Source organism: Massilia sp. 9I (assembly GCF_902506415.1).
Taxonomy (GTDB): domain Bacteria; phylum Pseudomonadota; class Gammaproteobacteria; order Burkholderiales; family Burkholderiaceae_D; genus Telluria.
Genome location: NZ_LR733275.1, coordinates 3,427,174 through 3,481,158, shown reverse-complemented (window position 1 = coordinate 3,481,158; position 53,985 = coordinate 3,427,174). Strand labels below are relative to the sequence as shown.

Here is a 53,985-nt window from a genome sequence, read left to right as displayed (position 1 = left end):
CGCGAAGCTGGAGAGCGGCCATACCGTCGACGACATCGTCGACCGCGATCTGGGATATTAAAGAGATGAACGAGCAAGCCAGCCTGCCGAAGAAGGTCAAGATTGTCGAAGTGGGGCCGCGCGACGGCCTGCAGAACGAGAAGGAAGCGCTGTCCGCTGCGGTCAAGATCGAGCTGGTGAACCGCCTGGCGCGCGCCGGCTTCGCCAACGTCGAGGCGGCGTCCTTTGTGTCGCCCAAGTGGGTGCCGCAGATGGCCACGAGCGCGGAAGTCATGGCCGGCATCGAACGCCTGCCGGGCACCATCTACTCGGCGCTGACCCCAAACATGCAGGGCTTCGAAGCGGCCTTGGCTGCCAAGGCGGATGAAGTGGTGATCTTCGGCTCGGCTTCGGAAGCCTTCTCGCAGAAGAACATCAACTGCTCGATCGCGGAATCGATCGCGCGCTTCGAACCGGTGGCGAAAGCGGCCAAGGCCAATGGCCTGCGCCTGCGCGGCTCGATCAGCACCGCTTTCGGCTGCCCCTACCAGGGCGAGGTGCCGCTCGATGCGGTGGCGGACGTGGTGCGCCGCATGCGCGACCTCGGTTGCGACGAGATCGACATCGCCGACACCATCGGCGTCTCGACCGCCCGCAAGACCCAGGCCGTGATGCTGGCGGCAAGCCGCGAATTCCCGCTGCAGCAGCTGTCGGGCCACTTCCACGACACCTACGGCCAGGCGCTGGCCAACATCTATGCGGCGATGGAAGTCGGCGTGGCGATCTTCCACTCCTCGGTGTCCGGCCTGGGCGGCTGCCCGTACGCGAAGGGCGCGACCGGCAACGTCGCGACCGAGGACGTGGTCTACCTGATGAACGGCCTGGGCATCGCGACCGGCATCGACCTCGACCAGGTGGTGGATGCGGGACAGTTCATTTCGGAGGCGCTGGGCCGCAAAGGCGCGAGCCGGGCGGGGAATGCGCTGCTGGCCAAGCGCGCGGGTTGATCCACTCACGGCCGGCACAGCCGGCCGTGCCGACCCCATAACGAAAAAAGCCGACAGTTTGCACTGTCGGCTTTTTTCTTGATACTGGTCGGAGTACAAGGATTCGAACCTTGGACCCCCTGGTCCCAAACCAGGTGCGCTACCGGGCTGCGCTACACTCCGAAGACAACGATCATAGCGTGTCTGGGGTGGCTTGGTCAAGGCTTAAGGGGAAAATAAGCGAGCCTGTGGCATTCTTTCCCAATGATCAAGCGGGAAACATTGTGAATCTGGCAGCAGAATACGGCGGCGACCCTGGCGCGGTACGGGGCAACAAGCGCTTCCTCGTGGGTGTCGGCGTGTCTGTGGCCCTGCACGCGATGCTGATGCTCGCCTACCGCGGCGCCTTGCCTCTGTCGCCTCCGCCGGAGCCCGAGTCGCCCGCCCCGATTGCGGTACGCATCCTGCCGCCGCCTCCACCGCCGGCAGCGCCGCGGGCGGAGTCCGCGCCCCAGCCGCGTGCCGAGCCCGCCGCCCCGCGCAGTACCCGCAAGTCCACGCCGAAACCGGTCATCGCCGTTCCCGCCTCACCGGAACAGGAAGGATCGCCCGATGCCTTTACAGTGCAGCAAGCCGACGCGCCGGCGCCGAGCGAAGCGCCGCAGTTCGACATGGGCGCCGCCAGGCAAACGGCGCGGCAATTGGCCAGTCAGACCAAGCTCGGCCGCGAAGGAAACGCGAACGCGCAATTCCCCGAGCCACCGCTGGAAACCGAATCGAAGTTCGCGAAAGCCATCAGCAAGGCCAAGCGCCGCAACTGCAAGGATGGCGTGCCGGGAGGCTTGCTGGCGCCGCTCTTCCTCATGATGGACAAGAAGGACAGCGGCTGCAAATGGTAGCGCTTATTCGCCCTTGATCTGCAGAGCGCGCTCATACAGAGCGTTCTTCTTGCGTCCCGTGATCTGCGCGGCCAGGTTGGCCGCCTGTTTCACCGAGCACTCCGTCAGCAGGATCTGCAGGATACGCTCCGCTTCTGCATCCTGCGCATCCGTCTCCAGCACCGCGCCTTGCACCAGGACCACGAACTCGCCGCGTTCGCGGTGCTGGTCAGCCGTGACCCAGGCCCGTGCCTCGCTCAGCGGGCAGCGATGAATTTCTTCGAACATCTTGCTCAGCTCGCGCGCAAACACGACCTGGCGGGTCGGCTCGAACACCGCCATCAGGCCTTCGACACACTCGACGATGCGGTGCGGCGCCTCGTAGATGACGAGGGTCGAGGTCTCGCGCGCCAGCTCGGCCAGCGCGCTCTCGCGCTGCTTTGATTTGGCCGGCAGGAAACCGACGAAGTGGAAGCGGTCGTTCACCAGCCCGCTTGCCGACAGGGCCGTGATCGCGGCCGACGGTCCCGGCAGCGGCACCACGTTCAGGCCCGCTGCGCGCACCGCGTCGACAATGCGCGCGCCCGGGTCGGACACGGCCGGCGTGCCCGCATCCGACACCAGGGCCACGCGCTGGCCGCTGTTCAAACGCTCGACGATCTTGTCCGCGACCTCGCGCTCGTTGTGCATGTGGGCCGCGATGGTCTGCTTGCTCAAGCCAAAACGCTGCAGCAGCGCGCCGGTCTTGCGCGTGTCCTCGCAGGCCACGACATCGGCGAGCGCCAGCAGGTGCAATGCGCGCAGCGTGATGTCGGTGACGTTGCCGATCGGTGTAGCCACGACATACAGCGTTGCGGTAGGATAGGACTGCTGGGCCGCTTCGCCCATGACGGGAAGCCGGGCGATGTCGATGGTCTGCTGTTCTGTCATAAGGATTCCGATGCTGAAGAAAAAGAATATCAGGGCGCTGCTGGCGACGGCCGCAATCGGCTTGCTTGCGGCTTGTAGTAGCACACCCTTGCCGCCCGACACTGGCTGCGGCGTACCGGGCGGATTTTGCGCGCCCGCCGCGCCGATAGCAAGCCCGCCGCCTGGCGAACCCGCTTATACGCCCCCGCCACCGGCCGCTCCCGTCCAGACCAATCCGATCGACGTGCTGCCGCCCACCGAGGGCCGTCCGCTCGCCGGCGATCCTGGAAGGCCGGGCACGCGCATCGCCCTGCTGCTGCCGCTGCAATCCGAGGCTTTGGCGCAACCGGCCGAGGCGGTGCGCGCCGGCTTCCTGGCCGGCTACGAACGCGACCGTAAAGGCGTGACCGTCAACGTGATTCCCACCGGCGACTCCTCGCAGGCCACGCTCGACGCCTACACACGCGCGGCCGAAGAGAACGATATCGTGGTCGGTCCCCTCGCGCGTCCGGCCGTGGCCGCGCTGGCCGCCAGCGGCGCCGTGAGCAGGCCGACCATCGCCCTCAACCATCCGCAGACCAATGCACCGCTGCCGCGCCAGATGCTGGTGGTCGGCCTCTCGCTCGAGGACGAAGCGCGCCAGGTCGCCGACTGGGCCGCCGCGGAACAGCCGGGTGGCCGCGCCCTCGTACTGACCGGCAAGACCGCATGGCAGCAGCGCCTGTCGGGCGCCTTCACGGCGCGCTGGGCCCAGCTGGGCATGAACAATTCCGTGGTCGAACTGCCCAGCAGCGAAGGCTACGTCGACGCCAACGCGCTCGCCGACTTGCGCGCGCGCATGCAGGCCGATCCGCCGCAACTGGTGTTCGCGGCCCTCGACGCGGTCCAGCTGCGCCAGGTGCGCAGCGCCATCGGCACCTCGCTGCCGACCTACGGCACCGCTTCGATCAATCCGGGCCGCGATCCCGCCAGCTCGGCGCCGGAACTGGCTGGGGTGCGCATCCTCGACCTGCCCTGGTCGGTGCAGCCGGAACATCCGCTGGTGGCGAGCTATCCGCGCTGGGGCGACACCAGCAACGGCTTCGACATGCAGCGCCTGTACGCGCTCGGCATCGACGCCTTCCGCATCGCGCGCGAACTGGCCCTGCGTCCCGGCGCGGCGTTCGAGCTCGACGGCGTGACCGGTCGCCTGTCGGTGAACATGGATGCGGGCGCCGGCGCGTCGTTCCGCCGCGTCGAGACCGGCACTGTCTACCGCGACGGCGCTTTCGAAGCGGTGGCCTTCGGGCGCTGACATGTGGCCGCTGCGCCTGTCACTGAGGCAGGCCCAGGGCCGCGACTGGGAGCGGGTTGCGCTGCTCTACCTGAAACGCCAGGGCTTGAAGCCGGTCGAAGAGAATTTTCGCTGCAAGGGTGGGGAAATCGACCTGATCATGCGCGATGGCGATATCCTGGTGTTCGTCGAGGTGCGCCAGCGTGCCAATAGCGAACACGGCGGTGCGGCCGCCAGCATCACTCCCGCAAAAATCCGCCGCCTGGTGCGTGCGGCGCAGGTGTACCTGTTGCGCTTTCCCGTCACGCCGCCCTGCCGCTTCGACGTCATTGCCATTGATGGCGACCGGCTCGAATGGCTGCAGGATGTGATTAACTGATCATTTCGATAACCATTGAAGTGTAAGCAATTTTTACGGTGGTTGCCCGACCATGGTTGCTACTACACTATAATCCCCGGCTATGAATACTCAACGCATCCTCGCTCACTTCCAGGAGAGCGCCGATCTCAAGATGAAGTCGGCGCCAAGCCTGGCCCAACCCATTTCGCAGGCCGTGGAACTGATGTTCCATGCCCTGTCCAACGGCAACAAGATCCTGGCCTGCGGCAACGGCGGTTCCGCCGCCGACTGCCAGCACTTTGCTGCCGAGCTCGTCGGTCGCTTCGAGCGCGAGCGCTTCCCGCTGCCGGCCATCGCGCTGACCACCGACACGTCGATCATGACGGCGGTCGGCAACGACTACAGCTTCCGGGAGATCTTCTCGAAGCAGGTCCAGGCCTTCGGCCAGGCCGGCGACATCCTGCTGGCCATCTCGACTTCCGGTAATTCGGCCAACGTGCTGGCCGCGGTCGAGGCGGCGCTGGAGCGCGAGATGCGCATCGTCGCCTTCACCGGCAAGGACGGCGGCGCGCTGGCAAAGATGCTGACCGACGCCGACATCCATATCAACGTGCCCCACGCACGCACTGCGCGCATCCAGGAAGTCCACCTGTGCGCGATTCACTGCATCTGCGACGGCATCGACGTCGCACTGTTCGGAGGAGAAGAGGAATGATGAAAACGCGCCCGCTGGCCGGCCTGCTGTCGAAAATCGTACTGGGCACCGCATTGGCGGCTTCGCTGTCGGGCTGCGTGGCCATGGCAGTGGGTGGCGTCGCCACTGCAGCGCTGTCGGCCAACGACCGCCGCACCCTCGGCATGCAGACCGAGGACAAGTCGATCAACGTCAAGGCAGAGATCAAGATGCAGCAGCTCACCGGCGAGAATGGCCACATCAACGTCACCAGCTACAACCGCAAGGTGCTGCTGACCGGCGAAGTGCGCGACGAAGCCATGAAGCAGGCGGCCGAGCGCGAAGTGCGCGCGATCGACAACGTGGTCTCGGTGATCAACGAGCTGGAAATCGCCGGCCCGTCGAGCTACACCTCGCGTTCTAGCGACGCCCTGATCACCACCAAGGTCAAGGCCAGCCTGGTCGACAAGAAGACCATCTCGGCCACCTCGGTGAAAGTCACCACCGAGCGTGGCGTGGTCTACCTGCAGGGTCTCGTGACTCCGCGCGAAGGCAATGTCGCGGCCGACGTCGCGAAAGGCGTGTCGGGCGTGACCCGCGTGGTGAAGATCTTCGAGTACATCGCCGAAGAAGACCCGCGCGCCAACCAGGCTGCCCCGGCCCAGAGTTAAGCTTCAACGGCAGGACTGCGGTCCTGCCGTTTTCTTTTCAGCTTTCGCCATGACCGCTTCCACACCTTCCCGTCCCTGGATCAAGCCCTTCGCCGCCTGCGCGGTGGTGCTGGCGCTGGCCGGCATCGGCTACGCCTCGTTCAACAGCGGCGCCCCGAACGTCACCTTCATCAGTATCAGCGGCGACAAGATCTCTACCGAGTCCCTGCGCGGCAAGGTGGTGATGGTGAATTTCTGGGCGACCGACTGTCGCACTTGCGTCAAGGAGATGCCGCAGATGGTCGAGACCTACAACAAGTACAAGGGCCAGGGACTGGAGTTCATCGCGGTGGCGATGCAGTACGACCCGCCCAACTACGTGCTGAACTTCACCGAGGCCCACAAGCTGCCGTTCAAGGTGGCGCTCGACTCGGCCGGTGACATCGCCAAGCAGTTCGGCGACGTCAAAATGACGCCGACCACCTTTGTCATCGACAAGAACGGCAAGATCATCAAGCGCTACCTGGGCGAGCCACCCTTCCCCGAACTGCACAAGCTGCTCGAGAAAGAGCTGACTTCTTAAGCTTTCGGGTACAAAATCATTTGCGTGCAGCGGAACAGGGCGATGGTCTTGCCATTGTCCTTGTCCGTCACCGTCGCATCCCATACCTGCGTCGTGCGCCCGAGGTGCGCGGCGGTCGCCACGACGGTGATCGTGCCCTGGCGCGCGGTGCCGAGGTGGTTCGATTTCAGTTCGATCGTGGTGAAGTTCTGCGCGCCTTCCGGCAGGTGGGCGACGCAGGCGTAGCCGGCCGCGGTGTCGGCCAGCGTGACCACGCTGCCGGCATGCAGGTAGCCGTTCGGCGCCAGCAGCTGGGGCGTGATCGGGAGTTCGGCGCAGACGCGCCCTTCGGAAACCTCAGTGATCTCGATGCCGAGGTGGCCAGGCAAGAAGGATTTGCCGAATGCGTTGAAGGATTCTGGGGTGTATTTCGGGTTCACGGTGATGTCGCTTTACTGATAAAAGCGGGATCGTACACCGTGTACCCGGATCGTGCTGAGCGCCTCCTCAGCGCCGCCGCTTGCCGCCGCTACTGCGTCCGCCGCTGCCGCCGCGCTGCCGTGCCGCCGAATTCTGCTGCTGAAGCATTGCGTCCACCCTTTCCGAAGCTTCGCGCGCCAGCTGCTGCGCCAGCTCGATGCTGGGGAAGTGTTCCGGCTCGCGGTAGCCCAGCCAGGCGTAGGCCGAGTACATGCGGCAGGTGTCTTCGACCTCCTGCAGGTTCATGTAATACATCTCCTGGGTAGGCGGCGTCAGCTTGCAGATCTTTTTCTTGGCCAGGGACAGAGCCCAATGCTCCCAGGCGCTTTGCAGCACGGGCACCCTGGCCGAAATCGGCACCAGCGACAGCATGAACTTTTCCGCCACCGACAGCGGCAGCGTGTCCAGCCATTCGGCGCGCTCGTTCTGCTCTTCCGTGATGCGCGGGTAGAAGAAGCCGTCCGGGACGTCGATGTTGTGGACAAAACGGCGCAGGAGCTTGACCAGCGAGGTCTCGCCCGTTACCGAGGAGATGCGGTGCAGCTGCTCCAGCGAAGGCGCCACCGCGAAGCCGGTCGCTGGTACCGGCGGAATCTTCTCCTTCATCAGGGAACGCATCACCTGGTGCGTGTCCTCATCGTAGCCGGCGACAAAACCCTCTTCGTGCACGCCGTAGCGCCCGGCGCGGCCGGCGATCTGCTTGGCCAGCGCGGCCGAGATCTCTTCTTCCTCGACGCCGTTGTACTTGACCGTGGTCGTCATCACGATGCGCGCGATCGGCATGTTCAGGCCCATCGCCAGCGCGTCGGTGCCGACCACGATGTCGGCCTGCCCCTCGCGGAAGCGCTCGGCCTGGGCGCGCCGCACTTCCGGCGACAGGTTGCCGTACACGGTGGCCACCGACAGGCCCTTCTCGGTGATCATGTCGCGCCACATCAAGACCTCGCGGCGCGAGAAGGCGATGACGGCGTCGCCGCGCCGCAGGTTGCCGAGTTTGCGCACCGCCGAGGGCTCCATCGCCAGCGGCGCCATGCGTTTCAGGACATGGACTTCCAGCGGCACCTCGAGCCGTTCGGCCAGCGCCTCGATCGCGCGGCGCGCTTCGGGCGCCCCGACCAGGAACACGGTGGACGCGGGCGCGCCGCACACGGCCGCGGTCCAGGCGGCGCCACGGTCGCGGTCGGCCAGCATCTGGATCTCGTCGATCACCGCCACCTCGACCGGCGTCTTCGTATCCAGCATCTCGACCGTGCTGGCGACATGGGTCGCGCCTTCGGCCACGCGGCGCTCCTCGCCGGTGATCAGGCTGACCTTGATCTCTTTACCGTGCGGGCGCGCCTCCTGCAGGCGCTCGTAGTTTTCCAGCGCCAGCAGGCGCAGCGGCGCCAGATAGACCCCGCTCGCGGCCTTGGCCAGGGCTTCCATCGCGCGGTGGGTCTTGCCCGAGTTGGTGGGCCCGAGCAGGGCGATGAACTTGCGCTGCATACGGCTGGCCACCTCGAATGATTCCGGGTACTCGGCCAGGTTGATGCTTTCCTTGGTGCGCGCGGCGTGGCGCTCTTCCTGTTCGCGCTCGACCGCGTGGGTCAGGCGCTGCGAGATACGCTGGAACACGTAGTCGGCCGGCTCCGAGGTTTCCAGCTCGTCGAGCACGTGCAGGAACAGCATCGGATCCCAGCCGAAATCGTCGGCCTGTTCCGCGATGTCGCGCACGAAGTCCTCGGCCTCGGTCTGCAGCTGCTCGATGGCGTCCGGGGTCGCGCGCTCGGCCAGCAGGTCGCGCCGCGCCAGCATGTCCATCTTGCGCCACTTGCTCGGCTTGGCCAGCACGCCGCGCGAAGGCACCAGGCGGTAGGGCACGCGCAGGCCCTCGTAGCGCACCTCGCCCGAGAAACGCAGGAAGACGCGGCCTTCCATCTTGACCAGTTCGATGCCGCGTTCCGGGAAATCGAGCTCGCGCTCGAGGAAGGCATCGTCGCCGGTGTCATTGTCATCGTCGGGTGGATCGTGGCGGGCTTGGCTCATTGCTTGTCGGTTTGTCCAGTTTTTGTCACAGGTTGCCAATATAGCGCGCCGGCGCCCGGACGCGCGCCCGCCAACGACGCCCGCTCATGGATAAAAACCAACACTCGTTGGAGGCTTGCGAATGTTACTTGCTTCCAAGAAATCCTTAAACTATAGTCTGTAGCTCACAAGCGAGCCGCTGTCGTGGGCTAACCGGATTACAACGATGAAAAACAACCGGATCGGCATCATCCTTGTCGTCTCCTCGCTGGCAGTGATCGCCCTGATCGTGGCCATGCTGCTGCAGCGCCAGCAGGCAGATGCAGCCGCGCAGCTGCGCGTGCAGGGCCTGGCCACCATCCGCTCATTGTCGGCGCTGCCGGCCACGGTGCTGGTGCCGCGCGCGGGGCAGTACGGCGTACTCGATTCGGTCCTGGCCAACGGCGGCCGGCGCGACTTCGCCTATGCCGCCGTCACCGACGCCGGCGGGCGCAACCTGGCCGAAGTGGCCGGACCGGGCGTGCTGGTGCCGCCCGCCGTCCCGATGGCCCTGTCCGGCTTCTCCGAACGCGTGCTCGCGCCCACCCAAGACATGCCCGCTTCCGTGCGTGAATTCCATGGCCCCGTGGCCGATCCCGACGGCGCACGCCTGCAGATCCGCATCGGCTACTATGAGCCGCGCATCGCCGACGGCCTGAAAGACCTGCCCTTCTACGGCCTGGTGGCGCTGGCCGTGTTCCTGCTGGTGCCTCTGATCTACCTGGTCATCAAGCGCGAGATGGCGCCACTGGCGAAACTCGGCGAACAGCTGCACAGCCTTGGCGGCAGCCAGGGCGCCGCTGCGCTCCCGGCCACCCGCGAACAGGACGTGAAAGGGCTCGCGCTGGAACTGAACAGCTATCTGGACCAGGCCGGACGCCGCATCCGCGAACTGGAGGAATCCAGCGTGGCCAACCTGGCCAGCGGCCGCCTGCTCGAATACACGACCAACAAGATGCAGGCCATGCTGCACTGCCAGCCGGACGGCCTGCTGGCGCTCGATCCGGGCGGCGACATCACCTTCGCCACTGCCAAGCTCGAGCCGCTGCTGGGCGTGCCGGTGACCGCGGTGCTGACCCAGCCGGTCGACACCTGGTGCGAGGACGCCGAATTGCGCGCCGTGCTGCAGCGCCTGCGCAGCGGCGCCGCCGATACGCGGCGTCCCCTGAGTTTCGAATTCACGCCGGTGCGGGTGCCGGACAAGCGCCTGCACGCCAGCGTATCGCCGCTGCATGCTGCCGGCGGCGCCGTCTCCTTCGGCTCGCTGGTAGTGCTGCGCGACGTCACCGCCGAACACCTGGCGCGCGCCGCCGGCAACGACTTCGTCGCCCACGTCTCGCACGAACTGAAGTCGCCGCTCAACGTGCTGTCGATGTACGGCGAGCTGCTGGCCGACCCGGCGACCGGACCGGACCAGCGCATCGAGGCGGTCAATGTGGTGCAGGACCAGATCGAACGCATGACTTCGCTCGTGAACAACCTGCTCAACGTGAGCAAGCTCGAGATGGGCAATGTGCGCCCCGAGCGCCACCGCGTCAAGCTGCACGAGCTGCTGCACGACACCTGGCTGCAGGCGCAGCCGCGCGCCCAGCAGAAGAAGGTCAAGCTCGAGCTGCAGGTACCGCAGGATATCCCGGCGGTCTCGATCGACAAGGACCTGTTCCGCATCGCGCTCAACAACCTGGTCGGCAATGCGATCAAGTACAACGACGCCGGCGGCAGCGTGGTGCTGGCGGCCGAAGAGGGCGACAGCGACGTGGTGATCACGGTGCGCGACACCGGCATCGGCATGGCGCTGGAAGACCAGGCGCGCGTGACCGAGAAGTTCTACCGCGTGCGCGAGACCGGCCCTAGCCAGCGCGGCGGCCATGGCCTGGGCCTGTACCTGGCCAACCAGATCGTCGAACTGCACCACGGCCGCCTGACCCTGGAAAGCCAGCCGGGCCAGGGCAGCACCTTCTCCATCCACCTCAAAAAGATGCCTTCGCTCGCCGAAAGCGCCAACGTCCTATGAGCAAGCGCAGCATCCTGATCGTCGACGACGAAGCGCACGTGATCCGCGTGCTGCGCCTGATGCTGGAGCGCGAAGGCTACCGCGTCCTCTCCGCCGCCGACGGCCTTGAAGCGCTGGCGCTGATGGCGGACAGCCGCCCGGACGCCCTGATCAGCGACATCCAGATGGCGGGCATGAACGGGCGCGACCTGTGCCGCGCGGTGCGCGAGCGCTGGCCCGGCGAGCACTTCCCGATCCTGGTGATGACCTCGATGACCGCGGCCGACGAGCGCACCTGGGTGCGCTCCCTGGCGAACGTCGAATTCCTGGAAAAGCCCCTGAGCCCGCGCCAGCTGGTGGCGCGACTGGCCGACCATTTCAATGCCCGCGGGAGCGGGCCGGAGACCCAGCATGCAAGCTGATACCCTGAGCGAGCTCGATTACACCCGCTATGCGCGCTGGCTGCGCCGCGTCACCGGCGCCGACTACGACCTGGCCGTCGTCGGGATCGGCGGCGCCGTCGCCTGGAGCAGCGTGTCGGGGTCAAGTATCGCGTCCTGGCTGGCGGCGCTGGCGGAAAGCGGCTTTGCCTGGTCCTGCGTCGGCGACGGCATGCAGCGCCATGATGCGCCAGACGCCACCCTACTCTACCTGCCGGTGCGCTCGCATGGCTTCCTGGCGATACGGGTCGCAAGCACGGAACCGGACAGCGGTTGGGACCTGCTGGCCGAGACGCTCGAGGACATCGCTGCCGGCATCGCCGACGACATCGCGTCCAAGGTCGAACTCGACGCCATGGCGCTCGAGCTGTCCGAACGCTACGAAGAGCTGCACCTGGTGTACGCCATCGACAAGCAGGTGCAGCAGTTGGAACCGGGCGTCGACCTGTTCCAGCGCCTGCTGCAAAGCTGGGCCGTGCACATGGACTGCGACGTCGCCGCCTTCGTAAAGCCGGGCGAGAACCTGTGCGTGCACGCGACCAATCTGTCGGCGCCGATCCACAACCTGGATCTGGTGCTGGTCGAGATGCGCGGGGACCTGTACCGCTTCGCGCATTCCTCGCGCGCGCCGATCGTGATCAACGAAACGGGCGACCCGCGCCGCGCCTACATCTTCACCGACCTGCCCTATAAACTGCTGTGCTGTCCGGTGATCCACAACCGCAACGTGGTGGCGATCCTGGTGCTGGCCAACCACTTGGCCAAGCCCGATTTCTCGAACAGCGACCGCAAGCTCGGCGAACTGCTGGCGAATCAGCTCTCCAGCCTGTCGCGCATGTACGGCATGCTGACCGAGACCAGCCGCTTCAACGAGCAGATGGCGAATGCCCTGATCGAAGCGGTGGAAGCGAAAGACCCCTACACGCGCGGCCATTCCGAGCGCGTGCACTACATCTCGATGCAGATCGGCGCCGCCATGGGGCTGTCCAGCCGCGACACCGACGACCTGTTCTGGGGTTCGCTCCTGCACGACGTCGGCAAGATCGGCATCCCCGATGCGGTGCTGTGCAAACCGGGCCGCCTGACGGCCGACGAATACACTTTCATCATGGTGCACCCCGAGCGCAGCTACGAGATCCTGCGCCACATCGACCGCCTCAAGGGCGCGGTGCCGGGCGCCCGCCACCACCAGGAAAAATGGGACGGCACCGGCTACCCGCATGGGCTGCAGGGTACCGACATCCCGCTGCTGGCGCGCATCATCGCGGTGGCCGACACCTATGACTCGATCACCAGCTCGCGCGCCTATCGCGCCGGACGCAGCCACGAAGTGGCGATGACCGAGATCGCGCGCGTGTCCGGCGTCCAGCTCGACCCGTCGGTGGTGCGCGTGCTGGAACAGATCTGCGCGCTCGAACCGGAATGGATCGCACGCTTCAACATCCAGCGCGAGCGCGCCGCAGCGGTAGCCTGAGATGCGCGACGAAGCCGCCGACAACGCCGTTACCCGCAGCCGCATCGGCTCGATGACCTACCTGGCGCCGACCATGGCGCTGGTGTCGCTCGAGGCGGTGGCGGCGCTCGAGGCGGCGCTGGCGGCCTGCATCGCGCAGCACCAGGTCACGATCGTCATCGACCTGGGCAAGGTGGCGCTGCTGTCCGGCCGCGCATTGGAGCTCATTGCCAGCAGCGCCGAGCGCCTGGCCGCGCTGGGCGGTTGGCTCAAGCTGGCCTATCCCAGCCCGCTGCTGCAGGACGTGCTGGACGTCACCGGCCTGACCGACCAGGTGGCGCTGTACGACGCGCCGCCGGCGCCGGTCCGGCTGCGCCAGGGCCAGGCCAAGCTGGGCGACATCCTGGTCGAGCGGGGCCTCGTGAGCGCAGCCCAGGTGGACGAAGCCAAGCGCCTGCAGGAGCAGACCGGCAAGCGCATGGGTCTGATCATGGTCGAGAAGAAGTGGCTGCCCGAAGCCGCGCTGTTCCAGGCCCTGGCCGAGCAGCTCGGCGTGCCCTTCGTGGGCCTGCGCGCCGGCCTGTACGACCCGGCGGCAGTGTCGGTGCTGGACCGCGAGGTGGCGCGCCGCCTCGGCGTGCTGCCGCTGTTCCTGGTGTCGAATACGCTCACCATCGCCACCGCCGATCCGCAGGCGGTGCACAGCATCGACGAGATCCGCGCCCGCACCGGCTGCCGCGTGCGGGTGGCGATGGCAGCGCCGGCCGACATCGAACGGGTGCGCAACGACGCCTACGGCGGCACCCTGCCCGACTTCGTGCACAGCACCGCCGACGACCTGGAGCTGGTGGAAAACCAGATGCCGGACGACTACACGGCGATCGACGAGATGGCCGGCGCCAGCCCGGTGATCAACCTGGTCAACGCGGTGATCCAGCGCGCCATCCACGACCACGCCAGCGACATCCACATCGAAATCTCGCGCAACAAGGCGCGCGTGCGCCTGCGCATCGATGGCGTGCTGTACGAAGTGATGTCGCCGCGCCTCGAACTGCATCCGGCCATCGTGTCGCGCCTGAAGGTGATGGCCAACCTCGACATCGCCGAACGGCGCCTGCCGCAGGACGGCCGCATCCAGGTCGTGACCCAGGGCCGCACGGTCGACCTGCGCTTTTCCTCTCTGCCCGGCATCTACGGCGAAAAGGTGGTGCTGCGGGTGCTCGACAAGAACCAGTCGATCCTCGACGTTGACAAGCTGGGCATGAACGACAATGCCGCAGGCGCCTTCAAGCGCCTGCTCGGACGCAGCCACGGTCTGATCCTGGTCACCGGGCCCACCGGCAGCGGCAAGACCACCAGCCTGTACGCGGCGATCAGCTACCTCAAGAGCATCGAAAAGAACATCGTCACGATCGAGGACCCGGTCGAATACCAGCTCGACATCATCAACCAGAACCAGGTCAACGATGCGATCGGCCTCACCTTCCCGAAGATCCTGAAGCACGTGCTGCGCCAGGACCCGGACATCATCATGGTCGGCGAGATCCGCGACCGCCAGACGGCGGAAATCGCAGTGCAGGCGGCGCTGACCGGCCACCTGGTTCTCACCACCCTGCACACCAACGACACCCTGGGCGCGGTGGCGCGCCTGGTCGAGATGGGCGTCGAGCCCTACCTGCTGTCCTCGGCGCTGATCGGCGTGATGGCGCAGCGCCTGGTGCGCCGCGTCTGCCCTTCCTGCAAGACCGGCTCCCTGGTGCCGCCGGCCACCGCCACCGCCTATGGCTGGAAAGGCGAAGGCAACCTGAAACTGATGCGCGGACGCGGCTGCCCGTCCTGCTACGACTCCGGCTACAAGGGACGGCTCGGCATCTATGAGCTGCTGGAAGTGGGGGCCGACCTGCAGCGCATGATCGTCTCCAACACCAGCAAGGACGAGATGGCGCGCCACGTCGCCGCGCAGGGACACCACGACCTCTACGCCGACGGCATGCAGCGCGCTTTTGCTGGCCACACCACGCCCGAGGAAATCGCGCGGGTGGTGCACTCGCTGTAATGGGATAAAGCATGGCGCTTGACTGGGACGAGCTGGAACCGGTGGCCAAAACCGCGCCTGCGGCGGGAATCGCGCGGCGCGTGCGCAAGGCGCCGGCCTTCGGCCAGGCCAGGGTCGGCAGCGCCGACCGCATGCTGTTCACCGAGCGCCTGGCGCTGCTGCTGGAAACCGGGGTGCCGCTCCACGCGGCGCTGCGCTCCCTGCAGGAGCAGGCCGCCCGGCCGGCGGTGGCCGCCATCATCGGCGACATGGCCGAGGCCATCGTCGGCGGCCAGCGCTTTTCCGAGGCGCTGGCGCGGCATCCGCAGCTATTCCCCCTGACCTACGTGAACCTGGTCGGCGCCAGCGAGGCCGGCGGCTTCCTGCCCGAGGTGCTGGCGCAGCTGGTGGAGATGGACGAGAAACAGGAACGGCTGCGCACCACCATCGTCTCGGCCCTGTCCTACCCCGCCTTCCTGCTGGTGTTCTCGGTCGTGGTCGTGATTTTCATTCTGATGTACGTATTCCCGAAGTTCGCGCCGATGTTTTCGGGGATCTATCACAAGCTGCCTGCGACGACGAAGGTCCTAATGGTCGTCAGCGAAGTGCTGCTGGCGCATGGCGGCAAGCTGCTGGCAGGCGCGATCGTGCTGCTGGTGCTGGGTGTGGCGGCCGCGATGCAGCCGGCCGGGCAAGCCGCGCTGGACCGTCTGAAGCTGCGGATTCCCTTCGTGAAGGACATCTTCATCAAGATCTACCTCGAGCGCCTGATGCGGGTGATGGGCGCGTCGCTCGAGCGCGGCGTCACCATCATGGCCACGCTGGCAGCCTGCCGCAACGTGGTGCCGAATCTGGAGTTCCAGCGTTTTATCGGCGTCCTCGAAATCCAGGTCACCGAGGGCCGCGGCATCGCGGCCGGCTTCGCCGACAGCCCGCTGGTTCCCGTGAATGTGAAGCAGATGGTCGCCACGGGCGAACAGACCGGTTCATTGGGGCGCGTAATGGGGCGGGTAGCGGATTTTTACGAGCGCGATCTGACGCGTCAGCTGAACCGTTTGGCCAAACTTGCCGAACCAGTAATGTTGTTGGTTATGGGTGTATTAGTCGGCACTATCGTCAGTTCAATTATCTTGCCAATATTCAAGATGAGCACGCGGTAATTACGCCACACTCATAACAGGATGGCTTTCAGAAATATACATTGCTGAAGGTTCATGCTAACCTCAAGTGACTTTCTAAAGGGCAATTGCCTTTCTTTCTAATTTGTGATCATCATGAAAACGACGACTTTCCGCCAATTCGCTGCCAAAGGTTTTACCCTGATCGAGCTGTTGATTGTGGTGATCATCATTGCCATCATGGCGGCAATTGCGATCCCGCAGTTCGGTAACAGTACGGACGAAGCCGCCGATGCTGCACTGGACGCCAACCTGAATACCGTCCGTTCGGCGATCGAGCTGTATCGGGTGCAGCACGACAATACCTATCCCAGCGTGGTTGCCTCTTCGGGTGCCGGCGCCCTCTGCGTGGGTGGTACTGCCGGCACGGGTGCCATCAATTCCGAAGACGCCTTCCGCGAACAGTTGACGATGCACTCGAATCGCGCAGGGCAAACCTGCAGCGTACAGGCGCCCGGTTTCAATTTCGGCCCCTACCTGCGTGCGATTCCGCGCGACGCCATCACCCCACCGGCTGTGGGCGCCGCAGTAGACGCTGGCGATGACGTTCTTGTCGTTAATACGCCGCTCGGTACGCTGACTGCAGCCACGGACGCCCCTGGCTGGCGCTACAGCAACACGAACGGACGCTTCGAGATGAACAGCGTCGAACTGGATCGTAACCAGCGGGCGTTCAACACCCACTAAGCACCAGCCCATGGCCACGCCGCGGGCATGCCTGTACCGCCCTGCAGGTTTCACGCTGGCGGAAATGCTGGTAACGGTAGCCGTACTGGCGCTGGCTGCATCGATCGCGGTATCCAGCGCTTCACCGGCCAGTTCCTTCGCGGTCGACAGCGCCGCTGGGGAAGTGACCCGGGCGATCCGCTTCGCCCAGCGCGAAGCGGTCCGCACCGGCACCTGGCATGTGGTCCGCTTCAACGTGGCTGCACAATCGCTGCTGGTATACCGCCTGAACGCCGCCGGTGAGCAGGATACGGTCAACAAGGTGTTCCATCCGACGAGCAAAGCTGAGTACGAGATCAGCCTGCGGCCTGTCGGCCAGCTGGCAAGCGCCGACTTCAAATACAAGACGCGTCCCGTGACCAACACCATTTCCTTCCGCCCTGATGGCGCCCCTGCGAGTTTCAATGCCGGCGTTCCCGCAGGCGACCTGCTCGAAGTGGACGGCAAGGTAGTGCTGGCCCAAGGGAAGGTCCAGCGCAGCGTGGCGGTCGCGCGCGTCACCGGACGGGTGTTCTGATATGCGTGCGCCAGCAGCCGGCCTTTCCTATATTGAGGTGATGGTGGCGCTGGTGCTGCTCGCAATCTGCGCGGTGCCTGCCGCCGACGCGATCCGCAGCGGGCTGCGCGCCACCGAAGCTGGCGCCGTGCAGGCGCGCGAACTACGCTGCGTGAAGAACACGATGGAAACGGTGGCAGCTGAATCCTACGACAACCTGTGGAAGGCAATCCAGGGACCCACCACGCCGTCCAGCTATTCGCTGGCGGCCGATCCGGCGCCTGGCGGTGAATGCGGTCCACGTAACGTCTATATTTCCAAATACGTGCACTACTACGGCGGCGCCACCGGCCAGGTGCTGGCAGCCGGCGATCCGGCCGAGGATACGTTGCTGATCGTGACCGTGTCCGGCACCGACGGCGCGTATCCCCTGACGACCCTGGTGGACCGATGACGCTGCGACGACTCCCCCGCCAGGACGGTGTCACCCTGATCGAGCTCCTGATGGCACTCGTGATCGCCGCGCTAGTGATCGGACCGCTGGCCGGCATGCTCGATACCAGCTTGCGGGCCGGGGTACAGAACAACAGCCGCGCAACACTCCGCCAGGATCTGCGTTTTGCGCTGGAGCGCATCTCCAGCGCTGCCAGGGACACGCCTCGCAAGGTACTGGCGCCTCAGAATACGGTGCAGGCAGACTCGGGCCCCTGGTTCGACAAGTCGCGCTTCCGTGTCAATGCGAACAAGCAGCTGATCGAGGTGCGCGACGGCGTCGACAACGTGGTGGCCGAATCGGTCGCCAGCTTCGGCGTCAGCGCCCGCACGGTCGGCCTCGACGCGACCATCATCGAGGCCACGCTGCGGCTGGAACAGGATGCCGAAGCGGCACAGGGCAGCATCGCCATACGCATGGGCGGGCCAAGCAAATGAAGCGCCAGCACGGTCTGCTGCTGTTGCCAGTCGCACTGGCGCTGTCGGTCATGGGCGCGCTGGCCTATGCCATGACGCGCGGCGGCGCCGACGACGCCTCCGCCGTCGATGCCCAGTACGACATCGAGGCGACGCGCTACCTGGCGGAAGCTGGACTGCGCCTGGCCAAGTGGCAGAACGAGAAAATCAACTGCGACAGCGAGCGGCGTTTCAGCAATGTGCGACTGCCCGGGGTGGCAGGTACGGCTAGCGTCGACGACATCACGGTTAAGAAGGATGAATTCAAGGCCACGGTGACGGCTACCTCCGCACGCGGCACGGTCAGCAGCATCACACGCGACAAGATGGTGTTCTACGACCGCACGCGCCAGTACGACACGGTGCTGCCAGACAGCGAGTTCAGAGATACCTGGATCAACAGCGACGCTCCGGCCAGTTCCAATGGAGGCGGCGACCATTTTCTGGAAGCGACCGACGGCAAGGCTCATCCACTGCTGAGCGTATCCCTGTCGAGCTTGCCAAACGACTCGCGGGTGACCAAGGCCACGCTATGGCTCTACCTGAACAGCTCTAACTCTGTGCAAACGGTGCGTGAACTGGCGGTCCATGCGGTCACGCGCGGCTGGGCGGACGGCAGCGCTACCTGGAATTCGCCATGGACTACCAGCCCGGGCGGCAGCTACGAATCACGGCCGGAATTCACCACGGCGATCGCGGGCACCAACCGGTTTTACCGCTGGGACATCGGCCCGCTGGTGCGGCGCTGGCGCAGCGGCGAGCTGGCGAATTTCGGGGTGCTGTTCAAGCCCCGCGGCCTGAACGAATCACGCTTCAACAGCATCAACGCGATTAACAACGGCCCGCGCATGGATGTGTCCTACCACCTGCGCTGCAAATGAGCTTTTCAACAAATCGAAAGCGATGAGAAAGCATACCGAAACGATTGTTGGCGAACTATCCACCGTGTGGTCCTGCACCAGCTTCGGCGCGCCCGAGCTGTCCGCTTATGCCGCGCCCGTCATCGCCGGCGAAACGCGACGCGGCGTCGCCCTGCTGAGCCTCGTGGCGCTGCTGTTCCTGCTGCTGGCGGCGACCGTGTCTGCGGTGTTCAATCTCGGCACCGGCTACACCTACACCTACTCGGTGTTGAGCGCGCTCGCGCTGCACATCTATGTCTCCAGCGCGCGGGTGGAACAGCTGCGCGCCCTGTACCTGCTGGCGATGCTGCTCCTGATCGTATGCGGTTCGGCGCTGGTGCTGCTGGCCCAGCGCGTCGGCCAGTTGCACACCATCCTGCTGCTGAGCGTGGCAGTGCTGATCATGCTGGTGCCGGTGGTGCCCTGGGGCGTGCGCGAGGCCGCCATGACCCTGGGGGCGATCTACCTGATGTTCACGGCATCCACATGGCTCAGCAGCTACCGTTTCGCCGCACTCGACCTGTGGGTGCTGCAATGCCTGATGCTGATCGCGGCCATGATCTCGCTGGCGCTGGTCGGCCGCGCCCTCGGCCTGCGCAAGCACGACCTGGCGCTGCGCTTCGAGCTGGAACGGGCGCAGCGCGAGCTGACCGAACTGGCGAACCGCGATCACCTGACCGGCTCCTGGAACCGGCGCCACCTCGAAGCCGCCTTCGCCGGCGTGGTGGCGCGGCACCAGGCCGCCGGCCTGCCCAGCTGGTTCGGCCTGTTCGACATCGACCGCTTCAAGTCGATCAACGACAGCTTCGGCCACGCCACCGGCGACGAGGTGCTGCGCGCGGTACACGCGGCCTTTGGCCAACTGTCCGCCGACGAGCACCTGGCGCGCCTGGGCGGCGACGAATTCGCACTGCTGATGTGCGGCGACGGCGTGCCGGAACGGGCCGCACGCATGCTGGCCTCGGTGCAGGACCGCATGCGGGTGCCGCTGCCGATTGGGGCCAAGGTCACCGTCAGCCTCGGCCTGGTGCGCCTGCCCGAGCGCGCCTGCCCCGCTTTCGATGCCGCCTACCCCCTGGCCGACGAGCTGCTGTACGAGACCAAGCGCGCCGGCGGCAACGGCATGCGTATCGGCGCGGCGCCGGAGGTGGCAGCATGAACGCACGCATCGACATGAGCGCAGTCCGTGGCGTATTCGCACGCCTGGCGGCGCGCAGTGCACCGGCCCTGCCGATCGGCGTCGATTTCGCCGGCGAGAGCCTGAACATGATGCAGGTCGAATCCGTCCCCGGCGGCGCCAGGGTGCGCGCGGCCGTGTCGCTGCTCTACCCGGTCGAACGCGCGCGCCTGCTGGCCGATCCGCGCGCGCTGCGCGCCTTCGTGCGCGGCGCACTGGCGGCCGCCCCCTTCTCCGGACGGCGCATGGTTGGCGCGCTGGCGCCCACCGACGTGCGCATCCTGCCGCTCACCGTCAACGTACCGGCCGGCCAGAACGAACAGCAGGCGGTGGCGCGCGCGGTGCGCGAACAGCTCGGGGCCAGCGCATCGGAATCGGTGGTCGATTACTACCAGGTGCGCGGCGCGGACACGGGAACCGAGAAGCAGGTGCTGGCCGCGGTCGCACCCTCTGCCTCCGTCGTGTCCTACCTGGAGGCGCTGCGCGGCGCCGGCCTGGATCCGGTGGCGCTCGACATCGGCCCGGCCGCCATCGCCCGCCTGATGGCGGCCATGCACAAGGAGGATTTCGGCCAGTCCGTCCTGTTGATCAATTTCGGCAGCACGCGCAGCTACCTGACCGTGATCTGGGGCCGGCGCCTGATGCTTGACCGAGAAATCGAACTGGGCGAAGCGACGCTGGTGGACAAGGTCGCCAAGACCCTCGGCCTGGACGCCGGCACCGCGCTCGCGCTGCTGCGCCAGCACGGCACGGGCAGCACCGCCGCCGGCCACGAACTGCAGGCCGGCGCGCCGGACATGGGCCGCACCATCCGCGAGATCCTGCATCCGGAATTCGCGGCGCTGGCCGAAGAGCTGGTGCGGACCCAGGTGTACGTGGCCTCGCGCACGCGCGGCAGCACGGTAAGCCGGGTCTACCTGAACGGCAGCGTGGCGCGCTACGCCAACATCCCGCAGCGCATTGCCCAGCTGGTGCAGCTGCCGGTTGAGGTGCTCGATCCGTTCGCGGCCTTTGCCGGCGCCAAGGAGCGCCCGTCCGAACAGATGCACGGGATCGCGCTGGCTGCGGGACTCGCATTACGAGGAGTGGAGCATGGCTGACGTGGACATGATCCCGCGCAGTTACCGCGAAGGCTTGCGCACACGCCGCACGCTGTTCGCCTATGGATGCGCGCTGACGCTGGTGCTGGCGGTGGGTGGCGCGAGCGCCGCCTGGCTGCGCTGGCGCCTGGCGGTCGAGACGCCGCAGCTGGACCAGCTGCGCGCCGCCACCGCGCAGGCCGAAGCGATGCGCGGCCAGCTGGCGGCGGCAGGGACACGCAAGCAAGCCTTGCAGCAGGCCAGCGGCGCCCTGGAGGCGCTGCGCGGCAGCGGCGCGGTGGCGCGCCTGGCCGGATCGATCGACGGCGCCGTCAACGAGGGCGTCTGGTTCGAAGGGCTGCAGTTTTCGCGCACCCAGGAACTGCTGCGCGATCCCCTGCCCCAGCCGCTGCCCCCGGGCACCCTGCAGGTGCAGGGCGCCGCTGGCGGCGCCGTCGAACACTGGCACCTGGCGACCCAGCTCGAGATCGCCGGCCAGGCACAGGACAACGAAGCGATGTCGCTCTTCCTCAACGCCTTATCGCGCGACCCCGCGCTGGCCGACGTACGCTTCCTGAACAGCGCAGCCAGCAAGACCGATGCCGGCACGTCGCTAGCCTTCAGCGTTGCCGGCGCCTTGCGTCCTGCCGGGAGTGCGCCATGAGCCCGCGCTGGACGGCCAGGGCGGCAGCGCTGCCGCTGCGCCAGCTGCACCTGGCAGGCGGCGGACTCCTGATGATCCTGTGCGCGGCGCTGTGGTTCTACGCGCTGCGCGCCCCGCTGGCGCAGCTGCGCACCGTGCGCGCCGAGCATGCGCGCCTGGCGCAGGCCGGCAGCGATCCGCGCCTGCTGCAGGCGCAGCTTGCCCAGCTTGGCGTCGACAGCGAAGCGCTGGCGCGCAAGCTGGGCGGTGCGCAGCTGGGCGTCGCGGGACCGATCGCACCGCTGGTGGTGCAGCTGATCGGCGACGTCAACCGGCTGGCGCGCCAGCACCGCGTCGCGCTGCGCGGCAGCACACCCGCCGCCGAGCAGAAGACCCTGGTTTTCACGCAGTACGGCATCGACGCCGAAGCCAGCGGCAGCTATGCCGACCTGCTGGCCTGGATGGAGGCGATCGAACACTCGCGCCCCAACCTGGCGATCGACCGTTTCGAGATGCGCCCGGAAGAAGCCTCCGGCGCGATCCACATCCGCCTGCGCATCGCCGCCTACCGGCCGCTGGAGCCTACCCCATGAAACGACAGCATTGCCTTCTCGCGCTGGCGCTGCTTGGGGCCGCCATGGCCTGCCAGGCTGCGCCGCTGCGCGACCCCTTCGCACGCCCACCCATGCAGGCCGCCCCTTCGCCTTCGAGCGAGGCCCTGGATGCCGCCGCCGGCACGCTGCCGGTGCTGCGCGCAATCATGGTCGATTCCGTGCAGTCGATGGCCAACATCGGCGGGCATATCGTGGGCGTGGGCGACCAGGTCGGTCCATACCGGGTCGCCAGGATCGACGAGCGCAGCGTCACGCTCATGCGCGGCAAGACAAAGAATGTGCTGACAATCGACAGGACACCGGACCGGGCAAGCGACATGGAAAGCAGCGAATGATGAAGCAGACGACACACATAATCCTGGCCGCGATGCTGGCCGCCGCCGTCGGGCCGCTGTCAGCCGCGGACGGCGCAGGCGGAGCGGGCGCGGGCGCACCGGCCACCGCCGGAACCAACCTCACTTCGCTGGTGTTCCGCGATGCCCCGATCGCCGAACTGTTCGAGATGATCTCGCGCCGCGAGCGCATCAATATCACGCTCGGCAAGGGCGTGACCGGGAACGTGGCGATCAGCCTGTACGACGTCAGCGCACGCCAGGCGATCCAGGCGATCGCCGAGGCCGGCGGCTACCAGGTGCTGGAACGCGAGCGCGGCTACATGATCGTCAATCCCGCCCAGGCGGCGCAGGGAGCGCAGGGCACGATGGCAGCGCCGGGCGACCGCCGGCTCGAAGTCAAGGCGCTCAAGGTGCAGTACTCGGAACCGCAGGTGATCGCGGAGATCCTGGCCAAGCACGTCGGCATGGGCGGCAAGGTGACCGCGCTGCCGCTGCGGCGCCAGATCATCGTCGAGGACAGCGCCGCCGGCATCGCCCGCATCGAATCCCTGATGCGCGAGATCGACCGCCAGCCGCGCCAGATCATGATCGAAGCGAAGATCCTCGAGATCACGCTCGACGACAACCAGCACTTCGGGGTCGACTGGCAGAAGATCTTCAGCGCCAACGGCGTCAACCGCTTCGGCACCAGCGGCCTGGCCCAGCGTGGCGCCGGCTTCGTGTTCAACTTCGTCAACGACAACGTCGACCTCTACCTGAACGCCCTGAGCAACAAGGGCAAGGTGCGCACCCTGGCCACGCCCAAGCTGCTGACGCTGGAAAACCAGGAAGCCAGCACCAACATCGGCGACAAGCTAGGTTACCGCCTGACGACCACCATCAATAACGTCACCAGCGAGAGCATCGAATTTCTCGACACCGGCGTGATCTTGCGCGTGACCTCGGCGGTCGACGCCGACGGCAAGATCGTGATGCGGGTGAAGCCGGAAGTCAGCTCCGGCACGGTACTGGGCGGGATCCCGTCGAAGAAGACCACCGAAGTGAGCACCCAGCTGGTGGCCGAGGATGGCCAGTCGATCCTGATCGGAGGCCTGATCAAGGCCAGCGCCGGCCAGCGCCGCACCGGCGTGCCCCTGCTGGGCGACGTGCCGGTGCTGGGCCATCTGTTTTCGAACGACGAGCAGACCGGCAACCTGACCGAGACCATCGTCGTGATCACGCCGCGCATCGTACCGACCCATGCAGCCGGGCCGGACGTGCAGGAGATCGAACGGGTGGAGCAGAACCGGCAGGAGATCCAGCAGGCGCTGGCGAAACCGGCGGCCGCGCTCGAACGCCGCTAGGCCAGCGCAAACCCTTCGTCCAGCCAGCCGGTGACGCCGCCGATCATCAGCTTGACCGGGCGTCCCAGCCTGGCCAGGCGCTCGGCGCCGCGGTGCGCGCCGTTGCAGTGCGGGCCGGCGCAGTAGACCACGAACAGCGTCTCCATCGGATACTCGCGCAGCTTGGCCTCGACGATCTTCCCCTGCGGCAGGTTGAGCGCGCCGGGCACGTAGCCCTTCGCATACAGCTCGGGACTGCGCACGTCGAGCAGGACGAAATCCTGCTCGCCGCTCGCGAACGCATGGTGCACGTCGGCGCAATCGGTCTCGTAGCTGAACGCCGCACTGAAATGGGCCAGCGCCTGGTCGCTGGGCGCCGCCGGTACTGCCGATACTGCTGAAGTCATGTGATCCTCCCTGTTGAAGAGTCTCCAGTGTGGCAGCGGCAGGCAGGGCCGACGAGTAGGCGGCCCGACAGAAACTGGTAACATCGCGCCATGCCCCACCATGTCGCCATCCTCGCCTACGACGGCCTGTGCACCTTCGAATTCGGCTGCGCGGTCGAACTGTTCGCCCTCGAGCGCCCCGAGCTCGGCGTGCCCTGGTACAGCTATGCGGTGTGCGCGGAAGAACGTGGGCCGCTGCGCGCCGCGGGTGGGCTGAGCGTCCATGCGCCGCACGGACTGGAGGCGTTGGATGCGGCGGACACCATCGTCATTCCCGGCTGGCGCGATGCCGGCGATGCACCCTCTCCCGCCCTGCTGGCATCCTTGCAGCGCGCCTACGCACGCGGTGCGCGCCTGTGCACCATCTGTTCCGGCGCCTTCGTGCTGGCGCACGCTGGTCTGCTGGACGGTAAGAAAGCGACAACGCACTGGCGCTACCTCGCGCGCCTGGCGCAGGACTTCCCGGAGATCGACGTGCAACAGGGCGTGCTGTACGCGGAGGATGAGGGCATCGTCACCTCGGCCGGCTCGGCGGCCGGCCTGGACATGCTGCTGCACCTGGTGCGCCACGACTTCGGCCTGGAGGTGGCCAGCCGCGTGGCCCAGCGCCTGGTAATTCCCGCCCACCGCGACGGCGACCAGGCGCAGCTGGTGGCGCGGCCCCTGCCCGCGCCTGGTGCGAACGGCATCGCGCAGCTGATGGACTGGGTACGCGAGAACCTGCGCGCGCCGCACACGGTGGACTCGATGGCGGCGCAGGCGCGCATGGGCACGCGCAGCTTCCAGCGCCACTTCAAGGACCGCACCGGCCTGAGCCCCCTGGCCTGGCTGGTGAAGGAACGCGTCCAGCTGGCGGCGCAGATCCTGGAAACGCGGCCTGCTCTGGCCATCGACGCCATCGCCGACCTGTCAGGGCTCGGTTCGGCGGAATCGCTGCGGCGCCATTTCCGCCTGCAGGGTCTCCCCTCGCCGGCGCGCTATCGGCGCCAGGCCGCCACAAACGGACGCTGAAAGACAAACCGGCCGGCGCCGCATGTCGCGGGGCCGGCCGGTTTTGCTGTAGCGGGGCTGATTACGCTGCCACGCCCGCCTCGTGCGCCTGCTGGTCCGCGTGATACGAAGAACGCACCATCGCGCCAACGGCGGCGTGCACGAAGCCCATCTCGTAGGCCTTCTGTTCGAACATCTTGAACGTGTCCGGGTGCACGTAGCGGCGCACCGGCAGGTGCGAGTTCGACGGCGCCAGGTACTGGCCGATGGTCAGCATGTCGATGTCGTGCTCGCGCATGTCGCGCATCACTTCCAGGATCTCTTCGTCGGTCTCGCCCAGGCCCACCATCAGGCCGGACTTGGTGACCGCGTTCGGGTACATCTTCTTGAAGTCGCGCAGCAGCACCAGAGAGTGCTTGTAGTCGGCGCCCGGGCGCGCTTCCTTGTACAGGCGCGGCACGGTTTCCAGGTTGTGGTTCATCACGTCCGGCAGGCCGTCGGCGAAGATGTTCAGGGCCTTTTCCAGGCGGCCGCGGAAGTCCGGCACCAGCACTTCGATCTTGGTGTTCGGCGACAGCGCGCGGGTCTTGGTGATGCACTCGACGAAGTGGCCGGCGCCTCCGTCACGCAGGTCGTCGCGGTCCACCGAGGTGATCACGACGTAGGACAGGCGCAGGTCGGCGATGGTCTTGGCCAGGTTGCCCGGCTCGTTGACGTCGAGCGGATCCGGACGGCCGTGGCCGACGTCGCAGAACGGGCAGCGGCGGGTGCACTTGTCGCCCATGATCATGAAGGTCGCGGTTCCCTTGCCGAAGCATTCGCCGATGTTCGGGCAGCTCGCTTCTTCACACACGGTGACCAGGTTGTTCGCGCGCAGGATGTCCTTGATCTCGTAGAAGCGCGACGACGCCGTGGCGGCCTTTACGCGAATCCAGTCCGGCTTTTTCAGGCGCTCGGCGTCGGCGATCGGGACGATCTTGATCGGGATGCGCGAAGTCTTGCTGGCGCCCTTCTGCTTTTCGGTGGCGTCGTAAGTGGCAGGGGCAGTACCGGTGTTGGTATCTAGGGTCATTTGGCTGTAGCCCTGGCGGGCTTCCATTCAGAGAGTTTGTTCGGTTTCCGGCACGACCGCTTCGATCGTCGCCAGTTGGCGCACCAGACCTTGCGCCAGCGCCTGCTGGACATCCGCCAGCGGGGCTTCCACACCCATCGTGCGCATGTCGACCGTGGCCAGGCCCGAGTATCCGCACGGGTTGATCCACGTGAACGGGGCCAGGTCCATCGCCACGTTCAGCGAAACGCCATGGTAGGTGCAGCCGTTGCCGCGCACCTTGAGGCCGAGGGCGGCGATCTTCGCGCCCTTGCGCGGTCCGTCCGCCATGTAGATGCCGGGAGCCCCGGCAACTCGTTCACCCGCAAGATTATACGCCGCCAGCACCTCGATGACCGCCTGTTCGATTTTCGCCACAAACTGACGGGCGTACAGCTTGCCGCCCGGCTTGTTACGGCGCAGGTCCATTAACAGATAGATCACGACCTGGCCGGGACCGTGGTAGGTCACCTCGCCGCCGCGGTCGGTCTGGATCACGGGAATGTCATGCGGGGCAAGCACGTGGGCGCGGTCGGCGCCCAGGCCAAGGGTATAGACGGGAGGATGCTCGACGATCCACAGCTCGTCCTGCGTTTCGGGCGTACGCGCGTCGGTGAAGGCGCGCATCGCGGCGAACGTCGGTTCGTAATCGGCGCGGCCGAGCTCGCGGATCAGCGGCGGGGCGGGACGGGTCATGGATATAGGGCGGGAATATGGACAGCCCTGTGATTATAAGCCAGCGCGAGGCCTTGTGCCCGCCGGCTGCCCATTCCCCTGGCCTTACAGGACCATTTTCACCATGGGGTGCGAGGACAGGGCGCGGTAGACGTCGTCCAGCATCTCGCGGCTGGTGGCGCGGATGGTCACGGTCAGGCCGGTGTAATTGCCCTTGGCGGATGGTCGGCTTTGCATCTTGTCGGCATGGAAAGTCGGATCCAGCTGCGTGATGATCTCGACGATCGTCGGCGCGAAGTCGACGTGCGTGGCGCCCATCACCTTGATCGGGAAGTCGCTCGGGTATTCGATGAGGGATTCTTTGGGGTCCATGATTTTCGTCCTGTGCAAAGCGGCATTGTAGCCAATCTCATATGGTGCTGCACTGACGAAAAAAAAAGGCCGGCACTGTGGCCGGCCTGAACTATTTCTTTTCTTGGAAATAGCGGGACATTCGGGCCGCTCGGAGCAGCGCAGCTGCCTTCGAGCGAGTGATGTCACTTTATCGGGACGCCGTCCACGCCGCGAGCGGAATGTGACGAACGGCAGTTTGGGGCGACAGGCGACGCAAACGGCGGTTCAGACGGAATGGGCCACGATGAAAAAGAGCCGGACGTATCCGGCTCTTCGTGTCAGCGCACCATCTCGTGCGGACGGCTGCCGCCGTCGGCGTTGTCCGAGCGGTGTTCCCGGCCACGGCCCGGCGGCGGGCCTGAAGGCGCGGGCGCTGCCATCGGCGCAGGCGCAGCCATGGGGCGCGGCGGCGGGGTGAACGACTGCGGCGGCGGCGCTGCCGGGGCGGGCGCCTGGGCGACCGGCTGCGGCATCGCTTGCGGACGCTCGCGGCGGCCCTCGAAGCGCTCGCTGCGCTCGCCGCGGTTGCCGCGATCCCAGCGGTCGGCGCGGTCGACGGGCTCTTCATCGCGTCCGGCACGCGCCCAGGGCTGCGGACGCGCCGGCTGCTGCACCACGGCCGGCGCCGGCGGCGGCGAGGTCGTGATGGCGCCGGGCTGGAACGGTACCTGACCCGGGGTGGCGAGCGGTGCCGCCGGCTGCGGACGCGGCGCCGGATTGGTCGTCAGCATCGGCGAACGCTGGCCGCGGTCGAAGCGATCATTACGCTCGAAGCGACTGTCACGGTCGACGCGATTTGGAATGCCATCGCCATCGCGGTCCCTGTCGATGCGATCCGGGATCCCGTCGCGGTCGGTATCGCGACGCGCGCTGCGATCCCGCCAGCCCTGCGGCGGCGGCGGTGCGGCGCCCGGCGTGGTCGGCAGGCCCTGCGGCGGGGTGGCGCGTGGCGCGTTCGGCACCACAACCGGACCACGCTGGCCGAAGTTCGCGTGCGGGACCACGGTCAGGCCGTCGCGGCGGTAGTCTGGCCTGCCGTCCCGGTCGCGATCGCGGCGGTTGTCGTCCTTGCGGTCACGCCAGGTCCAGCTGTTCAGGCGGCGCAAACGATCGTCCGACAAGCGGTAATGCGGCACGTAGTGATCGCGCGGCCCGAGCGGATACCAGCCGGTGGCCGGACGCGAACCGTGCTGGCTGAAGTTCACGCTCCAGCCGCTGCCGCCGACCCAGCCCACCAGCGCCGGCGACCAGACCGGGCGGCGGTCGATGCGGCCCGGCGCCCAGGCCCAGCGATTGCGCACCTGGACCCAGCGGCCGTAGTGGAAGGGCGCGTAGCCCCAGGGCGCGTTGTCGACCCAGGTCCAGCCCCAGGGGGCGATCCAGGTCCAGCGGCCGTCGCGGTAGGGCACCCAGCTGGTGGACACGCTCGGGATCCACAGCGGGCCGTATTCGAGGTCTTCCTGCCAGGCGCCATAGCGGTCCAGCTCTTCATAGCCGGTCATGTCGGTGGTGACGTAGCGCGCCGAGCGCGAGCCGTCGATCAGGCGGTCGCGTTCCAGCGACCAGTCGTCGAAACCGTCGCGGCGCGCCTGCAGGGTGCGCACGTCGTCGTCGCGCAGCTCGGCGCTGCGGCCGGCGCGGATGGTCAGGCTGGCGCCGCCGCCGTCGACCTGGGCTTCGCCGTCGAACACGCTGACCACGCTGGTGTCGCGCACGCGCTCGGCGTCCACGCGCAGGCGCCCCGGGCGCAGCATGCGCACCCGGCCCTGCGGGGTAGTGAGTTCGAATTCCGGCACCACGTCTTCGCTCAGGATGCGGATGCTGGCGCTGCCGTAGTGCAGGCGCAGGCGCACGCTGTCGTCGTCCAGTTCGGTCACTTCCAGCGAGCTGTCGCCGTCGACGCGGATCGCGGTCGAGCCGATGCGCACTTCGGTGCGGCCGTTCGGCGCGGTGGTGATCAGGTTGCGCGTGGTGACCGGCCAGTTGACCAGGGCGTCGCTGGCGGTGTCGCCGACGTCGCCCACGATGCTGACCTTGCCCTGGATAAGCGAGACGCGCCCGACCCGGCCCGGCGGCTCGGTGTCGAGGCTGTCCTGCGCCAGGGCGGCAGTGGATAAGGCCGTGAATGCGAGCATCACGGCGGTCTGGGCGAAACGCTTGTTCATGGAGACTCCGCTAGTAGGGACGAAGGACGGCAACGTCATTACAACGCACGAGTGCCTGCAAGGAATACGCAAATTACAGAAAGTTGCAAAGCTGTGTTAACGGACACAGCAAGATACATGGGCTCAGGCGCGGTGGCCGGGTTGAACCAGGAACAACAGCGAGCCCATCAGCATCAGCACGGCGCCGAACAGGCGGTTCTGGATCTTCACGGCGCGCACGTCGCGGAAGAAGCGCTGCATCGAGGACGCCAGGGCGGCGTAGCCGTGCATGACGAGCGAGTCGATGGTCACCATGGTCACGCCCAGGATGGCCAGCTGCGGCAGCAGCGGCGCTTTCTGGTTGATGAACTGCGGCAGCACCGCGACCATGAAGATGATGCCCTTGGGGTTGGTGGCATTGGTCAGGAAGCCGGTCATCACGCGCTTGCCGAAGCTCGGATGCGCCGCCATGCCGGCGGTGCTCACGGATTCCGCTTGCGGCTTGGCGCGCCACTGGGCGATGCCAAGGTAGATCAGGTACAGCGCACCGATGATCTTCACGATGGTGAAGGCCAGCGAAGACGCCAGCAGCAGCGAACCGACGCCGGCGCCGGCGATCACCAGGACCAGGATCAGGCCGAACTGCAGGCCGAGCACGGTGGCGCTGGCTTTCTTCAGGCCGTAGGCGAGGCCGTGCGACATCGACAGGACCGCGCCGGAACCGGGCGAAATGGCGATCAGCGAACCGGCAATGACGAAGGCGATCCAGGTAGTGAAGAGCATGCTGGCGCGGGAATCAGGAAGAGGGGAAGGAGGGTAATGCAAAATGGGCCAGCGCGCGCGTCCGGATGAACCGGAGCGCGGCGCGGGGCCGGGTACTGCCTGATTACTTCTTTTTCGGGTTGACGGCTGCTTTCAGCGTCGCACCGGCAGCGAAGCGCGGGGTCTTCGATGCAGCGATCTTGATGACATCGCCAGTTGCCGGGTTGCGGCCCTTACGCGCAGCGCGCTTGGTGACCGAGAAGGTGCCGAAGCCGGTGATGCCGACCGTGTCGCCCTTTTTCAGGCGCTCGGTGATGATCTCGATGATCGTATTGACGGCGGTGTTGGCAGCCGCGCCCGACAGCTCGGTACGCTTCGCGAATTCCGCGATCAGTTCGCCTTTTTTCATAAGTCCCTCCGGGGTTAAAAGAGCGGGAAGATTAGCATAAATATTGCTGTATGTAATCTCGCCCCGGAGGCGAACCGAAGCGGACCCTCAGGCCAGGCTGTTTTCGACGCTCGGCGCAGCCAGTCGATGGCGCAGCGCGGCGTTGATCAGGGTCTGGTAACCGGTGCCGCAGCGCTCCGACAGATTGCGGAATTCGCTCAGGACTTCGTCGTCGAGGTAGATCGTGATACGGGTCTTGCGTTTCGGCGGACGCGCACGGCGGGCCGGTGCAAGGTGTGCTGCTGGCAGGGTCGATTCGGTATTCATGGGCATCTCCTTCGGTGGCGAGGCTGCAGTACCGCAGCCAACGTCATGCACTATACGTACGCGAGGGACGAGATGCCCGGCAAAAGCGACGAGATGCAGATTTACGCGACTGGAATGCAAAAAGCCGCGCTGAACCGTGTGACTGGGTTTCGGGGCTCGGGTAAGATGTGGCCAACTTGACATGATTGGAGTATGACCAATGGCTGCAGGCAGTTTGCTGGCATTACTGGACGATATCGCGACGATCCTCGACGACGTGGCGGCGATGAGCAAGGTGGCGGCGAAGAAAACCGCCGGCGTGCTGGGGGACGACCTGGCGCTCAACGCCCAGCAGGTGACCGGGGTGAATGCCGATCGCGAACTGCCGGTGGTGTGGGCAGTGTGCAAGGGCTCGCTCAAGAACAAGGCGATCCTGGTGCCGGCCGCGCTGGCCATCTCGGCCTTCGTGCCCTGGCTGATCACCCCGCTGCTGGTCATCGGCGGCGCCTTCCTGTGCTACGAGGGCTTCGAGAAGCTGGCGCACAAATTCCTGCACAGTAAGGAAGAAGACGCCCAGCACCATGCCGAACTCAGCGCCGCACTGGCCAACCCGGCCGTGGACATGTGCGCGATGGAGAAAGAGAAGATCAAGGGCGCCGTGCGCACCGACTTCATCCTTTCGGCAGAGATCATCGTGATCGCCCTCGGCACTGTGGAAAACGCACCGTTCAGCCAGCAGGTGCTGGTGCTGGTGGCAATCGCGCTGGTGATGACGGTCGGCGTCTACGGGCTGGTGGCCGGCATCGTCAAGATGGATGACGCCGGCCTGGCCCTCAGCCAGAAGGCCGGCAGCCTGGCGCGCGGCACCGGCAAGCTGCTGCTGGCCGCAGCGCCGAAGCTGATGAAATTCCTGTCGGTGGTCGGCACCGCCGCCATGTTCATGGTCGGCGGCGGCATCATCGCCCACGCCTGGGAGCCGCTGCACCACTTCGCGCAGGGAGCGGCGCAGATGACGGCCGGTGTGCCGGGCGTCGGCGGCGTGCTGGCGGCGATCACTCCGACCGTGGTGGATGCGCTGGCCGGCGTGGTCGTGGGCGCCCTCGTGCTGGCGGTCGTGACCGTAGTTCAACGTATCCGCGGCAAAAAGGCCGCGCACTGAGCCTCATTTCCTCGCCGCCCTGCGCTATTACTGCGTAGACATAGGGCGGCACGTTTTCCCCGCCTGTTCTAGACTACTTGCGACGCATTAGCGCGGCGCCGGCCGCCAATCCAAGCGCGAAGCCGGCGTACACGATCGCCAGCGACGGCTTGGACAGGTGTTTCTCGTAACCTGGCTGCAGGCGCTTGGGCGTGAGCTGGTAGTCGGCGAAGCAGGCGAAGGCCGCGGTAGCCGCCGAGGCGGTCAGCATGCCGACCGGCGTCTTGCGGTCGAGGTACTTGCCGGCGAAGCGCTCGAACAGGATCGACCAGAAGGTGGCGCTGGCATGGTGGATCAGGTAGCCCGGGATGGTGTAGCGCATGGACGGGCCGCTGTGACGCGCCGCCTTGTCGCCGTAGATCCAGTGGCTGACCGCATTGGTAGGCGCATAGGCGCTGCCCACTTCCTTCTTGCCGAGCGCCGCCAGCGCCACCGTCGACAGGATGCTGGATGTGGCGCCGCCGATGAGGCCGCGCTGTAGTGCCGCGTTCCAGTTTTGCATGAGGTCCTCTTGGTCTGGTTGAGCAGAATGTGAGAAAGGAAGCATGGATGCGGATCTTGCTGACGGGCGCCAGCGGTTTCATCGGACAACACCTGCTGCAGGCATTGCTGGCCGACGGCCACCACGTGGTGTGCGCCGTGCGCCGGCCCAGGACCAGCACAGACCCGCGCCTTACGTACCTCCATGCGGACTTCGCCAACGATACCGATAAATCGGTGTGGCTGGCGCGCATGACCGAGGTTGGCGGCATCGACGTGGTCATCAACACGGTCGGCATCTTCCGCGAATCCGGCAGCCAGACTTTCGCGCGCCTGCACGTCGAGGCGCCGCGCGCGCTGTTTGCCGCCTGCGCCGAATCGCACGAGGTGCAGCTGGTGATCCAGCTGTCGGCGCTCGGCGCGGACCGCGAAGCCGCCAGTGCCTACCACCTGTCCAAGAAGGCGGCCGACGATTACCTGGCCTCGCTGCCGCTGCGCGCCTACATCGTGCAGCCTTCGCTGGTGTACGGCAGCGAAGGCGAAAGCAGCCGCGTGTTCCGCACCCTGGCCAGCATGCCGCTGACGCTGCGCTTCGGCAGCGCACCTCAGCTGGTGCAGCCGATCCATATCGACGACCTGGTGGGGGCCATGCTCGGGCTGCTCAAGCACCGGCTGCCGCTCACGCCGGGCAGCACCGCCCTGCGCGTGCCGCTGGTCGGGCCCCAGGCGATGCCCTTCATCGACTACCTGCAGGCGCTGCGCTCCGCCATGGGCATGGGACACCAGCTAGTCCTGCCGCTGCCGGGCGCGCTGGCGCGCCTGATGGCCAAATTCGGGCGCGTGCTGCCGGGCGGCCTGCTCGACGAGGAGGCGCTGCGCATGCTCGACCGCGGCAATGCGGGCGACTCCAGCATGACCACCCAGCTGCTCGGCCATGCGCCGCGGCCGGTACAGGACTTCATCCGCGATCCCGGCGCCGAGCGTGCGCGGGCCAAGCTGGGCTGGCTGCTGCCGGTGCTGCGCCTGTCGATCGCGGCGGTGTGGATCATTACCGCGATCGTCTCCTACGGCCTGTACCCGGTCGAGGCCAGCTACGAGCTGCTCGCGCGAACCGGCATTCCGCCCGCGCTGCAGCCGTTGATGCTGTACGGCGCCGCCAGCTTCGACCTGGCGCTGGGTCTGGGCATCCTGTTCCTTCGGCGCCGCCGCTGGCTGTGGCTGATGCAGCTCGGGCTGATCGGCTTCTACACCGTCGTCATCGCCATCCAGCTGCCGGAATTCCTGCTCCACCCCTACGGGCCGCTGACCAAGAACCTGCCCATGCTGGCGGCCATCTGGCTGCTCTACGAACTGGAGGAAGAATAGATGGAATACGTCGTCATCAAGTGGCTCCACATCCTGTCCTCGACCTTCCTGTTCGGCACCGGCATCGGTTCGGCCTGGTACATGCTGTTCGCGAACGTCAGCCGCGACGTGCGCGCGATCGCCGTGGTGGCCAAGTACGTGGTGATCGCCGACTGGGTGTTCACCGCCACCACCGCCGTCCTGCAGCCAGCCACCGGCTTCTACATGATCCACCTGGCCGGCTATCCGCTGCACAGCAAGTGGATCATGTGGTCGCTCGCCCTGTACGTGCTGGCCGGCGCTTGCTGGCTGCCGGTGGTGTGGCTGCAAATGCGCATGCGCGACATCGCCCGGGAGGCTGCGCGCACCAGCACCGAACTCACGCCGCAGTACTGGCGCTACTTTCGCATCTGGGTCACGCTCGGCGTGCCGGCCTTCATCGCCTTCGTGGTGATCTTCTGGCTGATGGTCGCCAAGCCGATGTGACCCGGACCTCTTCATTCGAACAAGGAGCACCCATGAAGGCTTACCAGATTCTCCCCGGCGCGAACATCGACGGGCTGCAGTGCATCGACTACCCGGACCGCAATCTCGGCCATGGCGAAGTGCGCATCCGCGTGCACACGGTGTCGCTGAACTACCGCGACCTGATGGTCGCCAGCGGCAACTACCTCGTCACCGTGGACGATCCCATCATCCCCTGCTCGGACGGCGCCGGCGAAGTATTGGAAGTGGGGCCGGGCGTCACCCGCGTGCAGGTCGGCGACCGCGTCGCCGGTTCCTTCTTCCCGCACTGGGTGGACGGCATGACTTCGCCCGAGAAGATCCGTCACGCGCTGGGCGGCGACATTGACGGCATGCTGGCCGAGGAAGTGGTGCTGCACGAGGATGCGCTAGCGAAGATTCCGGCCTCGCTGAGCTTCGTCGAGGCCTCGACCATGCCTTGCGCCGGCGTCACCGCCTGGAATGCAATCTTCGTGTCCAGCAACCAGGTGAAACCGGGCGACACCGTGCTGCTGCTCGGGACCGGCGGCGTGTCGGTGCTGGGCATGCAGCTGGCCAAGGCGGCCGGCCTGCGCACCATCATCACCTCGTCGAGCGACGAGAAGCTGCAGCGTGCGCGCGAGCTGGGCGCCCACCACACCATCAACTACCAGGCCATCCCCGAATGGCACGAAGAGGTGCTGGCCATGACCCAGGGCCGCGGCGCGAACGTGGTGCTGGAAGTCGGCGGCAAGGGCACGGTCAACCGCTCGATATCGGCGGCGGCGATGGGCGGCACGGTGGCGATCATCGGTGGGGTGAGCGGCTTCGGCGGCGAAGTCAATCCGGCCACGCTGCTCGCTACCGCCAAGCGCCTGGTCGGCATTTTCGTGGGCAGCCGCGGCATGCTGGAAGACGTGATGCGCTTTGCCGACACTACCGGCCTCAAACCGGTGATCGACCGCGTGTTCCCGTTCGCGCAGGCCCAGGACGCCTACCGCTACATGGAGTCAGGCTCGCACTTCGGGAAGGTGGTCATTGACGTCACCAGCCAGGATCACTGAGCATCTCGGCTAGCGCTTCGGCACCAGTTCGATCTCGTACAGCTTGGGCCACAGCTTGCCGGTGACGAACAGGCGTTTACCCTTGCTGTCCCAGGCGATGCCGTTCAGGACGGCGTCGGGATCGGCGGTGCCGCGCTGTGCGGGCGGCAGCAGGCCTTCGAGGTTGATCACGCCCGTCACGTTGCCATCGGCAGGGTCGATGCGCACGATCAGGTCGGTGCCCCAGATGTTGGAGAACAGCTCGCCCTCCACCATTTCGAGTTCGTTCAGCTGCGCGATCGGCTTGCCATTGTGCGTCACCTGGATGCGCCGCACTTCCTTCATGGTCTTCGGTTCGAGGATGCGGATGAAGGAGCTGCCGTCGCTCATGTAGACCTGCTTGGCATCGCTGGCCAGGCCCCAGCCCTCGCCGACGTATTTGAAGGTGTTTTTCAACTTGAAGCTCTTGCGGTCGAACACGTAGCCGACCTGCGAGGTCCAGGTAAGGGCATAGACGTCGTTGCCGACCGGGGTCGAGCCTTCGCCAAACACGTCCGAGGGCATGTCGGCCTGCTGCAGCACTTTGCCGCTGGCCAGGTCTACCCGGCGCAGCCAGGACGTGCCGTTGCGGCCCGTCGTCTCGTACAGGTGGCCGTCGCGGAAGAACAGGCCCTGGGTGAAGGCTTTCGGGTCGTGCGGATAGGCGTTCTTGACAACGAAGCCGTAGATCGGGACGGCGGCCTGTGCGCCGCACGCGCTAAGGACGCAGGCGGCAAGGGCGAAGGTGGCGAGTGGTTTCAGCATGATGCTGGAACTCTAGCACGTTCAGAACAGGGACAGGTTCGGCGACGGCTCCGGGGCTTTCTTGACCGTTTGCGGCGCCGCCCAGGCCCTCATCCCCTGCGCCGGGTAGTGGCGCAGGAAGCTGCGCGCCGTCTCGACGTCGCGACAGGCCAGCCAGTCGTCGAGTTCTTCCGGCGCTATCACGACCAGCGAACGCTTTTCGTCGTCCGGCTTGTGCATGCGCGACATCAGCGGGTGTTCGTCGGCGTTGATGGTGATCTGGGTGAACGAGGACTCGACCCGGCCATCGGCCTCGGTCCATTCGCGCCACAGGCCGGCAACGAAAAAGGGCTGGTCGTCGTGCATGCCGATCGCGTGCCGCACGGCGCGGCCGCTTTCGTAGCAGGGCTCGTAGAACCAGGTCATCGGCACTGCGCACAGCTGCAGGCGGCGCCAGGCCGGAGCGAAGGAACGCCGCTCGCCCAGCGATTCGGCGCGCGCATTCATGGTGTCGAAAGGCTTCACGCCCGGCGGAATCTGCCGGCGCGGCACCATGCCGTAGCTGGCCAGGCAGACGGACGGGCTGCCGTCGCCGCCGCGGCGGACGATCGGTGCGCTGTAGTCCTTCCAGACTTCGTCGGGCCAGCGCCAGTCGGCCGGCAGCTCGCTGAAGGCGCCCAGGGTGCCGAACTGCTCGCGGGTGGGGGAATGGTAGTTGACGCACATGATCCGTCAAGGATAGTGCAAGCGCTAGAAGTATGCCAGCAGGCGTCCACAGGCGATTACGGCAATCCATAAACCGAGCGAGAGAAGGGCGTGCAGGCTGGCCCGGATCGGCGCGCGCTGCGCCCAGGCGTCGGCCTGGCGGTAGGGGCCCGCGTGGAAGGCGAGCGCGTTCAGGCCGGCCAGCAGGATCAGCGCGAGCTTGAGCAGGAATACGCGGTTGGCCAGCAGGGCGGCCGGATCGACCACGAACAGCAGCAGCCCGGTGGGCAGCACCAGCAGGATGCTGCCGGCCGACCAGGGCAGGAGGTGGCGCGCCAGCGCCTTGACCGGCAGCTGGCGGCCGAATCCGAGCACGCGCAGGTCGAACATCGCCACCGCGCCCACCAACACGGCAAAACCGACGATATGGAGCGTTTCGACGGCCGGGTACAGCCAGGCGTGCTCGCGCATGGCCTGCGCGAGCGGCAAGGACGCGGCCAGCTTCGCCGCGTCGGGTAGCATCAACGCAGCTCCGTGGTCTTGTCCTTGATGGTGATCCGTTCGGCGCGCAGTTCGGTGGCGTTGCCGCGGTGGGGATAACCGTAGACCGTGGCCTGGCCACCGACCACCAGGTTTTCCTTTGGCAGGCCGCGGTTTTCCATGCGTCCCGGCGGCGCCAGCACCACCATCCAGGTCTTGTCCGCGGTCTTGAGGCGGATGAAACCGTGCGGCTGCATGTAGCCGGACTCCTCGATGGTGCCGGACAGGGTGAGCGGCTTGTCGGCGTTGTATTCGCTCCAGCCGTGGTGGGCCGAAGCAGTCGTGGCCACCAGAGCGGCCATCAGAAACCAGCGTTTCATGGACACCTCCTGTTGAGGAAAAGGCACATCATTCTACGCCTGTTTTTTAGGCACGCAGCCGTCCGACGACGTCCAGCCGGTTCGGCCCGGGGCGCGTGACGACGATCTCGCCCGGCGCCACCAGCTCGCTTACCAGCGCACGGATGTTGACGTCATGCGTTACCAGCACCAGGTTGGTCTTGCTCCGCTGGGCGCCAAAAGCATTGACGCGCTCGAGCACCTCGCGCAGCTTGGCGCGCTTGGCGGCGTCGCCGTCGTTGAACATGGAATCGAGCATCGGCGCTTCTTCCACCCGGCCGAAGGCGAGGCGGGCGGTGTCGAGGCAGCGGCACCAGCGGCTCGACAGCACCGCGCCGAGCGGGATGCCGCGCTCGCGGAAAGCGGCGCCGAGCGCGCGGGCATCAACCCGGCCCTGCTCCGACAGGTTGCGCTGGGTGCTGCACACCGCCAGGCGAAAGCCGGGCGGATCGCCGATGCCGGGATCGGTAGCGGCATGCCGGATCAGCAACACATAGCCGCCCGACTGCAGGCGCTGCCACAAGTCGGCGTCAGCTGCGAACAGGGGAGCGCTCGCCCATGCGGCGGTCACTGCCAGAAAGCGTCGTCGAAGCATGCTCGCGTCTCCCAGGAGTCGGCTGCGGTGATTATCCCGCCAGAGGGGCATGGACGAGCGCACGGCTGGGCGCTAAGCTTGGGGCATGACTATCGAACGCAAGGCCCTTGTGGCCGACATCCCCGAACTGTGGGCACTGCGCACCCGCGCGGTTCGCGCCAGCTGCGCCTCCCACTATGCCCAGGACATCATCGACATGTGGTGCGCCGCCGCGCCGCCCGAGAAGATGGCAGCGCTGTTGGAGGCCGGTGGCGGGCTGCTAATGGAAGAAGCCGGGCAGGCGCTCGGCTTTGCGGTTCTGAACCTGGAAACGGGCGAACTCGATGCGGCCTTCGTCGATCCGGCCCAGCAGGGGCGCGGCATCGCGCGTCGCTTGCTGGCCTCGCTCGACGCGCTGGCGCTCGAACACGGCTTCCAGCGCCTGTTCCTGTCCGCCTCGCTCAATGCCGTGCCCTTCTACGAGAGCGCCGGCTACGTCGAAGTGCGGCGCGAGACTTACCCGCACCGCAGCGGCATCCAATTGGAATCGGTGTTCATGGAAAAGACGCTTCCATGCGCCTAGCATGGACCGGGACTGGCGGCCTCGCTACACTGGGCTGACGACGTCCAGGAGAGAAGATGGCCCGACCCTGTTTATCCGCCGCGCTGCTGGCGGCATGCTGTTCCCTGCCTTCGTTCGCATCGGCCCAGCAGGCCTGCAGTGACTACGGCGCAGAGCTGGCGACCATGGTCAGCGCCGACCAGGCGCTGCGCATGCGCGTCGACTTCCTCGACCAGGGAAACCCGGCTCAAGTGAAGCTGGCCGAGCAGATCATGCTGGTCGACCGCACCAACACGGAGCGCCTGAAGGCCTTGATCGCGCGCTGCGGCTGGCCGACCAAGGCCGCGCATGGCGAGCAGGCGCCGGAGGATGCGTGGCTGCTGGCACAGCATGCCGACCGCGACCTCGCCTTCCAGAAGCAGGTACTGGTGCTGATCGAAGAGGCGGCAGCGGCCAGCGGCGAGGGCATCAACAAGTCCTTCGCCTACCTGTACGACCGCGTGGCGGCGGCGGAACAGCGCCCGCAGCGCTACGGTACGCAGCTGTTTTCACCGTCGGGCAAGGCTTGCGATCTCGCATTCAAGCCGCTCGACGACCGCCAGAAGGTCGAGGAGCGGCGCGCCCAACTGGGACTGCCCTCACTGGAGGGCTACCTGCGGATAGTCAAGGAGCTGCAGCACTGCAACGGCGATCCGCACTATCCACAGCCGATAGCGGACGACGAGATCAAACGAAAGTAAAGGTCAGCTCTTCCGCCAGGCGCGATTTCGGCAGGCCGGCGTTGAAGTCCGCTTCCGAGTGATAGCCGAAGCTCGCCAGCACCACGCTGGCCAGGCCCTGTTCGTGCAAGCCGAATTCCTCGTCCAGGATCTTCTGATCAAAGCCTTCCATCGGCGTCGCGTCGATCCCGAGCGAGGCCGCACCCAGCAGGGCGGTGCCGAGCGCCAGGTAGACCTGCTTTTCCAGCCACTGCGGCATGTCGCGCGTGGTGTAGCGGTGCGTGCGCACATAGCCGCGGCGGCCCGCGTCCTGGCCGGCACGGGCGGCATCGTCACGGAAGCGGCCGTCGCGCGCTTCCTGCGCCAGCAGGCGCTCAAGGTGGGCGTCATCCATGTCGGTGCGCGAGCAGAACACGATCACGTGCGACGCATCGAGAATCTTCGAAGCGTTGTAGCCGTAGCCGCCCTGCGCCGCCTTGGCGACGCGCGCTTTGCCTTCCGGCGTACTGGCGACGATGAAGTGCCAGGGCTGCGAATTCACCGACGAAGGGCTGTGGCGCAGCAGGCTGCACACCTGTTGCATCAGTTCTTCGGGGACGCGGCGGGCGCTGTCGTAGGCCTTGGCGGTATGGCGTTTGCGGGCTGTTGCGAGAATATCCATCTGTGGTGCTTTCTTCGTTTGACTTAAAAATGTTCGAGCACGATCTTGCCGACCGCGCGGCCGCTCTCGATCAGGGTGTGGGCGCGGCGCAGGTTCTCGGCGTTGATGACGCCGAAGTGCTGGCCCAGGGTGGTGCGCAGGCTGCCCGCGTCGACCATGTCCGCCACGCGGCTCAAGAGTTCGTGCTGTTTGATCATGTCCGGCGTCTCGAACATCGAGCGTGTGAACATCAGTTCCCAGTGCAGCGAGATCGATTTGCGCTTGAGCGGCACCGCGTCGAGCTGGGCCGGATCGTCGATCAGGGCGAACTGGCCCTGCGGCGCCAGCACGTCGACGATGGCGTCGTAGTGCTGGTCGGTGTGGGTCAGGCTGATCACGATGTCGGCCGCCGGGATGCCGAGCGCCTCCAGCTGAGCGCGCAGCGGCTGGCCGTGGTCGATGACGTGGTGGGCGCCGAGTTCGCGCACCCAGTTGCGGGTCTCGTCGCGCGAGGCGGTGCCAATCACGGTGAGCGCGGTCAGCTGGCGCGCCAGCTGCACCAGGATCGAGCCGACGCCGCCGGCCGCGCCGATGATCAGGAGCGACTTGCCGGCGCCGCCGCCTTCAAGCACCTTGAGACGGTCGAACAGCAGTTCCCAAGCGGTGATCGCAGTCAGGGGCAGGGCGGCCGACTGGGCGAAGTCCAGCGTCGCGGGCTTGCGGCCAACGATGCGCTCATCGACCGTCTGGAACTGGCTGTTCGAGCCCGGGCGCAGCAGCGAGCCGGCGTAGAAGACTTCGTCGCCTTCCTTGAACAGGGTCACCTCGGCGCCGACGCCGCGCACGATGCCGCTCGCGTCCCAGCCCAGCACACGCGGCTCGGTGACGGCCACGCCGCGGCGGATCTTGGTGTCGACCGGGTTGACCGAGACGGCGCGCACTTCGACCAGCAGGTCGTGCGGACCGGCCAGCGGCATCGGCAGTTCCATATCCTTGAGCGACTGGGGGTCGCTGATGGGCAGGCCGTGCTGGGTATACACTACTGCTTTCATGTTGAATCTCCAGTAATTTTCACTTGCTGGGCATTCTAATTAGCACTCCAGGCAGGAAAAACCGGCCTGGAGCGATTTCACTTTCACAGCTAGAGAGAAAATGATCCGGCTTGACGACCTGGCGATGTTCGTCCGTTCCGCTGCCCTCGGCAGCTTTTCGAAGGCCGCGCGCGAGGTCAACCTGCTGCCCGGCCAGGCCAGCGCGGCAATTCAGCGCCTCGAGCGCGAGCTCGACATCCGCCTGTTCGCGCGCTCCACGCGCAGCCTGCGCCTGACCGAAGAGGGCAAGCGCTACCTGCCCTTCGCCCAGGACGCGCTGCAGGCCCTGCGCGATGGATCAGAGGGCATCCGGGGCGATGCCGCCTCCCTGAGCGGAACCCTGCAGATCGCCGCGCCGTCGGATTTCGGGCGCAACCTGCTGCTGCCCTGGATCTCCGAATTTCGCCGGGCGCACCCCAAGCTCGACATCCAGCTCTTGGTGTCGGACCAGGTGGCGGACGTGTTCCGCGACCCGGTCGACATCGCGGTGCGCTACGGCCAGATCGACGACGCCAGCTTCATCGCGCTGCCGATCGCGCCTGACAACCGGCGCGTGCTGGTGGCCTCGCCCGCCTACATCGCGCGCCACGGCCGTCCCGCCTCGCTCGACGAACTGGCTTCACATAACTGCCTGCAGTACCGCCTGCGCGGCCGCACCTACGACCGCTGGTCCTTCCCGACGCAGGAAGGGGCGCGCCTGGTGCAGGTGCGGGGAAACCTCGTCAGCGACGATGCCGACGTGGTGCGGCGCTGGGGACTGGCCGGCGAAGGCATCGTCTACAAATCCTGGCTCGATGTCAGCGCCGACGTGATGGAAGGGCGGCTGGAAGTGCTGCTGCCGGAGGTGGTGGGCGAGCTGACGCCGCTGAACCTGGTCTGCCCGCACCGCAAGCAGTTCTCGCCCGCGGTAAAGCTGCTGCACGCGCTGATCGAGGAGCGCTGCCGGCCCCTCGCGCGCAGCATTTAGGCAGCTTCGTTCATCTCGGCTGCCAGGGTGGCCACCAGTTCGCCCGCCGGCAGGGCGCGCGCCTGCGCGAAATTGGTGCCGCCCCAGTTGACGGAATAGTCCTGGTTGCCTTTGCTGGAGGCCGCCGCGTGCAGGGCCTTGGCGGCGTCGTAGGTGATCGGGTAGTCCGGCAGTGGCGGGTGGCCCTCGGCGCCGATCTCGCTAAATAGTTTATTCACGATGCCGCGCGCCGGACGTCCTGAGATGACGGCGCTCAGTTCCGTCCGCAGGCCTTCGCCCTGGGCGATCAGCGCACGGTGGTGAGGCGGCGCCGAGGATTCGGGGCAGGCGATGAAGGCGCTGCCCATCTGGACCGCGCTGGCGCCGTGGTAGAAGGCAGTGCGGATCTGCCTGCCGTCCATGATGCCGCCGGCTGCGACCAGCGGCAGCGATACCTTGTCAAGCAGCTGTTCCAGCAGCTCGAAGGTGGGCAGCGCCGGGTCGGGCTGGGCGGGGTCGAACATGCCGCGGTGCCCGCCCGCCTCGATGCCCTGGGCGACGATCACGTCGATGCCGGCCGCTTCGATACGCACCGCTTCGTCGAGCGAGGTCGCGGTGGTGAACAGGACGATGCCGGCGGCCTTGAGCGCGTCGATCCAGGCCTGTGGCGGCAGGCCGAAGTGAAAGCTGACCACGGCCGGGCGCTCTTCCAGCAGCAGCTGGAACATGGCTTCGTCGGCCAGGAAGCTGCGGTAGATCTCGCTCAGGGCGGCGGGCGGCTCGGCGCCGAAGCGGGCGAAGTGCGGGCGCAGCCAGTCGAGCCAGGCCGCTTCGCGCGCGGGGTCGCTGTGGGCCGGCGCATGGGTGAACACGTTGACGTTGAAGGGACGGTCGGTCTTCTCGCGCACCGTGGCGATCGCCGCGCGCGCCTGCTGGGCGTTGACGGTGCCGACGGCGATCGAGCCGAGCCCGCCCGCGTTGGAGACGGCGGCCGCCAGCGCCGGCGTCGAGACGCCCGCCATCGGGGCCTGGATGATGGGGTAGCGGATGTCCAGCTTCGACAGCAGGTCGTGGCGCATGATGCGGCTCCGGTTCAGGGTCCAGCCATGAGTATAGCCAGACCGGCGCGCTTACGCTCCGCGCACCAGCAGATACGCCAGCACCAGCATCAGCGAGCCGGTGCAGGCTTCGATCACGCGCCACACGGCCGGGCGGCCGAGCACGGAAGCGAAGCGCTGCGCGCCAAGGCCGAGCGCCGAGAACCACAGCACCGAGGCGGTCATCGCACCGAGGGCGAAGGACGGCCTGGCGTCGCCGGCCAGGCTGCTGCCGACCGCGCCGAGCAGCACCACGGTGTCGAGGTAGACGTGCGGGTTGAGCAGGGACAGCGCCAGTACGGTGGCCAGCGCGCGCCCGAGAGTGAGCGTCTTCGCTTCGTTAGATAGCTCGAGCGAAGCGCCGCCCTGCAGGCTGCTCTTCCAGCAGCGCCAGCCATACCAGACGAGGAAGATCGTGCCGCCGTAGCGCGCCACCGCCATCAGGGTGGGCGAGGCCTCCACCAGCGCGCCCAGGCCCGAGATCCCGAGTGCGATCAGCACCACGTCGACCACGATGCAGGTAAGGACCGTCGGCAGCATGTGCTGGCCGCGCACGCCGGTGCGGATCACGTGCGCGTTCTGTGCGCCGATGGCCATGATCAGGCTGGCGCCCAAGCCCAGCCCCTGCAGAAAAACCTGTTGCGAAAACATGATGCCCCTCACGAAAGTCACCATGCTCATCCAAACGGTGCCTAAATTCAAATATATTCATGATTTCTGAACTTAGTTAAGAAAAACTGATGCAGATCGATCCCCGCCGCAGCGCCGCCTTCCTCGCCGCCGTCGATACCGGAAGCCTGGAACTGGCCGCCGCCCAGCTTTCATTGAGCCCCTCGGCCGTCTCGCAGCGCATCTCGGCGCTGGAGCAGGACTTCGGCACGCCGCTGCTGGTGCGCAGCCGGCCCTGCCGCCCGACCGGCCCGGGCACGCGCCTGCTGCAGTACCTGCGCCGTTCGAGCCTGCTGGAAGCCGAATTCCTGGCCGAGATGGGCATGGACGAAGGGCCGGTGCGGGTGGCCATCGCGGTCAACAATGACACCCTCGCGACCTGGCTGCTGCCGCTGCTGGCACCGATCCTCGCAAGCGAGGAACTGCTGGTGGAGTTCGTGCTCGACAACCAGGGCCACACCTTCGCGCTCATGGCGCAGGGCCGGGTGGTGGCTTGCGTGGCGGGAGAGGCGACGCCGATGCACGGCTGCAGCGTCAGCCCGCTCGGCCTGATGCGCTACCGGATGGTGGCCTCGAAGGATTTCGCGGCGCAGTGGTTCGCCGACGGCTTCAACCGCGAGACCGCGCGGCGCGCGCCGGTGGTCGTGTTCGACCGCAAGGACTCGCTGCAATCTGCCTTCCTGCTGCGCCATTTCGGCCTGCCGGAAGGGGCCTATCCCTTCCATTACGTACCGGCCAGCGACCCCTTCGTGGATGCGATCCGCATCGGCATGGGCTACGGGATGCTGCCGATGGAGCAGTGCGGCGCCATGCTGGAGGCCGGCAGCCTGGTCGACTTGGCACCGGATCTGTACGTGGACGTGCCGCTGTACTGGCACGCCTGGCGCGTGCAGCCGCCGCGGCTGGAACGCATGGGCGCGGCGCTGGTGAAGGCGGCGCGCGCGGTGCTGCAGCAGCCTGGCTAGGCGCGCACCAGCTTCAGGCCCGGCTTGTTGCTGCGCTGCGGCCTGCGCGCGGGCGCCACCGGCCACCACTGGGCCACGCCCCACAGCAGTTCCGGCGCCAGGAACAGCCAGACCACGGGCAGCCGGCCGAGGACTAGCGCCCAGACCATCCAGGTCGCGAACAGGAAGCGCCCGGCGCCGTCGTAGCGTCCCAGCTCAAGGCTCGGCTCCAGCCAGCGCCGCACGGACCATAGCAGAACCAGGCTGCCCATCAGGCAGGTGATCAGGATGTGGATAGGGGCGAAGGGCGCCAGCGGCCCGCCGCCCAACCAGACGTTGAGATTCGAGAGCTGCGGATACAGCAGCCCGAAGCTCCAGGGCGTGGCGAAGGGCGCGATGATCAGCATGTCGAACAGGGCGCTGGCGCGCGTGATGCGCAGATAGGTGGGGAGGGTGACGGTCAGCATGGCGGGCTCCTGCGGCGGGAATGGCGCATTTCCGATGCTGGCACGCCTTGCGCATGAACTTCTTGCGATGGACGAAAAAAAGGGCTGGACGCCTGCACGTCCAGCCCCAAAGATGGAGAAGTTAAGACCGGTGTCGTTCAGCTGCCGATCCGGCCACCGTCATTCTTGGTGATGACGATGGTCGCCGAGCGCGGACGCTTGCCGGCGCCATAGCCCGCGTTCGACGGCCACTGGCTGGTGTACTTGGCCGGGTCCGCGATGTTGCTTGACGCCGTGGTTTCACCCGGGTGCTGGATGTTCACGAACAGGGCCTTGCCGTCCGGGGTCTCGGCGATGCCGGTAATCTCGCAGCCGACCGGGCCGACCAGGAAGCGCTTGAGCGTGTCCGCGCTGGCCGCCTTGCCGACGTAGGTGTCCACCGCCAGGGTCGTGCCGTTGGCGCGCGCATGGTTCAGCGTCACCTTCTTGCCGTCGCCCACGGTGCCCGGCAGGCCGGCCAGCATCATGCAGTTGGTAACGTCGGTGTAGGCGCCGTCGTCGGTCTGGATCCAGCAGATGCCGGTGGATGGGGTGAAGGCCAGGCCGTCCGGGCTCGAGAAGTCCTGGTCGGCGGTCAGGCTGGAGAGGTTCACGGTACCTGCCGGGGCGCCGGATTCGGCGCCGAACAGGTAGACGTCCCAGGTAAAGCCGGTGGCGGTCGAACCCGTAGCGCCTTCCTTGACTCGGATGATGTGGCCGTTCGGGTTGCCCACCTGCGCGGTCGTGCCCTTCATGTCGGTGTAGACGCGCGGGTTGGGGCCGTCCGGGGCGGACTGGCTGGAGCCGCTCGGCTCGACGCGGCGGTTGCTGTTGTTGGTCAGCGAGAAGTAGATCTCGCCGGTGCCCGGGTGCACCGAGCACCATTCCGGGCGGTCCATCTTGGTGGCCCCGACGGCGTCGGCGGCCAGCCGTGCATTGACCAGCACGTCGGCCTGGTCGGCGAACTTGTAGCCGGCGTAGGCGGCGATCGCGCTGTTGGCGATCGACAGTTCGATCCACTGGCCGCTGCCGTCGGCGGCGAACTTCGCCACATACAGCTTGCCGCTGTCGAGGTATTTGTCGCCGGTGGCGATGCGGTCGCTTGGGTTTGCGTCGGCGGCCGCCCACACGGCGTTCGAGACGAACTTGTAGATGTACTCGTTGCGCGAGTCGTCGCCCATGTACACGGCCAGCGGCTGGCCCACAACCGGTTTGCCGAACACGGCGCTCTCGTGCGCGTAGCGGCCCAGCGCGGTGCGCTTCTTGATTGGGCGGGTCTTGTCGTAGGCATCCATCTCGACGATGTAGCCCATGCCGTTCATCTCGTTGCGGTAGTCGTCGCTGCCGTCGATCGAAGCGCCCTTGCGGCTGATGTTCCAGCGCTGGTACTTGTCATCAAGCCCGCCGGTTTCCCAGCCGTGGCGCGAGGCGGCGCCGGCATCGCGGCCGTAGCGCTTGAGCGAGACGACGCTCTTGTCGTTGCCGCGCGCCGCATCGTCCGTCGCGGCGCGGGTGAAGTAGCCCGACCAGTTCTCTTCACCCGACAGGTAGGTGTTCCACGGGGTCTTGCCGGTGCCGCAGTTGTTCAGGGTGCCGCGGATCTTCGTGCCGTTGGTGGAGTACTTGGTGATCACCAGCGCATTGCCGCGCACCGGGCCCGAGATCTCGACCTCGGTCTGCTGGTGCACGCGGCGGTTGAAGCTCGAATCCTTCTGGTAGGCCCATTTGCCGCCGGCCAGGCGTACTTCGACCACGGACAGACCGTGCAGCGCCATTTCCTTGTCCACTTCCAGCGCTGGGCGCGGCAGGCTCTGGGTGCCGCCGTTCGCGTGCACGAAGTGCGAGGACAGCTTTTCGTCGGTGGTGGCTTCGTGGTTCATCGCCAGCAGGCCGCGGTCGTTGACCGTGGTGGAGGCGCCCCCAGTGGCGGAGAGCGGGAAGAATTCCATGCCGTCGTGGTGGTCGCCGGCGCGGTTCTCGAAGTCGGTGTCGGTGCCGTCGTTCTTGTACGCGGCGGCGCTGGCGGTGAGCGGGTCGCCCAGCGCGTACAGGACGCTGGCGGTGTAGCCGGCCGGGACCACCACGGTGTCGGCCAGGCTTTTGGAGACGGCGGCGAAGCCGAGCAGCTTTTCCTGCGGCGTGTTGTTGACCGGCGGGATCGGGGCGGTGACGGTGTCATTGTCCGAGCCGCCGCAGCCGCTCAGGCCGATGGCGCCCAGCAGGGCGGAAGCGGCCGTGGCGGCGCCGCCGCGCAGCAGGCTGCGGCGGCTCAGGCGGGCTTCCAGGACGGTGCTGAAGTGTTCGTTCGACGAAGCATGCGTATCGATGTCGTGGTCGACAGGGATGCGGGCGAAGTCGGTCGGCTTGTTCACGAGAGATCCTGTGGGTTGTTTGAAAAAGTCCGTGCATGGTAGGTAGCGCACATGACTGCTTCGTGACCATTCCATAACAGTTGTGTGACATCCGCTATCCGGCGACGGGCAGAAACTGGTCCGGATATACTGTTGGTACCCAACAAGGAATCCAGCATGCAGGACCACCGCGACGCCGTGCAGGCGCTCGACCCGGCCACCCTCGGCCACCAGTTGTTCGAAGCCAGTCCCGATTGCGTCAAGCTGCTCGACGCGGACGGCCGTATCGTCACGATGAACGGCAACGGCCTGCGCGCCATGGAGCTCGGAAGTATTGAGGCCGTGCTGGGCCAGCCCTGGCTCGCCCTGTGGCCGGAAGCAAGCCGGCCCGGCGTCGAGGCCGCGATGGCGGCGGCCCGCGCGACCGGCATCGGCCGCCTGCGCGCCGCCTGCCCGACGGCCGGCGGCACCCCGAAATGGTGGGACGTCACGGTCAGCCGCGTGGGCGAACACGGCCTGCTGGCCGCCTCGCGCGACATCACCGACCAGGTGGCGGCCGAGCAGGAGCGCACCGGCCTGGTGCGCGAACTGCGCGCCGCCAACCAGATGATGAAGGACGTGTTCCGCCAGGCGCCAGCCTTCATGTGCGTCGTCACCGGTCCGGACCACGTGTTTGAACTGGTCAACGAGCGCTACCTGCAGCTGGTGGGCGGACGCACCTCGGTCGGCCTGCCGCTGCGCGTGGCGCTGCCGGAAATCGCTGGCCAGGGCTTCATCGAACTGCTGGACGGGGTTTACCGCAGCGGCGAGCCGGTGCACGGCACGGATGTGGCGGTGATGCTGCAGCGCCAGCCGGGCGGCCCGCTGGAGCGGCGTTTCGTCGACCAGGTTTACATGCCGCTGCGCGATCCCGATGGCCGCGTCACCGGCATCCTGGTGCACGGCTTCGACGTCACCGACCGCAAGCTGGCGGAAATCGAACTGTACGAGAGCCGCGAACGCTTCCAGAAGATCGTCAGCCAGGCCGCGACCGGTGTGGTGCAGATGGATCCGGAAGGCCGCATCTGCCTGGTCAACCAGAAGTACTGCGAGATGGTGCAGCGTTCCGAAGCCGAGCTGCTGGGCGCGAGCGTGCTCGACGTCACAGCGCCGGACTCGGTGCCGGTGACGCTGGATGCGGTGCGCCTGCTGCGCGGCGGCGAAACCGGCGTGGTGGTCGACAAGGAATACCTGCGTCCCGACGGCAGCACGATGCCGGCCACCAGCAGCGTCAACGCGCTGCGTGGCCCGGACGGCGAATTCCAGGGCCTGGTGGCGATCGTGGTCGACACCACCGAAAGCCGGCGCGCCGCCGAGAAGCTGCGCGCCAGCGAGGAACGCTACCGCACCCTGTTCGAGTCGGTCGACCAGGGCTTCTGCATCTTCGACATGATCTTCGACGAAGAGGGGCGCCCGGTGGACTACCGCTTCCTCGAGATGAATCCAATGTTCGAAGCCCACACCGGCCTGCACGATGCGATCGGCAGGACGGCGAAGGAACTGGTTCCGGGCCTGGACGGGTTCTGGTTCGAAACTTATGGAAGGGTCGCCACCACGGGCGAGCCGGTGCGCTTCGAAAGCGAAGCGCCTTCGATGGACCGCTGGTTCGACGTGTACGCCAACCGCCTTGGGGGCCCGGAAAGCCGGCGGGTGGCGCTGCTGTTCACCGATATCACGGCGCGCAAGCAATCCGAGGAGACCCTGGTCAAGCTGGCCAGGGACCTGGCCGAGGCCGACCAGCGCAAGACCGAGTTCCTGGCCACGCTGGCGCACGAGCTGCGCAACCCGCTGGCGCCGATCCGCAGCGGCCTGTCGGTAATGCGCCTGAAGGGCGACAACGCCGCCTCGGTGGCGCGGGTGCGCGAGATGATGGAGCGCCAGGTCAGCCACATGGTGCACCTGATCGACGACCTGCTCGACGTCGCCCGCATCAGCGGCGGCAAGCTGGAACTCAAGAAGGAACACGCCGACCTGCGCGGCGTGCTGTCGAGCGCCGTGGAGACCAGCCTGCCGCTGATCGAGACCGGGCAGCACGAACTGTCGGTCGACATGCCGGACGCCGAGGTGCCGGCCGAGGTCGACGTCACCCGCATCGCCCAGGTGGTGGCCAACCTGCTCAACAACGCGGCCAAGTACACCCCGGCGGGCGGGCGCATCCGCCTGTCGCTGCAGGTCGAAAGCCAGCAAGCCGTCATCGAGGTCGCCGATAACGGGATCGGCATCCCGCAGGAAGCCCTTAGCATGGTGTTCGAGATGTTCAGCCAGGTCGGGCACCACCTCGAGCGCGCCCAGGGCGGCCTGGGCATCGGCCTGTCGCTGGTGCGGCGCCTGGTGGAGATGCACGGCGGGACGGTATCGGCCGCCAGCGGCGGCGCCCAGGCCGGCAGCGTGTTCACGGTGCGCCTGCCGCTGGCGAATGGCGCCCAGGACGCGCCGGCACTGGCCGCGGACGCCGCCGCCAGCGTCGCTGCTGAAGGCGCGCGCATCCTGGTGGTGGACGACAATATCGACGCCGCGACCACGCTGTCGATGCTGCTGGAAGCCTGCGGCTACACCACCCTGGTCGCGCACGACGGCATCGAAGCCCTGGCGGTGGCGCGCGCGTTCCGGCCGCAGGTGGCTTTCCTCGACATCGGCATGCCCGGCATGGACGGCTACGACACCGCACGCGCCATGCGCCAGCTGGACGGCCTGCGGGACCTGGTGCTGGTGGCGCTGACCGGCTGGGGTGCGGAAAGCGACCGCCGCAAGTCGAACGAGGCCGGCTTCAACCACCACCTGACCAAGCCGGTGCAGCTGGACGTGGTGCAGGAACTGCTGGCCGGCCTGCGCACCTGAGTTCAGGCCTGGCGCTGTCCCAGCGCGATGCAGGCGGCGCCGGCCAGCGCCAGCGCCACGCCGGCATAGTCGGTCCATACCGGCTTGATCCCGTCCACCACCCACAGCCAGGCCAGCGCGGTCGCGATGTAGACCGCGCCATAACTGGCGTAAACCCGGCCGCTGGCGGCGGGATGCAGGGTCAAGAGCCACACGAAGGCGACCAGGCTCAAGGCCGCCGGCAGCAGCAACCAGGCGGAACCCTTCCCGGTCAGCCACAGCAGCGGCAGGTAGCAGCCGAGCAGCTCGGCGATGGCGGTCACGAAGAACAGGCCGGCCATGCGGCCGAGGGGCAAGAGGTCGAAAGGCATCGCGCGGACGGCTGTGGAAAACGCCTATCTTATCCTCAGCCGCCTTTCACGGCCGCCTGCGCTTCGAACCACTGTCGGCTGGCGGCATCCGCGGGAAAGAAGGATTCCAGGCGCAATTCGTGCACGGTGACGTCGTGCGGCGTGCCCAAGGTGGTGATCGTCGTGAACAAATTCAGCGTGACCTCGTCCTTTTTTAACTGAACCGGCAGGAAGGGCAGGGCGCGGCGGTCGAGGTTGGGCGCGCTCGCGGCCGCGGCGATGCCGGGCAGCGCCATCAGCTCGTCCAGCAGTCGCGTGGCCTCACTGCCGGGACCATCGCCCATGGCTTCGCGCTGCACCCACTGCAGCAGGTCGGTGCAGACGTCTTCCCAGTTCACCAGGTGGCGGCGCAGGCCGTTCGGGTCGAGGGTCAGCTTCAGGACGTTGACCGAGCCGTCGCGCGGGATCGGCGCGTGGGCCGGCATGCCAAGGAACCAGCGCATCATGCGCGCCGCCGGTTCATTGGCCATCACCAGGTTCCACAGGCGGTCGACCACCAGGGCCGGATAGGGCGCCTGCTGGGCCAGCATGAAGTCGAGCGCCTGCATCACCGACGCCAGTTCTGGATCGGACAGGCTGCGCTCGCGGTAGGCGGGCGCGAAGCCGGCCGCCAGCAGCATGGCGTTGCGCTGGCGCAGCGGGATGTCGAGCACCAGGCCGAGTTTCAGGATCAGATCGCGCCCCGGCTGCGCCCTGCCCGTCTCCAGGAAGCTCAGGTGGCGCTGCGAGATGCCGGCGTCCACCGACAGCCGCAGCTGGCTCAGCCCGCGCTTGCCGCGCCAGTAGCGCAGCGCGGCGGCGAAATCGCTGAAGTACTGGTTTTCCACTGCGGCGGTATCCACGCGTCCTCCCTATCATGATTGCGGCCGATTGTGGCCCGGATCTCAAGCCTTGTCGAGAAAGCCGGTGACACTGGCCAGGCGACCGTCGCCGGCCACCACGGCGATATCGGTGCCGTGGGCGACGCTGTCGCCGTCCGGCGCGCGCAGGGTCCAGGAGAAGCGCACCACGTTGTTGTGGCCGTCCGGGACGCCCGCCAGCTCGAAGCGGTGGCCGGGGAAGTGCTGCTGGGCGCCGGAGATCAGGGATTCGATCCCTTCGTGGCCGCTGCCCTGCATCATCGGGTCGACGTAGCGGGCATTGGCGGTGAACAGCTGGCGCACGTGGGCGCGGCGGGCGGCGCCATCGGCTTCATTCCAGGCGTCCAGGTACTGGCGGGCGATGCTGCTTGCGTTGTTCATGATCTTCTCCTGTGGTGGTTGGCGTTTCGACAGGTGCCATTCTCGGCAACGCGGCAGGAGCTGGCGATTACCTCGCAGGTAATGGAAGCCCTGCGCCACCGATTTTCAATCCGGCGTATCCTCGCCGGGTAGCCAATCAAATCGGGTGTGACAAGGTGAGCGAGCAGACACTATCGGCAATCAAGCTCGGCGCGCAGCAGCTGGCGGACGTGGTCACGCTGCCGGCCCAGCAGCGCTACCTGCGCTTCGTCGAGCAGGTGGCGCAGACGAACGAGGTATGGGGGCTGTACCGCGACGGTTGGGCGCTGGCCAAGACCGACGACGGCACCCTGGTGTTCGCCATGTGGCCGGCCAGCGAGTTCGCCGACCTGTGCGCGGAATACGAATGGGACGGCTACGAGCCGCACGCCTTCCCGCTGGACGACCTGATGAGCGACCTGCTGCCCCAGCTGGAAGAAGACGGCGTCTTGCCCGGCATTTTCTACACGCCGGGCGACCGCGGCTTGACGCCGACACCCACCATGCTGCGGGTCGACCTCGAACGCGAGATGGACAAGCACTGAGCTTTACAACATCGGATCGAGCTCGTAGCGCACGTCGCGCCGGTCCTCGGTCTGCAGTCCCTCGACCAGGTAGGCATCCCAGCCCAGCCGCCCTTCCTCGCCCGCCAGCCGCACGTTGCGCACGTCGGCCGCCAGCAAGACCAGTTCCACTTCGTATTCGAGCGACAGGCCGGTAAACATCGCCAGCATGCTGCGCAGGGCGCGCGCAGCCAGGCCACCGGGCAGGAAGCCGTTGAAGCCGGCCCGGTCGAGTGGTCCCACGACCAGCCGCAGGCGCAGGTCGCGCTGCCAGACGCGGGCGCCGGCGATGGCCCCGGCGCCCAGCACCGCATTGTCGCTGCCGAGGATGGTCTGCTGGGCGGCGGGCACGTCGTACCAGCAGCCGACGAACTGCTCGGCCACGATGTGCTGCCCGAAGTACTCGGACAGCACGCGCGCCAGCTGCACGCTCGAGGCCGGACGCTGGCGCACCGAAGAAGCAAAATACGCAATCGACTCGTCCAGCACCGCGCCTTCTTCATTACCCGACAGGCGCCGGCGCAGCGCACCGTCACCCAGGCCGGCAAGGCTGAGGAGCAAAGGCAGGAAGGCGTCCTGGCCGTCGAGCTGGTATTGCAG

Annotated in this window: 62 protein-coding genes and 1 tRNA gene (2 of these 63 cut by a window edge); 35 read left to right on the top strand and 28 right to left on the bottom strand. The window is 66.9% G+C overall.

Going from position 1 to position 53,985, the window contains the following annotated elements:
* Together GV068_RS15630 and GV068_RS15625 are read left to right on the top strand one after the other, a co-directional pair.
* Nucleotides 1–61 carry the 3' portion of a glyoxylate/hydroxypyruvate reductase A gene (locus GV068_RS15630; protein WP_159699613.1) on the top strand. 869 nt of this gene lie to the left of the window's left edge, so 61 of the gene's 930 nt are visible here — the last part of the coding sequence; the start codon falls outside the window, past its left edge; its stop codon occupies nt 59–61.
* Nucleotides 62–65: 4 nt separating this feature from the next.
* Entirely contained in the window at nt 66–986 is a 921-nt protein-coding gene (locus tag GV068_RS15625; RefSeq protein WP_159699610.1) for a hydroxymethylglutaryl-CoA lyase, read from the top strand.
* Nucleotides 987–1,071: 85 nt separating this feature from the next.
* Here GV068_RS15625 and GV068_RS15620 read toward each other — a convergent pair.
* Nucleotides 1,072–1,148: transfer RNA gene (locus tag GV068_RS15620), tRNA-Pro, on the bottom strand.
* Nucleotides 1,149–1,249: 101 nt separating this feature from the next.
* On the opposite strand from GV068_RS15620, the gene GV068_RS15615 reads away from it, so the two are divergent.
* Complete coding sequence (locus tag GV068_RS15615; protein ID WP_159699607.1) at nt 1,250–1,864, top strand: hypothetical protein; 615 nt, start codon at nt 1,250–1,252, stop codon at nt 1,862–1,864.
* A gap of 3 nt (nt 1,865–1,867) precedes the next feature.
* Here the strand turns inward: GV068_RS15615 and rsmI are convergent, their stop codons facing one another.
* Nucleotides 1,868–2,773: a 16S rRNA (cytidine(1402)-2'-O)-methyltransferase gene (rsmI, locus tag GV068_RS15610; protein WP_159699604.1), complete on the bottom strand. Its 906-nt coding sequence runs from the start codon at nt 2,771–2,773 to the stop codon at nt 1,868–1,870.
* Between the two features lie 10 nt (nt 2,774–2,783).
* Here rsmI and GV068_RS15605 point away from each other — a divergent pair, with 10 nt between their 5' ends.
* The 5 genes from GV068_RS15605 (at nt 2,784) to GV068_RS15585 (ending at nt 6,271) form a co-directional block, all read left to right on the top strand.
* A complete protein-coding gene (locus GV068_RS15605; RefSeq protein ID WP_159699601.1) occupies nt 2,784–4,046 on the top strand; it encodes a penicillin-binding protein activator in 1,263 nt (420 codons plus the stop codon).
* A 1-nt stretch (nt 4,047) separates the two neighbouring features.
* On the top strand, nt 4,048–4,404 hold the full coding sequence (locus GV068_RS15600) for a YraN family protein (protein WP_159699598.1): 357 nt from the start codon (nt 4,048–4,050) through the stop codon (nt 4,402–4,404).
* Between the two features lie 82 nt (nt 4,405–4,486).
* Nucleotides 4,487–5,080, top strand: a complete 594-nt coding sequence (locus GV068_RS15595; RefSeq protein WP_159699595.1) for a phosphoheptose isomerase — start codon at nt 4,487–4,489, stop codon at nt 5,078–5,080.
* A complete protein-coding gene (locus tag GV068_RS15590) occupies nt 5,077–5,709 on the top strand; it encodes a BON domain-containing protein (RefSeq protein ID WP_159699592.1) in 633 nt (210 codons plus the stop codon). The genes GV068_RS15595 and GV068_RS15590 overlap by 4 nt, the downstream gene beginning before the upstream one ends.
* Nucleotides 5,710–5,758: 49 nt before the next feature.
* On the top strand, nt 5,759–6,271 hold the full coding sequence (locus GV068_RS15585) for a peroxiredoxin (protein ID WP_159699589.1): 513 nt from the start codon (nt 5,759–5,761) through the stop codon (nt 6,269–6,271).
* On the opposite strand, the gene GV068_RS15580 is transcribed toward GV068_RS15585, so the two are convergent.
* The gene (locus tag GV068_RS15580) at nt 6,268–6,690 is read right to left on the bottom strand and encodes a PaaI family thioesterase (protein ID WP_201303298.1); all 423 of its coding nucleotides are present in this window, start codon (nt 6,688–6,690) and stop codon (nt 6,268–6,270) included. The genes GV068_RS15585 and GV068_RS15580 overlap by 4 nt on opposite strands.
* Before the next feature lie 67 nt (nt 6,691–6,757).
* Nucleotides 6,758–8,755: a helicase-related protein gene (locus tag GV068_RS15575; protein WP_159699586.1), complete on the bottom strand. Its 1,998-nt coding sequence runs from the start codon at nt 8,753–8,755 to the stop codon at nt 6,758–6,760.
* A 205-nt stretch (nt 8,756–8,960) separates the two neighbouring features.
* On the opposite strand from GV068_RS15575, the gene GV068_RS15570 reads away from it, so the two are divergent.
* The 16 genes from GV068_RS15570 (at nt 8,961) to GV068_RS15495 (ending at nt 24,132) form a co-directional block, all read left to right on the top strand.
* Nucleotides 8,961–10,787, top strand: coding sequence for an ATP-binding protein (locus GV068_RS15570; protein WP_159699583.1), 1,827 nt, complete (start codon nt 8,961–8,963; stop codon nt 10,785–10,787).
* On the top strand, nt 10,784–11,188 hold the full coding sequence (locus tag GV068_RS15565) for a response regulator (protein ID WP_159699580.1): 405 nt from the start codon (nt 10,784–10,786) through the stop codon (nt 11,186–11,188). The genes GV068_RS15570 and GV068_RS15565 overlap by 4 nt, the downstream gene beginning before the upstream one ends.
* Nucleotides 11,178–12,680, top strand: coding sequence for an HD-GYP domain-containing protein (locus GV068_RS15560; RefSeq protein WP_159699577.1), 1,503 nt, complete (start codon nt 11,178–11,180; stop codon nt 12,678–12,680). Before GV068_RS15565 ends, GV068_RS15560 begins: the two co-directional genes overlap by 11 nt.
* Before the next feature lies 1 nt (nt 12,681).
* On the top strand, nt 12,682–14,715 hold the full coding sequence (locus GV068_RS15555) for an ATPase, T2SS/T4P/T4SS family (protein WP_159699574.1): 2,034 nt from the start codon (nt 12,682–12,684) through the stop codon (nt 14,713–14,715).
* Between the two features lie 11 nt (nt 14,716–14,726).
* On the top strand, nt 14,727–15,854 hold the full coding sequence (locus GV068_RS15550; RefSeq protein ID WP_159699571.1) for a type II secretion system F family protein: 1,128 nt from the start codon (nt 14,727–14,729) through the stop codon (nt 15,852–15,854).
* 114 nt (nt 15,855–15,968) lie between these two features.
* Nucleotides 15,969–16,559 carry a prepilin-type N-terminal cleavage/methylation domain-containing protein gene (locus GV068_RS15545; RefSeq protein ID WP_159699568.1) on the top strand — a complete coding sequence of 197 codons (591 nt, stop codon included), beginning with the start codon at nt 15,969–15,971 and terminating at the stop codon, nt 16,557–16,559.
* A gap of 10 nt (nt 16,560–16,569) precedes the next feature.
* Nucleotides 16,570–17,115: a Tfp pilus assembly protein FimT/FimU gene (locus GV068_RS15540; RefSeq protein WP_159699565.1), complete on the top strand. Its 546-nt coding sequence runs from the start codon at nt 16,570–16,572 to the stop codon at nt 17,113–17,115.
* A gap of 1 nt (nt 17,116) precedes the next feature.
* Nucleotides 17,117–17,548 carry a type II secretion system protein J gene (locus GV068_RS15535; RefSeq protein ID WP_159699562.1) on the top strand — a complete coding sequence of 144 codons (432 nt, stop codon included), beginning with the start codon at nt 17,117–17,119 and terminating at the stop codon, nt 17,546–17,548.
* Nucleotides 17,545–18,024, top strand: a complete 480-nt coding sequence (locus tag GV068_RS15530) for a PilW family protein (protein WP_159699559.1) — start codon at nt 17,545–17,547, stop codon at nt 18,022–18,024. The genes GV068_RS15535 and GV068_RS15530 overlap by 4 nt, the downstream gene beginning before the upstream one ends.
* Nucleotides 18,021–18,923 (top strand): DNRLRE domain-containing protein, encoded by a 903-nt coding sequence (locus GV068_RS15525; RefSeq protein ID WP_159699556.1) that lies wholly within the window; start codon nt 18,021–18,023, stop codon nt 18,921–18,923. Before GV068_RS15530 ends, GV068_RS15525 begins: the two co-directional genes overlap by 4 nt.
* A gap of 22 nt (nt 18,924–18,945) precedes the next feature.
* Nucleotides 18,946–20,100: a GGDEF domain-containing protein gene (locus GV068_RS15520; RefSeq protein ID WP_159699553.1), complete on the top strand. Its 1,155-nt coding sequence runs from the start codon at nt 18,946–18,948 to the stop codon at nt 20,098–20,100.
* Nucleotides 20,097–21,218 carry a pilus assembly protein PilM gene (gene pilM / locus GV068_RS15515; RefSeq protein WP_159699550.1) on the top strand — a complete coding sequence of 374 codons (1,122 nt, stop codon included), beginning with the start codon at nt 20,097–20,099 and terminating at the stop codon, nt 21,216–21,218. Before GV068_RS15520 ends, pilM begins: the two co-directional genes overlap by 4 nt.
* A complete protein-coding gene (locus GV068_RS15510; RefSeq protein WP_159699547.1) occupies nt 21,211–21,861 on the top strand; it encodes a PilN domain-containing protein in 651 nt (216 codons plus the stop codon). The genes pilM and GV068_RS15510 overlap by 8 nt, the downstream gene beginning before the upstream one ends.
* The gene (locus GV068_RS15505; protein WP_159699544.1) at nt 21,858–22,433 is read left to right on the top strand and encodes a GspMb/PilO family protein; all 576 of its coding nucleotides are present in this window, start codon (nt 21,858–21,860) and stop codon (nt 22,431–22,433) included. Before GV068_RS15510 ends, GV068_RS15505 begins: the two co-directional genes overlap by 4 nt.
* Nucleotides 22,430–22,789, top strand: coding sequence for a hypothetical protein (locus tag GV068_RS15500; protein WP_159699541.1), 360 nt, complete (start codon nt 22,430–22,432; stop codon nt 22,787–22,789). The genes GV068_RS15505 and GV068_RS15500 overlap by 4 nt, the downstream gene beginning before the upstream one ends.
* Entirely contained in the window at nt 22,789–24,132 is a 1,344-nt protein-coding gene (locus tag GV068_RS15495; RefSeq protein WP_159699538.1) for a type II secretion system protein GspD, read from the top strand. The genes GV068_RS15500 and GV068_RS15495 overlap by 1 nt, the downstream gene beginning before the upstream one ends.
* On the opposite strand, the gene GV068_RS15490 is transcribed toward GV068_RS15495, so the two are convergent.
* A complete protein-coding gene (locus GV068_RS15490) occupies nt 24,129–24,518 on the bottom strand; it encodes a rhodanese-like domain-containing protein (protein WP_159699535.1) in 390 nt (129 codons plus the stop codon). The two genes, GV068_RS15495 and GV068_RS15490, sit on opposite strands and share 4 nt — an antisense overlap.
* 90 nt (nt 24,519–24,608) lie before the next feature.
* Here GV068_RS15490 and ftrA point away from each other — a divergent pair, with 90 nt between their 5' ends.
* Nucleotides 24,609–25,568, top strand: coding sequence for a transcriptional regulator FtrA (ftrA, locus tag GV068_RS15485; protein ID WP_159699532.1), 960 nt, complete (start codon nt 24,609–24,611; stop codon nt 25,566–25,568).
* Nucleotides 25,569–25,629: 61 nt separating this feature from the next.
* On the opposite strand, the gene lipA is transcribed toward ftrA, so the two are convergent.
* The 7 genes from lipA to GV068_RS15450 all read right to left on the bottom strand — a co-directional run bounded on the left by lipA (nt 25,630) and on the right by GV068_RS15450 (nt 31,326).
* Entirely contained in the window at nt 25,630–26,619 is a 990-nt protein-coding gene (gene lipA / locus GV068_RS15480) for a lipoyl synthase (RefSeq protein WP_159699529.1), read from the bottom strand.
* Nucleotides 26,620–26,646: 27 nt separating this feature from the next.
* Nucleotides 26,647–27,333 carry a lipoyl(octanoyl) transferase LipB gene (lipB, locus tag GV068_RS15475; protein ID WP_159699526.1) on the bottom strand — a complete coding sequence of 229 codons (687 nt, stop codon included), beginning with the start codon at nt 27,331–27,333 and terminating at the stop codon, nt 26,647–26,649.
* An 84-nt stretch (nt 27,334–27,417) separates the two neighbouring features.
* Nucleotides 27,418–27,684, bottom strand: coding sequence for a DUF493 family protein (locus tag GV068_RS15470; RefSeq protein WP_159699523.1), 267 nt, complete (start codon nt 27,682–27,684; stop codon nt 27,418–27,420).
* A gap of 299 nt (nt 27,685–27,983) precedes the next feature.
* A complete protein-coding gene (locus GV068_RS15465; RefSeq protein ID WP_159699520.1) occupies nt 27,984–29,870 on the bottom strand; it encodes a DUF6600 domain-containing protein in 1,887 nt (628 codons plus the stop codon).
* A gap of 123 nt (nt 29,871–29,993) precedes the next feature.
* Nucleotides 29,994–30,632 (bottom strand): LysE family transporter, encoded by a 639-nt coding sequence (locus GV068_RS15460; protein WP_159699517.1) that lies wholly within the window; start codon nt 30,630–30,632, stop codon nt 29,994–29,996.
* A gap of 103 nt (nt 30,633–30,735) precedes the next feature.
* The gene (locus tag GV068_RS15455; protein WP_159699514.1) at nt 30,736–31,020 is read right to left on the bottom strand and encodes an HU family DNA-binding protein; all 285 of its coding nucleotides are present in this window, start codon (nt 31,018–31,020) and stop codon (nt 30,736–30,738) included.
* An 87-nt stretch (nt 31,021–31,107) separates the two neighbouring features.
* Nucleotides 31,108–31,326, bottom strand: coding sequence for a BrnA antitoxin family protein (locus tag GV068_RS15450; RefSeq protein WP_159699511.1), 219 nt, complete (start codon nt 31,324–31,326; stop codon nt 31,108–31,110).
* Nucleotides 31,327–31,525: 199 nt separating this feature from the next.
* Here GV068_RS15450 and GV068_RS15445 point away from each other — a divergent pair, with 199 nt between their 5' ends.
* Nucleotides 31,526–32,464, top strand: a complete 939-nt coding sequence (locus tag GV068_RS15445) for a DUF808 domain-containing protein (protein ID WP_159699508.1) — start codon at nt 31,526–31,528, stop codon at nt 32,462–32,464.
* A 73-nt stretch (nt 32,465–32,537) separates the two neighbouring features.
* On the opposite strand, the gene GV068_RS15440 is transcribed toward GV068_RS15445, so the two are convergent.
* Nucleotides 32,538–33,005 carry a hypothetical protein gene (locus GV068_RS15440; protein ID WP_159699505.1) on the bottom strand — a complete coding sequence of 156 codons (468 nt, stop codon included), beginning with the start codon at nt 33,003–33,005 and terminating at the stop codon, nt 32,538–32,540.
* A 47-nt stretch (nt 33,006–33,052) separates the two neighbouring features.
* Here GV068_RS15440 and GV068_RS15435 point away from each other — a divergent pair, with 47 nt between their 5' ends.
* The 3 genes from GV068_RS15435 to GV068_RS15425 are packed head-to-tail and all read left to right on the top strand — an operon-like array spanning nt 33,053 to nt 35,874.
* Entirely contained in the window at nt 33,053–34,348 is a 1,296-nt protein-coding gene (locus GV068_RS15435; RefSeq protein ID WP_159699502.1) for an SDR family oxidoreductase, read from the top strand.
* Nucleotides 34,349–34,813, top strand: coding sequence for a DUF2269 domain-containing protein (locus tag GV068_RS15430; protein WP_159699499.1), 465 nt, complete (start codon nt 34,349–34,351; stop codon nt 34,811–34,813).
* Between the two features lie 32 nt (nt 34,814–34,845).
* Nucleotides 34,846–35,874 (top strand): NAD(P)-dependent alcohol dehydrogenase, encoded by a 1,029-nt coding sequence (locus GV068_RS15425; RefSeq protein WP_159699496.1) that lies wholly within the window; start codon nt 34,846–34,848, stop codon nt 35,872–35,874.
* Nucleotides 35,875–35,883: 9 nt separating this feature from the next.
* Here GV068_RS15425 and GV068_RS15420 read toward each other — a convergent pair whose 3' ends face one another.
* From GV068_RS15420 to GV068_RS15400, 5 genes are read right to left on the bottom strand one after another with little or no spacing between them, the layout of a single operon-like run.
* Entirely contained in the window at nt 35,884–36,657 is a 774-nt protein-coding gene (locus GV068_RS15420; RefSeq protein WP_159699493.1) for a glutaminyl-peptide cyclotransferase, read from the bottom strand.
* 21 nt (nt 36,658–36,678) lie between these two features.
* The gene (locus tag GV068_RS15415) at nt 36,679–37,362 is read right to left on the bottom strand and encodes an SOS response-associated peptidase (protein ID WP_159699490.1); all 684 of its coding nucleotides are present in this window, start codon (nt 37,360–37,362) and stop codon (nt 36,679–36,681) included.
* Between the two features lie 24 nt (nt 37,363–37,386).
* On the bottom strand, nt 37,387–37,863 hold the full coding sequence (locus GV068_RS15410) for a DUF6644 family protein (RefSeq protein ID WP_159699487.1): 477 nt from the start codon (nt 37,861–37,863) through the stop codon (nt 37,387–37,389).
* Nucleotides 37,863–38,201 (bottom strand): DUF6152 family protein, encoded by a 339-nt coding sequence (locus GV068_RS15405; protein WP_159699484.1) that lies wholly within the window; start codon nt 38,199–38,201, stop codon nt 37,863–37,865. The genes GV068_RS15410 and GV068_RS15405 overlap by 1 nt, the downstream gene beginning before the upstream one ends.
* Before the next feature lie 46 nt (nt 38,202–38,247).
* Entirely contained in the window at nt 38,248–38,814 is a 567-nt protein-coding gene (locus GV068_RS15400; protein WP_159699481.1) for a histidine phosphatase family protein, read from the bottom strand.
* 85 nt (nt 38,815–38,899) lie between these two features.
* Between GV068_RS15400 and GV068_RS15395 the strand changes: the two genes are divergently transcribed.
* Both GV068_RS15395 and GV068_RS15390 read left to right on the top strand, forming a co-directional pair.
* Entirely contained in the window at nt 38,900–39,376 is a 477-nt protein-coding gene (locus GV068_RS15395; RefSeq protein WP_159699478.1) for a GNAT family N-acetyltransferase, read from the top strand.
* A gap of 56 nt (nt 39,377–39,432) precedes the next feature.
* Complete coding sequence (locus GV068_RS15390) at nt 39,433–40,095, top strand: DUF6624 domain-containing protein (protein WP_159699475.1); 663 nt, start codon at nt 39,433–39,435, stop codon at nt 40,093–40,095.
* Here GV068_RS15390 and nfsB read toward each other — a convergent pair.
* Both nfsB and GV068_RS15380 read right to left on the bottom strand, forming a co-directional pair.
* Complete coding sequence (gene nfsB / locus GV068_RS15385) at nt 40,082–40,735, bottom strand: oxygen-insensitive NAD(P)H nitroreductase (protein WP_159699472.1); 654 nt, start codon at nt 40,733–40,735, stop codon at nt 40,082–40,084. The genes GV068_RS15390 and nfsB overlap by 14 nt on opposite strands.
* Before the next feature lie 23 nt (nt 40,736–40,758).
* Entirely contained in the window at nt 40,759–41,766 is a 1,008-nt protein-coding gene (locus GV068_RS15380; RefSeq protein WP_159699469.1) for a zinc-binding alcohol dehydrogenase family protein, read from the bottom strand.
* A gap of 100 nt (nt 41,767–41,866) precedes the next feature.
* On the opposite strand from GV068_RS15380, the gene GV068_RS15375 reads away from it, so the two are divergent.
* Nucleotides 41,867–42,772, top strand: coding sequence for a LysR family transcriptional regulator (locus GV068_RS15375; RefSeq protein ID WP_159699466.1), 906 nt, complete (start codon nt 41,867–41,869; stop codon nt 42,770–42,772).
* Here the strand turns inward: GV068_RS15375 and GV068_RS15370 are convergent.
* Nucleotides 42,769–43,830, bottom strand: coding sequence for a nitronate monooxygenase family protein (locus GV068_RS15370; protein ID WP_159699463.1), 1,062 nt, complete (start codon nt 43,828–43,830; stop codon nt 42,769–42,771). The genes GV068_RS15375 and GV068_RS15370 overlap by 4 nt on opposite strands.
* Nucleotides 43,831–43,881: 51 nt before the next feature.
* Entirely contained in the window at nt 43,882–44,499 is a 618-nt protein-coding gene (locus GV068_RS15365; protein WP_159699460.1) for a LysE/ArgO family amino acid transporter, read from the bottom strand.
* 89 nt (nt 44,500–44,588) lie between these two features.
* Between GV068_RS15365 and GV068_RS15360 the strand changes: the two genes are divergently transcribed.
* The gene (locus GV068_RS15360) at nt 44,589–45,482 is read left to right on the top strand and encodes a LysR family transcriptional regulator ArgP (RefSeq protein ID WP_159699457.1); all 894 of its coding nucleotides are present in this window, start codon (nt 44,589–44,591) and stop codon (nt 45,480–45,482) included.
* Here the strand turns inward: GV068_RS15360 and GV068_RS15355 are convergent.
* Nucleotides 45,479–45,928, bottom strand: coding sequence for a hypothetical protein (locus GV068_RS15355; protein ID WP_159699454.1), 450 nt, complete (start codon nt 45,926–45,928; stop codon nt 45,479–45,481). The two genes, GV068_RS15360 and GV068_RS15355, sit on opposite strands and share 4 nt — an antisense overlap.
* Before the next feature lie 137 nt (nt 45,929–46,065).
* Nucleotides 46,066–48,318 (bottom strand): PhoX family phosphatase, encoded by a 2,253-nt coding sequence (locus GV068_RS15350; RefSeq protein ID WP_229464228.1) that lies wholly within the window; start codon nt 48,316–48,318, stop codon nt 46,066–46,068.
* Between the two features lie 156 nt (nt 48,319–48,474).
* Between GV068_RS15350 and GV068_RS15345 the strand changes: the two genes are divergently transcribed.
* A complete protein-coding gene (locus GV068_RS15345; protein ID WP_159699448.1) occupies nt 48,475–51,174 on the top strand; it encodes a PAS domain-containing protein in 2,700 nt (899 codons plus the stop codon).
* A gap of 2 nt (nt 51,175–51,176) precedes the next feature.
* Here GV068_RS15345 and GV068_RS15340 read toward each other — a convergent pair whose 3' ends face one another.
* The 3 genes from GV068_RS15340 to GV068_RS15330 are packed head-to-tail and all read right to left on the bottom strand — an operon-like array spanning nt 51,177 to nt 52,804.
* Nucleotides 51,177–51,524, bottom strand: a complete 348-nt coding sequence (locus GV068_RS15340) for a YnfA family protein (protein WP_229464226.1) — start codon at nt 51,522–51,524, stop codon at nt 51,177–51,179.
* A 35-nt stretch (nt 51,525–51,559) separates the two neighbouring features.
* Complete coding sequence (locus tag GV068_RS15335; RefSeq protein ID WP_201303297.1) at nt 51,560–52,405, bottom strand: helix-turn-helix domain-containing protein; 846 nt, start codon at nt 52,403–52,405, stop codon at nt 51,560–51,562.
* Between the two features lie 42 nt (nt 52,406–52,447).
* Entirely contained in the window at nt 52,448–52,804 is a 357-nt protein-coding gene (locus tag GV068_RS15330; RefSeq protein WP_159699445.1) for a nuclear transport factor 2 family protein, read from the bottom strand.
* Between the two features lie 155 nt (nt 52,805–52,959).
* Between GV068_RS15330 and GV068_RS15325 the strand changes: the two genes are divergently transcribed.
* On the top strand, nt 52,960–53,367 hold the full coding sequence (locus tag GV068_RS15325; protein WP_201303296.1) for a DUF2750 domain-containing protein: 408 nt from the start codon (nt 52,960–52,962) through the stop codon (nt 53,365–53,367).
* A 3-nt stretch (nt 53,368–53,370) separates the two neighbouring features.
* Here the strand turns inward: GV068_RS15325 and tssG are convergent, their stop codons facing one another.
* On the bottom strand, nt 53,371–53,985 hold the 3' portion of the coding sequence (gene tssG / locus GV068_RS15320) for a type VI secretion system baseplate subunit TssG (RefSeq protein ID WP_159699442.1). It continues 480 nt past the right edge of the window; the window shows 615 of its 1,095 coding nt (coding positions 481–1,095); the start codon falls outside the window, past its right edge — the gene reads right to left on this strand; the stop codon is at nt 53,371–53,373.

Coding starts and splice junctions, on each gene's coding strand:
- lipA (WP_159699529.1), bottom strand. CDS start 26,619: ATGACCCTAGATACCAACACCGGTACTGCCCCTGCCACTTACGACGCC.
- GV068_RS15520 (WP_159699553.1), top strand. CDS start 18,946: ATGAGAAAGCATACCGAAACGATTGTTGGCGAACTATCCACCGTGTGG.
- GV068_RS15565 (WP_159699580.1), top strand. CDS start 10,784: ATGAGCAAGCGCAGCATCCTGATCGTCGACGACGAAGCGCACGTGATC.
- GV068_RS15405 (WP_159699484.1), bottom strand. CDS start 38,201: ATGAAACGCTGGTTTCTGATGGCCGCTCTGGTGGCCACGACTGCTTCG.
- GV068_RS15560 (WP_159699577.1), top strand. CDS start 11,178: ATGCAAGCTGATACCCTGAGCGAGCTCGATTACACCCGCTATGCGCGC.
- GV068_RS15525 (WP_159699556.1), top strand. CDS start 18,021: ATGAAGCGCCAGCACGGTCTGCTGCTGTTGCCAGTCGCACTGGCGCTG.
- rsmI (WP_159699604.1), bottom strand. CDS start 2,773: ATGACAGAACAGCAGACCATCGACATCGCCCGGCTTCCCGTCATGGGC.
- GV068_RS15545 (WP_159699568.1), top strand. CDS start 15,969: ATGAAAACGACGACTTTCCGCCAATTCGCTGCCAAAGGTTTTACCCTG.
- GV068_RS15430 (WP_159699499.1), top strand. CDS start 34,349: ATGGAATACGTCGTCATCAAGTGGCTCCACATCCTGTCCTCGACCTTC.
- GV068_RS15410 (WP_159699487.1), bottom strand. CDS start 37,863: ATGCTACCCGACGCGGCGAAGCTGGCCGCGTCCTTGCCGCTCGCGCAG.
- GV068_RS15550 (WP_159699571.1), top strand. CDS start 14,727: ATGGCGCTTGACTGGGACGAGCTGGAACCGGTGGCCAAAACCGCGCCT.
- GV068_RS15435 (WP_159699502.1), top strand. CDS start 33,053: ATGCGGATCTTGCTGACGGGCGCCAGCGGTTTCATCGGACAACACCTG.
- GV068_RS15495 (WP_159699538.1), top strand. CDS start 22,789: ATGAAGCAGACGACACACATAATCCTGGCCGCGATGCTGGCCGCCGCC.
- GV068_RS15465 (WP_159699520.1), bottom strand. CDS start 29,870: ATGAACAAGCGTTTCGCCCAGACCGCCGTGATGCTCGCATTCACGGCC.
- lipB (WP_159699526.1), bottom strand. CDS start 27,333: ATGACCCGTCCCGCCCCGCCGCTGATCCGCGAGCTCGGCCGCGCCGAT.
- GV068_RS15340 (WP_229464226.1), bottom strand. CDS start 51,524: ATGCCTTTCGACCTCTTGCCCCTCGGCCGCATGGCCGGCCTGTTCTTC.
- GV068_RS15625 (WP_159699610.1), top strand. CDS start 66: ATGAACGAGCAAGCCAGCCTGCCGAAGAAGGTCAAGATTGTCGAAGTG.
- GV068_RS15510 (WP_159699547.1), top strand. CDS start 21,211: ATGGCTGACGTGGACATGATCCCGCGCAGTTACCGCGAAGGCTTGCGC.
- GV068_RS15390 (WP_159699475.1), top strand. CDS start 39,433: ATGGCCCGACCCTGTTTATCCGCCGCGCTGCTGGCGGCATGCTGTTCC.
- GV068_RS15530 (WP_159699559.1), top strand. CDS start 17,545: ATGACGCTGCGACGACTCCCCCGCCAGGACGGTGTCACCCTGATCGAG.
- GV068_RS15380 (WP_159699469.1), bottom strand. CDS start 41,766: ATGAAAGCAGTAGTGTATACCCAGCACGGCCTGCCCATCAGCGACCCC.
- GV068_RS15595 (WP_159699595.1), top strand. CDS start 4,487: ATGAATACTCAACGCATCCTCGCTCACTTCCAGGAGAGCGCCGATCTC.
- GV068_RS15360 (WP_159699457.1), top strand. CDS start 44,589: ATGCAGATCGATCCCCGCCGCAGCGCCGCCTTCCTCGCCGCCGTCGAT.
- GV068_RS15345 (WP_159699448.1), top strand. CDS start 48,475: ATGCAGGACCACCGCGACGCCGTGCAGGCGCTCGACCCGGCCACCCTC.
- GV068_RS15445 (WP_159699508.1), top strand. CDS start 31,526: ATGGCTGCAGGCAGTTTGCTGGCATTACTGGACGATATCGCGACGATC.
- GV068_RS15375 (WP_159699466.1), top strand. CDS start 41,867: ATGATCCGGCTTGACGACCTGGCGATGTTCGTCCGTTCCGCTGCCCTC.
- GV068_RS15450 (WP_159699511.1), bottom strand. CDS start 31,326: ATGAATACCGAATCGACCCTGCCAGCAGCACACCTTGCACCGGCCCGC.
- GV068_RS15330 (WP_159699445.1), bottom strand. CDS start 52,804: ATGAACAACGCAAGCAGCATCGCCCGCCAGTACCTGGACGCCTGGAAT.
- GV068_RS15590 (WP_159699592.1), top strand. CDS start 5,077: ATGATGAAAACGCGCCCGCTGGCCGGCCTGCTGTCGAAAATCGTACTG.
- GV068_RS15605 (WP_159699601.1), top strand. CDS start 2,784: ATGCTGAAGAAAAAGAATATCAGGGCGCTGCTGGCGACGGCCGCAATC.
- GV068_RS15600 (WP_159699598.1), top strand. CDS start 4,048: ATGTGGCCGCTGCGCCTGTCACTGAGGCAGGCCCAGGGCCGCGACTGG.
- GV068_RS15555 (WP_159699574.1), top strand. CDS start 12,682: ATGCGCGACGAAGCCGCCGACAACGCCGTTACCCGCAGCCGCATCGGC.
- GV068_RS15470 (WP_159699523.1), bottom strand. CDS start 27,684: ATGGACCCCAAAGAATCCCTCATCGAATACCCGAGCGACTTCCCGATC.
- GV068_RS15420 (WP_159699493.1), bottom strand. CDS start 36,657: ATGCTGAAACCACTCGCCACCTTCGCCCTTGCCGCCTGCGTCCTTAGC.
- nfsB (WP_159699472.1), bottom strand. CDS start 40,735: ATGGATATTCTCGCAACAGCCCGCAAACGCCATACCGCCAAGGCCTAC.
- GV068_RS15425 (WP_159699496.1), top strand. CDS start 34,846: ATGAAGGCTTACCAGATTCTCCCCGGCGCGAACATCGACGGGCTGCAG.
- GV068_RS15535 (WP_159699562.1), top strand. CDS start 17,117: ATGCGTGCGCCAGCAGCCGGCCTTTCCTATATTGAGGTGATGGTGGCG.
- pilM (WP_159699550.1), top strand. CDS start 20,097: ATGAACGCACGCATCGACATGAGCGCAGTCCGTGGCGTATTCGCACGC.
- GV068_RS15460 (WP_159699517.1), bottom strand. CDS start 30,632: ATGCTCTTCACTACCTGGATCGCCTTCGTCATTGCCGGTTCGCTGATC.
- ftrA (WP_159699532.1), top strand. CDS start 24,609: ATGCCCCACCATGTCGCCATCCTCGCCTACGACGGCCTGTGCACCTTC.
- GV068_RS15400 (WP_159699481.1), bottom strand. CDS start 38,814: ATGCTTCGACGACGCTTTCTGGCAGTGACCGCCGCATGGGCGAGCGCT.
- GV068_RS15575 (WP_159699586.1), bottom strand. CDS start 8,755: ATGAGCCAAGCCCGCCACGATCCACCCGACGATGACAATGACACCGGC.
- GV068_RS15365 (WP_159699460.1), bottom strand. CDS start 44,499: ATGTTTTCGCAACAGGTTTTTCTGCAGGGGCTGGGCTTGGGCGCCAGC.
- GV068_RS15540 (WP_159699565.1), top strand. CDS start 16,570: ATGGCCACGCCGCGGGCATGCCTGTACCGCCCTGCAGGTTTCACGCTG.
- GV068_RS15505 (WP_159699544.1), top strand. CDS start 21,858: ATGAGCCCGCGCTGGACGGCCAGGGCGGCAGCGCTGCCGCTGCGCCAG.
- GV068_RS15455 (WP_159699514.1), bottom strand. CDS start 31,020: ATGAAAAAAGGCGAACTGATCGCGGAATTCGCGAAGCGTACCGAGCTG.
- GV068_RS15490 (WP_159699535.1), bottom strand. CDS start 24,518: ATGACTTCAGCAGTATCGGCAGTACCGGCGGCGCCCAGCGACCAGGCG.
- GV068_RS15440 (WP_159699505.1), bottom strand. CDS start 33,005: ATGCAAAACTGGAACGCGGCACTACAGCGCGGCCTCATCGGCGGCGCC.
- GV068_RS15500 (WP_159699541.1), top strand. CDS start 22,430: ATGAAACGACAGCATTGCCTTCTCGCGCTGGCGCTGCTTGGGGCCGCC.
- GV068_RS15370 (WP_159699463.1), bottom strand. CDS start 43,830: ATGCGCCACGACCTGCTGTCGAAGCTGGACATCCGCTACCCCATCATC.
- GV068_RS15585 (WP_159699589.1), top strand. CDS start 5,759: ATGACCGCTTCCACACCTTCCCGTCCCTGGATCAAGCCCTTCGCCGCC.
- GV068_RS15355 (WP_159699454.1), bottom strand. CDS start 45,928: ATGCTGACCGTCACCCTCCCCACCTATCTGCGCATCACGCGCGCCAGC.
- GV068_RS15570 (WP_159699583.1), top strand. CDS start 8,961: ATGAAAAACAACCGGATCGGCATCATCCTTGTCGTCTCCTCGCTGGCA.
- GV068_RS15395 (WP_159699478.1), top strand. CDS start 38,900: ATGACTATCGAACGCAAGGCCCTTGTGGCCGACATCCCCGAACTGTGG.
- GV068_RS15415 (WP_159699490.1), bottom strand. CDS start 37,362: ATGTGCGTCAACTACCATTCCCCCACCCGCGAGCAGTTCGGCACCCTG.